40 protein-coding genes and 1 riboswitch (1 of these 41 running past the window's edge) are annotated in these 57671 nt (G+C 63.4%); of the genes, 25 read left to right on the top strand and 15 right to left on the bottom strand.

The window, feature by feature from the left end:
* The 8 genes from K419_RS0112915 to K419_RS0112880 form a co-directional block, all read left to right on the top strand.
* On the top strand, window positions 1–815 hold the 3' end of the coding sequence (locus K419_RS0112915; RefSeq protein ID WP_026841965.1) for a tetratricopeptide repeat protein. 2461 nt of this gene lie to the left of the window's left edge; 815 of the gene's 3276 nt are visible here — the last part of the coding sequence; its start codon lies beyond the left edge, outside the window; its stop codon occupies window positions 813–815.
* Window positions 812–1567, top strand: coding sequence for a tetratricopeptide repeat protein (locus K419_RS0112910; RefSeq protein ID WP_026841964.1), 756 nt, complete (start codon window positions 812–814; stop codon window positions 1565–1567). The genes K419_RS0112915 and K419_RS0112910 overlap by 4 nt, the downstream gene beginning before the upstream one ends.
* A 125-nt stretch (window positions 1568–1692) precedes the next feature.
* On the top strand, window positions 1693–2082 hold the full coding sequence (locus tag K419_RS0112905) for a hypothetical protein (protein WP_026841963.1): 390 nt from the start codon (window positions 1693–1695) through the stop codon (window positions 2080–2082).
* A gap of 59 nt (window positions 2083–2141) precedes the next feature.
* Window positions 2142–2777: a MotA/TolQ/ExbB proton channel family protein gene (locus tag K419_RS0112900; protein WP_026841962.1), complete on the top strand. Its 636-nt coding sequence runs from the start codon at window positions 2142–2144 to the stop codon at window positions 2775–2777.
* 54 nt (window positions 2778–2831) lie between these two features.
* Entirely contained in the window at window positions 2832–3332 is a 501-nt protein-coding gene (locus K419_RS0112895) for an ExbD/TolR family protein (RefSeq protein WP_026841961.1), read from the top strand.
* Window positions 3329–3826 carry an ExbD/TolR family protein gene (locus K419_RS0112890; protein ID WP_026841960.1) on the top strand — a complete coding sequence of 166 codons (498 nt, stop codon included), beginning with the start codon at window positions 3329–3331 and terminating at the stop codon, window positions 3824–3826. The genes K419_RS0112895 and K419_RS0112890 overlap by 4 nt, the downstream gene beginning before the upstream one ends.
* Window positions 3827–3836: 10 nt before the next feature.
* Window positions 3837–5336, top strand: a complete 1500-nt coding sequence (locus K419_RS0112885; RefSeq protein ID WP_226377698.1) for an AgmX/PglI C-terminal domain-containing protein — start codon at window positions 3837–3839, stop codon at window positions 5334–5336.
* A 104-nt stretch (window positions 5337–5440) separates the two neighbouring features.
* Window positions 5441–5971 (top strand): hypothetical protein, encoded by a 531-nt coding sequence (locus K419_RS0112880; RefSeq protein ID WP_026841958.1) that lies wholly within the window; start codon window positions 5441–5443, stop codon window positions 5969–5971.
* Window positions 5972–6025: 54 nt separating this feature from the next.
* On the opposite strand, the gene K419_RS0112875 is transcribed toward K419_RS0112880, so the two are convergent.
* The 14 genes from K419_RS0112875 to K419_RS0112810 all read right to left on the bottom strand — a co-directional run bounded on the left by K419_RS0112875 (window position 6026) and on the right by K419_RS0112810 (window position 27620).
* Window positions 6026–7267, bottom strand: a complete 1242-nt coding sequence (locus tag K419_RS0112875) for a porin (RefSeq protein ID WP_026841957.1) — start codon at window positions 7265–7267, stop codon at window positions 6026–6028.
* Between the two features lie 362 nt (window positions 7268–7629).
* Window positions 7630–8067, bottom strand: a complete 438-nt coding sequence (locus K419_RS0112870; protein ID WP_026841956.1) for a phosphate-starvation-inducible PsiE family protein — start codon at window positions 8065–8067, stop codon at window positions 7630–7632.
* 224 nt (window positions 8068–8291) lie between these two features.
* Complete coding sequence (locus K419_RS0112865) at window positions 8292–9410, bottom strand: glycosyltransferase family 61 protein (RefSeq protein WP_026841955.1); 1119 nt, start codon at window positions 9408–9410, stop codon at window positions 8292–8294.
* A gap of 390 nt (window positions 9411–9800) precedes the next feature.
* The gene (locus K419_RS0112860) at window positions 9801–10460 is read right to left on the bottom strand and encodes a MarC family protein (RefSeq protein WP_026841954.1); all 660 of its coding nucleotides are present in this window, start codon (window positions 10458–10460) and stop codon (window positions 9801–9803) included.
* Window positions 10461–10555: 95 nt separating this feature from the next.
* Window positions 10556–13423, bottom strand: a complete 2868-nt coding sequence (locus K419_RS0112855) for a hybrid sensor histidine kinase/response regulator (protein WP_026841953.1) — start codon at window positions 13421–13423, stop codon at window positions 10556–10558.
* Between the two features lie 114 nt (window positions 13424–13537).
* The gene (locus K419_RS0112850) at window positions 13538–14851 is read right to left on the bottom strand and encodes an ABC transporter ATP-binding protein (protein ID WP_026841952.1); all 1314 of its coding nucleotides are present in this window, start codon (window positions 14849–14851) and stop codon (window positions 13538–13540) included.
* A 12-nt stretch (window positions 14852–14863) separates the two neighbouring features.
* Window positions 14864–16600, bottom strand: a complete 1737-nt coding sequence (locus tag K419_RS0112845; protein WP_026841951.1) for an ABC transporter permease — start codon at window positions 16598–16600, stop codon at window positions 14864–14866.
* A 392-nt stretch (window positions 16601–16992) separates the two neighbouring features.
* A riboswitch (M-box (ykoK) riboswitch) is annotated at window positions 16993–17162 on the bottom strand.
* A gap of 32 nt (window positions 17163–17194) precedes the next feature.
* The gene (locus K419_RS22040; protein WP_035497220.1) at window positions 17195–19777 is read right to left on the bottom strand and encodes a sigma 54-interacting transcriptional regulator; all 2583 of its coding nucleotides are present in this window, start codon (window positions 19775–19777) and stop codon (window positions 17195–17197) included.
* 170 nt (window positions 19778–19947) lie between these two features.
* A complete protein-coding gene (locus K419_RS0112835; protein ID WP_026841950.1) occupies window positions 19948–21189 on the bottom strand; it encodes a hypothetical protein in 1242 nt (413 codons plus the stop codon).
* Entirely contained in the window at window positions 21186–21992 is an 807-nt protein-coding gene (locus K419_RS0112830; RefSeq protein ID WP_026841949.1) for an outer membrane lipoprotein-sorting protein, read from the bottom strand. The genes K419_RS0112835 and K419_RS0112830 overlap by 4 nt, the downstream gene beginning before the upstream one ends.
* A 171-nt stretch (window positions 21993–22163) precedes the next feature.
* Window positions 22164–24713, bottom strand: coding sequence for an ABC transporter permease (locus K419_RS0112825; protein WP_026841948.1), 2550 nt, complete (start codon window positions 24711–24713; stop codon window positions 22164–22166).
* Complete coding sequence (locus tag K419_RS0112820; RefSeq protein ID WP_026841947.1) at window positions 24710–25399, bottom strand: ABC transporter ATP-binding protein; 690 nt, start codon at window positions 25397–25399, stop codon at window positions 24710–24712. Before K419_RS0112820 ends, K419_RS0112825 begins: the two co-directional genes overlap by 4 nt.
* Window positions 25400–25507: 108 nt before the next feature.
* Window positions 25508–27013, bottom strand: a complete 1506-nt coding sequence (locus K419_RS22035) for an ABC1 kinase family protein (RefSeq protein WP_051293021.1) — start codon at window positions 27011–27013, stop codon at window positions 25508–25510.
* Window positions 27003–27620, bottom strand: a complete 618-nt coding sequence (locus K419_RS0112810) for a TetR/AcrR family transcriptional regulator (protein WP_026841946.1) — start codon at window positions 27618–27620, stop codon at window positions 27003–27005. Before K419_RS0112810 ends, K419_RS22035 begins: the two co-directional genes overlap by 11 nt.
* 589 nt (window positions 27621–28209) lie before the next feature.
* Between K419_RS0112810 and K419_RS0112800 the strand changes: the two genes are divergently transcribed.
* From K419_RS0112800 to K419_RS0112745, 12 genes are all read left to right on the top strand, one after another.
* Window positions 28210–31806 carry a hypothetical protein gene (locus K419_RS0112800; RefSeq protein ID WP_026841945.1) on the top strand — a complete coding sequence of 1199 codons (3597 nt, stop codon included), beginning with the start codon at window positions 28210–28212 and terminating at the stop codon, window positions 31804–31806.
* Between the two features lie 136 nt (window positions 31807–31942).
* Window positions 31943–32515 (top strand): DUF1318 domain-containing protein, encoded by a 573-nt coding sequence (locus K419_RS0112795; protein ID WP_226377697.1) that lies wholly within the window; start codon window positions 31943–31945, stop codon window positions 32513–32515.
* Window positions 32512–40737 (top strand): CHAT domain-containing protein, encoded by an 8226-nt coding sequence (locus tag K419_RS0112790; protein ID WP_026841943.1) that lies wholly within the window; start codon window positions 32512–32514, stop codon window positions 40735–40737. The genes K419_RS0112795 and K419_RS0112790 overlap by 4 nt, the downstream gene beginning before the upstream one ends.
* A 155-nt stretch (window positions 40738–40892) precedes the next feature.
* The gene (locus tag K419_RS0112785; RefSeq protein ID WP_026841942.1) at window positions 40893–41396 is read left to right on the top strand and encodes an SH3 domain-containing protein; all 504 of its coding nucleotides are present in this window, start codon (window positions 40893–40895) and stop codon (window positions 41394–41396) included.
* 13 nt (window positions 41397–41409) lie between these two features.
* Window positions 41410–42294 (top strand): M48 family metalloprotease, encoded by an 885-nt coding sequence (locus K419_RS0112780; protein ID WP_026841941.1) that lies wholly within the window; start codon window positions 41410–41412, stop codon window positions 42292–42294.
* A gap of 281 nt (window positions 42295–42575) precedes the next feature.
* A complete protein-coding gene (locus K419_RS0112775) occupies window positions 42576–43559 on the top strand; it encodes an ABC transporter substrate-binding protein (RefSeq protein WP_026841940.1) in 984 nt (327 codons plus the stop codon).
* Window positions 43560–43563: 4 nt separating this feature from the next.
* Complete coding sequence (locus tag K419_RS0112770) at window positions 43564–45906, top strand: PAS domain-containing protein (protein WP_026841939.1); 2343 nt, start codon at window positions 43564–43566, stop codon at window positions 45904–45906.
* A gap of 10 nt (window positions 45907–45916) precedes the next feature.
* Complete coding sequence (locus tag K419_RS0112765; protein ID WP_026841938.1) at window positions 45917–46567, top strand: response regulator transcription factor; 651 nt, start codon at window positions 45917–45919, stop codon at window positions 46565–46567.
* Between the two features lie 304 nt (window positions 46568–46871).
* Window positions 46872–47051, top strand: a complete 180-nt coding sequence (locus K419_RS0112760) for a CsbD family protein (RefSeq protein WP_012528888.1) — start codon at window positions 46872–46874, stop codon at window positions 47049–47051.
* Window positions 47052–47235: 184 nt separating this feature from the next.
* The gene (locus tag K419_RS0112755) at window positions 47236–47427 is read left to right on the top strand and encodes a Thivi_2564 family membrane protein (protein WP_012528889.1); all 192 of its coding nucleotides are present in this window, start codon (window positions 47236–47238) and stop codon (window positions 47425–47427) included.
* A gap of 61 nt (window positions 47428–47488) precedes the next feature.
* Window positions 47489–47638, top strand: coding sequence for a lmo0937 family membrane protein (locus K419_RS23575; RefSeq protein WP_012528890.1), 150 nt, complete (start codon window positions 47489–47491; stop codon window positions 47636–47638).
* 70 nt (window positions 47639–47708) lie between these two features.
* On the top strand, window positions 47709–48614 hold the full coding sequence (locus K419_RS0112745) for a hypothetical protein (RefSeq protein ID WP_026841937.1): 906 nt from the start codon (window positions 47709–47711) through the stop codon (window positions 48612–48614).
* Between the two features lie 108 nt (window positions 48615–48722).
* Here K419_RS0112745 and K419_RS0112740 read toward each other — a convergent pair whose 3' ends face one another.
* Window positions 48723–51284: a bifunctional diguanylate cyclase/phosphodiesterase gene (locus tag K419_RS0112740; protein WP_035497219.1), complete on the bottom strand. Its 2562-nt coding sequence runs from the start codon at window positions 51282–51284 to the stop codon at window positions 48723–48725.
* A 253-nt stretch (window positions 51285–51537) separates the two neighbouring features.
* Here K419_RS0112740 and K419_RS0112735 point away from each other — a divergent pair, with 253 nt between their 5' ends.
* The 5 genes from K419_RS0112735 to K419_RS0112715 all read left to right on the top strand — a co-directional run bounded on the left by K419_RS0112735 (window position 51538) and on the right by K419_RS0112715 (window position 57492).
* Window positions 51538–53061 carry a mercuric reductase gene (locus tag K419_RS0112735; RefSeq protein ID WP_026841935.1) on the top strand — a complete coding sequence of 508 codons (1524 nt, stop codon included), beginning with the start codon at window positions 51538–51540 and terminating at the stop codon, window positions 53059–53061.
* A 153-nt stretch (window positions 53062–53214) separates the two neighbouring features.
* A complete protein-coding gene (locus tag K419_RS0112730; protein WP_026841934.1) occupies window positions 53215–53889 on the top strand; it encodes a TVP38/TMEM64 family protein in 675 nt (224 codons plus the stop codon).
* Window positions 53890–54055: 166 nt separating this feature from the next.
* Window positions 54056–55111: a pyruvate dehydrogenase (acetyl-transferring) E1 component subunit alpha gene (pdhA, locus tag K419_RS0112725; RefSeq protein WP_026841933.1), complete on the top strand. Its 1056-nt coding sequence runs from the start codon at window positions 54056–54058 to the stop codon at window positions 55109–55111.
* A 1-nt stretch (window position 55112) separates the two neighbouring features.
* Window positions 55113–56075, top strand: coding sequence for an alpha-ketoacid dehydrogenase subunit beta (locus K419_RS0112720; protein WP_026841932.1), 963 nt, complete (start codon window positions 55113–55115; stop codon window positions 56073–56075).
* Window positions 56076–56271: 196 nt separating this feature from the next.
* Window positions 56272–57492 (top strand): dihydrolipoamide acetyltransferase family protein, encoded by a 1221-nt coding sequence (locus K419_RS0112715; RefSeq protein ID WP_026841931.1) that lies wholly within the window; start codon window positions 56272–56274, stop codon window positions 57490–57492.
* Window positions 57493–57671 lie beyond the last annotated feature (179 nt).

Below are 57671 nucleotides of genomic sequence, written 5' to 3'. Positions count from 1 at the left end.
ATGCGGCGGCAGGCAAGGCGCGCACCCCGCGGACCCGTTACCTGGCCGGGAAGGGGGCCCTGGTGCTGGCCGAGCAGAGCTATGAGCGCTTCACCGAGGTGCGGCTGGTGAAACCGTTCGAGGCGAACCTGCGTAAGAAGAAAGAGCTGATGAAAGCGGCCACCCAGTCGTTCAACAAGCTGCTGGAGTACGAGGTCGGCGAGGTCACCGCCGCGGCGACCTTCTACCTGGCGGAGAGCTACGGGCACTTCAGCAAGGCGCTCACCGCGTCCGAGCGGCCTGACGACCTGAACGCCCAGGAGATGCAAGAGTACGAAATGGCCATCGAGGAGCAGGCGTATCCCTTCGAGGAAAAGGCCATCACCGTTCACGAGAAGAACATGGAGCTGATATCGGTCGGCATCTACAACAGCTGGATCGACAGGAGTCTCGGTGAACTGGCCAAGCTGCTGCCGGTCCGCTACGACAAGCCGGAGGTCCCCAGCGGGATGATCGCTTCGCTGGAGAGCTTTGCCTACCAGATCGAAAAGCCCGCAGCGCCGGTGGCCGCGGGGGGTAACCCGGTGATGAGCGACGCCGCGGCGCCGGCGGAGCCGGAGCGGGCCGTTCCCGCCGCAGGCACGACTGCAGCATCGGCAGCAGCGGCTGAAGGCGCCGGCGGGAAGATCGTCGACGGCAGTGATGGTGCGGGCACCGCGCCGGTCGCCGCGTCGGCAGAAAGAAAAGCAGCTACGTCGAAAGCCGTCCCGGCCAAGGCGAAAAAAACGAAGCAGGGCGCCGCGACAAAGCGGCGTGCAAAGGGAGGTAAAAAATGAAGCGATTTCCGAGAAGCCGTAAAGTCCTTTCCGGTCTCCCGTCGGGGCGGGGTGACGGAAGTTTCGCCTACCTGCTTCTGACCCTTGGGCTCATGGTGCTCGCCGGATGCGCGACCGGCGGCCAGGCCGCGAAAGAGTCGATGGCGGCCCCGGCTGCCGTGGCCGCGAAACCGGCCCCGACGCCTGCCGGCCCCTCGGTGGAGCGGCTGACAGGCGGCAAGGAAGGCTTCGTCATCAGGGAGCCGTCCAACCTCGACGCGGATGCGCGTGCGGATTTCGAGAAGGCCAAGGCCTTGCTTGCGGGGGGGGAATACCAAAAGAGCGCCGACCTCATGGAAAAGGTGATAGCGCAGGCGCCTGCTCTTACCGCGCCCCGTATCAACGCCGCTAACGCCTACAGCCGGCTCAACAAGCCGGAGTTGGCCGAGCAGCATCTCAAAGCGGCATTGGAGGCGGTACCGGGGCATCCGGCGGCGAGCAACGAATACGGGCTGCTGTTGCGCAAGAACGGGCGCTTTGCCGAGGCGCGGGCCACCTACGAGAAATCGCTGGCGGCGTTTCCCGAGTACCATCCGCTGGAAAGAAACCTCGCCATCCTCTGCGATCTCTACCTTAAAGACCTCGCCTGCGCCCAGGCGCATTACGAGAGCTACAGCAGGGCCACCCCGGAGGACAAGCAGGTGAGGCTGTGGATCGCGGACCTGCAGAGCCGTAACGGGCACCTGGCCCTGAACACTGAAGCGAGGAAGTAGCTATGGAGATCGAGGGATGTGACCGTTCCATGCACAGTGACAGGGAGTGCTCCTTTTCCTGGAGGCATCGCCGTTACAGGCAGACACAACTTTGCAGAAGACATCACCGTTACAAGGAGGAGCGTATGTGGCCAAAACTGATTTTTTGTATTTTCTTGATCCTGTTCCCGGTCGCCGTTGTCATCGGGCAGGAAAACGGGCCGGTCGGTTCCGGTTCCGACGACCCTAACGCCAACGTGGCCGCGTTGCAACAAGACGGCTCCGGCGATTCGAAGCCTAAGATGGTTTCGGGGATGTCGATCCTGGGGAACAAGGAGGCGCCGATGTCGCTGGTCATCGTCCCTTGGAAGAGCTCGGAGCTCGGGGCCGAGGCGAAACTGACCAGGACCCTGAATGAACGCCGGGCACCGGTGGACCGGGATGTTTTCCTGCGGGAGGTGGCCTTCTACCAGGTGAGCGCCGGCAGCAGAGGTTCCGAAACTGCAGCGGCTTTTCAGGCGTCCAATGCACGTTGAACACCGCATTGCGCGGATAAATCGACCAAAGTGAAGGTCAATAAGGCGAGGAGGAAGAGATGCATACGGTAATCAGGTTTTTTCAGATGGGTGGGTTCTTCATGTTCCCGATTCTGCTGGTGCTGGCGGCCGGCGTCGCCATTTCAGTCGAACGCTGGATGCATTTGAGCCGGGTCAAGAAGGAAAACAGGCAGATGTGGGACGAGGTGCACCCGGTGCTGGCCGAGGGGAATTTCGACCGGGCCCGGGAGATCGTGCAACAGGACGAATCGGCCATAGCCCAGATGCTGTCCATGGGGCTGGCGCGGCAGGGGGCGGTCAGGCGGCGGGAGGATATAGAGATCGCCATGGAAGAAAGCCTGATGGAGATCATCCCCCAGCTGGAAAAGCGTACGCCTTACCTGGCGCTGCTCTCCAACATCGCCACCCTGTTCGGCCTGCTCGGCACCATCATGGGGCTCATCACGGCCTTCACCGCGGTTGCCAGTGCGAGCCCTGCCGAAAAGGCCGCCCTGCTCGCGGCCAGTATCTCCGAGGCGATGAACTGCACGGCTTTCGGTCTCATGTCGGCCATCCCGCTGCTCTTGATTCATGCCCGCCTCACCTCGACCACAGGGGAGATAGTGGGGAGCCTGGAGATGGTATCTGTAAAGGCACTGAACAGCATATCCACCTTCGCCAAGCGCGCCTACTGACGGATATCCACCTTCATCACATGTTGCCAAGTACGAATTTGACAGGAGCCGGTTATGGCCAGACGTAGAAGGAGGCAGAAGGAACAGCACGAGACGGACATCATGGAGGTCTTGAACCTGACGCCGATGATGGATGTTTTCACCGTTTTAGTGGTTTTTCTGCTCATAACTGCGGTCTTTACGAGCATCACCATCATGGAATTGAGTGTCCCGACCAATGCCGGCGCAGCCGCTGCCACCCCGCCCAACTTCGCCATCGAGGTGATCGTGCGCAAGGCAGGGCTGGAGATCGCCAACGGGAAGTCCGTGGAGGCCGCCATCCCCAAGATAAACGACAGGTACGACCTTGCGAAGCTGTCCGAGATGCTGCGCAGCATCAAGGCCCAATACCCCGACAAGGAAGACGCAACGGTTTTGATGGAGCCTAAGGTCGAATACGATCACCTGGTCCAGGTCATGGATACCGTGCGTGGCGCCGAGGTGCGGACTCCAGGGCAAAAAGAGGCGGTCAAGATCGTTCTCTTTCCAAAGATATCCATAGGAGACGCGCCATGAGAGAAAGCAGACGTTTGAAGCGGCTGCAACGCAACAACAACCGCAGGCAGGCGTTCTTGAACCTGATACCCATGCTGGACGTGCTTTCTGTCCTGGTGTTCTTCCTGCTTTTCCACTCCTTCAACGGCGACATGCCGGAACAGCGGCTCGCTCTCCCCACCTCCGTGGTGGAGACGAAGCCGAGGGGAACGGTGGTGGTATCGGTCACTCCTGAGACGGTAGTGGTGCAGGGGCAGACGGTGGCCCGGACCGCCGATCTCTACGACGACCGGGTCGCGACGGTCCACGAGGTCACAGAGCGGCTGGAGCTGATCGAAAAGAACATCAGCGAGACCAGGACCAAGCCGGTGGCCGAAAACGAAACCAGGGAAGTCACGCTTTTGGCCGACAAAGCTATTCCTTTCAAAGTGCTTAAAAAAATAATGACGAGCTGCACGGCTTCTGGGTACGGGAAGATTTCGCTTGCCGTGATCCAGAAAGCCTCGCATGCCTAGCGGGTGCACTGTGAATACATCATTGCTGGAACAGGAATTGGCGGTGCTGAACGCGCGGCGGGGGGATGTCCGGGATGAACTTTCCGACCTCGAGATGCGGATGCGCGTGGCAGAGGCAGAGTTGGACATGTTTTCTTCGGACCGCCTGTGTTTCGACGCGCTGCGGGACGCCTGTGACGCCCTGGAACGCCTCGGTGGGCTTGCCCGGGGGCAGCTATTCTGGGAGGCGTTGCCGGAAATACGCGATCCAGAGGTGCGCGTCTCGCGGGTGAGGAGCTGCGTCGCCGAATTCGACGAAGAAATCCGCGGGTCGCTGCAAAAGAGCGCGGACATCAGGGCGCAGATCACCCGCTGCCATGACGAACTGGACTTTTTGGAGGATGAAGTTCACGACGCGCATGCACGCGACGAGCGCCGCGAGGAGGAGTTCGTCGTCGAGCGGGAACTTTCCCCGGTTCAGGACCACCCTCTGATCATGCCCTGGAGTAGCGACGGCGTGGTCGAGCGGCGCTATCGCCGCTCCATGTGCACCTCGATGTTGATGGCCTTGCTCTTAGCCATCGTGGTCCTCACGGTAACGGTGCCGGCGCCGGTCAGGCCGGTCATCGTCGAAGTCCCCGAGCGGCTGGCGATGATGGTCAGGAAGGAACACAAGAAGCCGGAGCCGGTGCAAAAGCCGAAGCAGGATAAAAAGGACGAGCAGAAACAAGACCAGAAACAAGAGACCGCGGCAGGAAAGAAAAACGAGAAGAAGCAGGTCGCGGACCAGGAGAAGCCTCCGCCGGACAGGCCCAAGCAGGCCCCCGTGGAACAAACCGCAGCACCCAAGAGGTCCCAGAACACGGGTATGCTCGCCTTCAAGGATAGTTTCAAGGACCTAATCGACGAAGCTCCGTCCGCCAAGCTCGGGGCCGAGGCGCGCCTGGCCAACCCCGCCAACTATGCGGCTGGCCAGGCCCAGGCAAGCAGGTCCCTGGTCGCCATGCAGGTGGGCGGAGGGCCCAGCGGCGGGGGGTATGGCGCGGTAAGCCGGAATGTCGGAAACGGAGGCAGCGGCGGGATCGGCTCAGCCGGGGTGAGCCGCAGTGTCGGTGGCGGCGGAGGCAAGGACGGCCGCCTTGGCCGCGGGAACGCGGGCTTCGCCCAGGTGAAGAGCGGGATTTCGGGTCCCGGAGGTGCGAAGGAGGGGAGACCGCTCAGTTCCGGCGCGCGTCCTGCCCGAACCGACGAGGAAATCCAGATTCTCTTCGACCGCTACAAGGCAGCGCTCTACCGTATCTACAACACCGAGTTGCGCAAAGACCCGACCCTGCGCGGGAAGATGGTGCTGCGGCTGGCCATCGAACCAAGCGGCGTGGTTTCGGCCTGTGCGGTGGAGTCCACCAATATGAATGCGGCCTCCTTCTGCGACCAGATCGTGGAAAGGGTCAGGAAGTTCAACTTCGGCCCCAAAGATGGCGTGCCGAAAACGACCATCCTGTATCCGATCGACTTCCTCCCCGCGCGTTAGCTGCACGCGGGGGGAAACGGAGCACTCACATCCCGGGGGCCCGCTACTTCTTCAATCGGAGCCGGCCCGACTGCGTCACCTAACCCATTTGGGGAGGCTTTGCCATGAAACGTATCGTTCTGGTTTCTCTGGCCATTTTCCTTCTCCTGCCGGTTGCCGCCTTCGCCGGCGGGCTTGAGGTTTTTCTCTCCAATGTGAACGTCCAGGCCCGGGCAGACATGCCCGGATTTTCAGTGGGTCTCAGTACCCAGTTCGGCGTGCCTGTCACCCAGGTTCAGGCTGTTATCCGGTCCGTCCCCGAGCCCGCGGATGCGTTCATGATATTGCAGCTCGGCCAGATGTCGGGCAAAAAACCCGAGACGGTTCTGGCTGTCTACCGCCCCAACAAGAAGAAAGGGTGGGGCGCCATTTCAAAGGACCTGGGGATAAAACCTGGGTCAGCCGAATTCCATGCCCTGAAAAACGGGGAACTTGATTTTACCGGCAAGCCCTCGAGACGCGGCGGGGGGCACACCGCTAGCCAGGGGAATGACCACGGCAGTGCCAGAGACAGCGACTACGGCAACGGAAGCGAGCACGGCGGCGGGCATGGCAACGGCAAAGGCGGTGGCCACGGGAAGGGACGCAACAATTAAAGCGGCAGCTGCAAAAGAATGGGGAGGCCGGGTGCGGCCTCCCCATTTTTCCATTTAGAAGACGAATCCCAACGTTACCTGGAACTTGTCGTTGTCGAGCTTGGTGCTGCCGCCGGTGCCGTGATCGTCGTAGATCTGGTAGTCGGCTTTGATGGCCAGCTGGGTGACGGGCTTGAAGGAGACGCCGAAGGTGGTGTAGTTCCGGTCGAACCTCCCATTTTGTTTCGCCGGGTTGATGGCTCCGCCGTCCTGGGTGTCAATCTCGGAATACCTTACGAATACAACGGCATCGGCATTGGCGAGCTTACCTTTTTTCCAGCTCTCCGGCATGGCGTGCCATGCTCCTTCCACCCAATAGCCGGACATGTTGTGCCCGATAGAGTCGTTCAAAAGGGCGGGGTTGTTCTGGAAGACGTGGACGTACTCCCCGCCAAGGTCAAGCCTCCCGATGCTGTACCTGCCGTCGAAGGCGGCTATCGTGGTGTAGGCGCTCCCGTCCTTGGCGGAGTTCGCGGTGTAGAAGGAGAGGTTGGTGTAGAGGTTGGTGGCGGGTCTCACCTCTAAGCGACCGGTGACGGCCTTGTTCCGGTTCATGTCCTTGTTCATGTTCTGCCTGCCGTCGCGGACGCCGTTCTTGGCTGAGAAGTTGGTTCCGTCCAGGCCGTTCATGACCATCAACTGGTAATCCACCCTGTCGCCGAGCGCGCCGTGGATACCTACGCCCATTTCGCGCCAGGTGGAAGGAATCAGGTAGCGGTCCAATTCGGGACGTTCGGTGGAGTTGAAGTTGGTCGGCTCATGGTACAGGTTGGTCGCCCCCAGCGGCACCAGCATGATGCCGGCTTTCACGTTGAACTCGCGCTGCAGTTTGAAATCGAGGAATGCCTGCTCGACCACGACTTCACCGGACAACTCGGTCTCGCTGGCCAGATCTTCATTGACCCCGGCGTGCTCCCACTCGAGTTCGGTGTTCAGGGTGATCCAATCGGAGAGGTCCGAGTTTACGTAGAGCACCAGGCGATGCGGGTCGAAGTTGTTGCTGCCTTTGCCGTTGCCGTTTTCACGCTTCACGATGTAGTCGAGCTCGCCGTAACCGCCGAACCGCGTGTTGTCCCAAAGCTTCTTGCGAAAGCCCGATGCTTCCGTCGGCGTCGCGGAATTTGTCTGCAGCAGTTTGACCTGGTCGCTTAGGTCGTCGACCTGTTTGCGGAGTGTATCGATTTCCGATGCTCCGGCTATGGAAGATACGGCGATAAGTGCTGCGGCCAATGTGCTGGTAACCAACTTCTTGTGCATTTTTCCTCTCCTGTTGTTGATGAAATGTTGACTTGATAACTGACCGCAAGACAAAGCTACTCATCTGCTCTGGAGTTGGCTGAATTTTGTGTTTCAGTTTCAAATCAACTTGAATATCAGGTGAAAGTGTAAATTAATCAGTGTGTTTTCAATGATTGTGTTGCGGAAAATGAATGTTGTATTCAAGTAACACATGCTGCTTTTGATAGTCAATGTGCGGGTGATTATTTTTTTTAAATGCAGAGCGGAGACCCCGGTGAGAGCCGAGTGACAGATGAGCTATGGAATGAGAGATAAGGCGAGGGGAGGGGGGCGGTACAGAAAGGAAAACTGATTGTGCTATGAGAGTGAGGGCCGGTCGATCAAAGCTCTTTCCTGATAGCTGCCGGGGAGTATCTGACCGCCATGACCCTTACCAGGGAAAGGGAGATCACCAGGGAGATGGTCATGGCGACTTCCTCCCAGCGGATGCTTTTGTACCAGAAGGCCATGACTTCGGTAAGTACGGTGACAATCACGGTGTCTATGATGTAGGTGACCTTGACTCGCCCTTCGCTGAAGTAGGCCAACGCGGTCCTCAAAACTTCGATGATGGCGAGGACGGTGAGCATGTCGACCATGATGGTTTTGAAGGCTGCGTGAAAGTCGGTTTGGAAGATGAGTCGAAGGTCGTAGACGGTGCATCCCACGCCGGCAACGATGGCCAGCAGTATCGACAGAATCAGGAAGGAGAGGACTACTCTGGTGGACATCTCGTAGAATCGGGTCAGGTTAAGGTCGACAACGTCTGCTTTCCACATGTTTTGGCTCCTTTCGTTTTGTTAAGACGAAGGGTAGCAGCCAAAGGTCACGGGGATGTGTCGGAGGGGTTGCAGCAGGGTGAAAACTTCTTCTCACGCAAAGCCGCAAAGACGCAAAGAAATTCCAAGAGCCTGTTGACGTTCTTCGCGCCTTGGCGTCTTGAGCGAGCGCAGTGAGCGGGCGTGAGATGGCTTCACGGCTTCAGCGGGATCTTGAGGCGGGGTTACAGCTGCCGCAGCACGGCGGCCATGGCTTCGTCGTCTATCTTGTGACCGGTGCTGCAGATGACGTGGCGATAGTCGAAGCCTTGGCTGAAGCTGAGCCAGGCGAAGCAATCGAGGATGTAGTTTCGGGGGAATATCTCGATCACCCTGCACGGGGGCTCGGACCAGACGAGATTGCTCAGGCCGGCGCCGTGGGTCGACACTACTGTCTCGGCCTGGTGGAAGATGCGGATCTGCTCCTGGAAAGAAACACCCTCCAAGTGCAGGATGCTGAAGCCCTTTTCCTGGAGCTGCCTCTCAAGCTCCTCCTCGCCAAGCAGACGTCGCCTCCTGCTTTTGCGCCGCGAGATGTAGAGTTTGGTTCCGGATGCGGGCGCGCCGGAGGTCTCTCCGGCAACGACCTTCGGCTTCACCTGCGACTTAAGCAGGTCGATGACCTGGGGGCTGGTGAATTCGGGTGCGGTAAGGTACTGCGGCATCACCAGGTTACGGACCTTGAGCGGAGTGGAGCAGAAGATGAACCGGGCAGCGGCCTCGGGGCCGAGGATTATGGCCAACCCGTCCATGACGTAGGCAGGGGAGTTCTCGGGAAGGACGATCTTGACCTGCGGGAACTTGGATAGGGCGAAGAGAAGGTTGGGCAGGACCTCCAGGAGCCAATGGTAGTACCCCGCGGCGGGAGGGCAGACTACGACAGGTTCATCCGACTTCAGTTCGCTGACCGGAAGCAGCGGTTCGTGCAGCATGTCTCCCCAGTCCATGATGCGGCGCAAGGATCCCACGCTCTCCTCCAGGATCCTGTTCCCGATCCAGACCATACCGGAATCGGGCGAGACTGCGGCGTCTTTCAGGAGGTAGAGGTTGCGTTTGCCGAATGCCGCCTCTGTTCTGATGAAAGGGGGAAAGGCGGCCTTCAGGTCGTGGCGTACTATGCTGGGATCGGCGACCTGGATGATGTCGAGGATGTGCCGTTGGACCTTCGGGAGGTAGGAGAGCTTTTCCAGCGACTCGATGCTCGACTTCGGCATCTTGCCGACTATGGGGCCCAGCAGCTCCAGAGAAAGCTTCTGCGCCAGCCTTCTTTTCTCTTTGCCCGCCTTTTCGTGCTCATGCTTCATATTTCACCCTTGTGTATGGGGCTTTAGCTGGTTCACCGGAGCTAAATCCCCCCTGTCCCCCCTTCGCAAAGGGGGGGACGCAAGTACTCGTGCAGCGCTTCGTGGACAAAAACACTTCAGGTTCCCGGAATTCGCGGAGAACCCCTTTCAAAGGGGCAAGAGTGCAACTCCCATCCGATGGCGGGAGATTCTTGCTAAATCGGCTTCTTTTATACTGTCGCCGGCATTAAAGTGCAACGGGATTAGGCGCGACTCGGCCTGTTGCCCCCACCCTGTCCCTCCCCCTCCGGGGAAAGGGACCTTTATGCACCTACCTTGCTAGAGATTATGGAACGGACTCAGAAAAAGGGGACAGGCTGCTTTTTGATTTCAAAAAGTAGCCTGTCCCCCTTATGCGGAAGGGACTTTGACTGCGGGCCAGAGGGCGGTGATGCCGTTGATGACGTACTGTACGGCGATGAAGGCGAGGATCAACCCGATTATCCTTACCGCTACCTTCATCCCCAGTTCACCGAAGATGCGGGCCAGTTCGTCGGCCCAGTGCAGCAGCAGGTAGGCCGCTGAAAAAACGATGACCGCCCCGCCGATGAGGATCAGCACGGAAAGGGCGTCGCTCGCCTGGCTGGAAAAAACGAGGCAGGTGACTATTGCACCGGGGCCGGCGAGCAGGGGAATGGCCAGCGGGGTGACGGAGACGTCCTCCTTCTTCTCGGCCAGGCGCTCTTCCTTGCTGCTGGTCTGGGTGCCGGTCGGGTTGCCGTAAAGAAGTTCCAAGGCGATGACGAAAAGGAGCAACCCTCCGCTTATCTGCACAGCTGAAGTGTTGATGGCGAAGTATCTCAGCAGGGACGGGCCTACTACCAGAAAGAAGACGATGGCCAGAAGGCCTATGGAGCAGCCGCGTCGCGCTATGGACCTGCGTTCCTGCTTTGTGTGGGAGACGGTGATGGCGAGAAAGATAGGGACGGCGGCGAGAGGATCGACGATCACGAAGAGCTGGACCACGAATACTATCAACTGTTCGATGTGACTTGCCGCGCTCTGTATCATCGACTTTTCCTCCACCAGGAAAAGCTTTCCACAAAAAGCGCAATGTACAAGGGGAGCGGACGAATGACTGAAATCGCATCGGCGATGAGTCAATCTTATGACGCCAGTGTCTGGACTATCTTCTCGTGCAACTGTTTCGCGTCCAGCGGTTTGGAGATGTAGAACATCCCCTCTTCCACGATTCCCCGCTGGGCCACGATATCCGCCGTGTAGCCGGACATGAACAGCACCTTTATGTCAGGCCTGGCGCTCCTTATCTTGTCCACCATCTCCCGGCCGTTCATCCCGGGCATCACCACGTCGGTCAGCACCAGGTCTATCTGTTTGCCGTTTTCGCAGATCTCTATCGCCTTTGCCGGGGATTCCGCCTGCTGCACGGTATAGCCCATCTCCTCCAGGATCTTCGTCGTGGTCCAAAGCAGCATCTCCTCGTCCTCGACCAGGAGGATGGTTCCTGTTCCTTTAGGGGGGGGCGCAGCCTCGGCCTCATCCTCTGCCGCTCCATCTTCCAGAAGCCGTGGCAGGTAGATGTTGAAGACCGAGCCTTGGTCAAGCTCGCTGTAGACGTTGATGAACCCGTTGTTCTGGGTGACGATGCCGTAGACCGTTGCGAGACCGAGACCGGTCCCTACTCCGACCCCTTTGGTGGTAAAGAAGGGCTCGAAGACGTGCTCCCTTGTTTCGCGGTCCATACCCGTCCCGGTGTCGGAGACGGTGATCTTGACGTAATCGCCGGGAACGGTGTCCGAATGATGGCGGCAGTAGCCGGCATCGAGGCGCACGTTGCCGGTCGCTATGTCCAGGGTGCCGCCGTTGGGCATGGCGTCGCGGGAGTTGGCGGAGAGGTTCATGAGTATCTGGTCGAACTGGGCCGGGTCGATCAGAACGGTCCAAAGACCGGTGGAGGGTTTGAAGGTGAGCTTGACGTCCTCGCCGATCAAACGGCAGAGCATCTTCTCGGAATCGATGATGAGGCTGTTCAGGTTCACCGCCTTGGGAGAAACCACTTCTTTGCGGGAGAAAGCCAGCAACTGGCGCGTAATGTCGCTCGACCGTTTCGCCGCTTTCAGGATGTGCTCGAGATACTTCTGCAGCGGGCTGTCAGCCGAGATCTGGTGCTGGCAGAGGTCGGCGGACCCGATGATGACGCCGAGCATGTTGTTGAAGTCGTGAGCGACGCCGCCCGCTAGCCGTCCCACCGATTCCATCTTCTGCGATTGCCTTAGCTGTTCCTCCAGCTTCTTATGCTCGGTAATGTCGCGCCAGATGCAGTAGTAGACCGGCCGGTCCTGGATGGTAAGGATCTGCGCGGTCACCTGGACGTTGCGCAACTCTCCTTCGCGGGTCCTTTGCATGGTCTCGAAGTCGCCCCGTCCGTCCCGCACGATCCCTTCGATGCGGCGGCGGGTGTCTTCCCGTGTCTCCACGGCCTCCACATCGAAGACCCTTAGTTGTGCGAACTCCTCGCGGGAGTACCCGAGCTGCCGGCAGACGGCGGTGTTGAAGTTGAGGAAACGGGTGGTCTTCGGGTCTATGATGACGATGCCGTCCGGCGAGTGCTCGAAAAGGAGGTGGTTGAAGTTGGACTCCTCCTCGATTGCCTTCTCCATCATCCTACGGTCCGTGATGTCGGTGACGACGCCGATCCGGGCGGTCTTCCCGCTGTAGGTCATGTCGTGGGAGGTGACGAAGATGGGGAAGACGGTGCCGTCCTTGCGGCGGTGGTGCCATTCCCCCACATAGGTGTGGCCGCTGAGCCCGGCGGCAACCTCGATGATCTTCTGTTTCTCCTCCTCGGGATAAAGGTCGGTGAGCCGGAGCGCCAGCGCCTCCTCCTTGCTGTAGCCGTAGCCGATGGCGAAGGCGTCGTTGACCGCCAGCAGCTGCAGGGTTCCCTTTTCGTAGATGAGCATCGGGGCGGGATTTTGTTCGAAGAGGTAGCGGTACCTCTGCTCGCTGGCACGCAACTCAGCCTCGGCTTGCTGGCGGACGTCTTCCTCCCTCACTATCAGCAGGGCACGGAGCACCAGGATGCAGATGATGATCCCTCCGAACAGGATGCCGCTGAAAACCAGAGCCAGCCTGTTGCGGTAGGAGGCAAGGGAGGAGAGAATCTCCTGCTCCGACGACGCGACGACGATCGACCAAAAGGTGTTGCCGAGGTGGATGGGAAGGTAGACGGCATGTTTCTTCACAGGTTTGACGGAGGCGCCGTCCTTCGTGTTGAAGTCGTAGCTCGCCGTCCCCGATTCCCCTTTGAGCATCGCCTTTACCATGGCGAGTACCGACGGCGACTGGTTGGCGGTGTCGAAAACGCTCTTGCCGCTGTGGCCCGGAACGGGGCAGTAGAGTTCGGTGCCGTCCCGGCTTACCACCAAGGCATAGCCGGACTTGCCGATCCTGATTACCTCGAGGTAGCGCTGGGCCAGGCTCTGGAAGTTGACGATGATGGCGATGCTCCCCCGGAACCGGTTTCCTTCGAAGACCGGCACGTGGAGGGCGATGGCGTCATACCCCTGGATGGTACGGAAGACGTCGCTCACCACAGGCTTTTGAGTTGCGATCAATTCCTGTACGTGCTTTTGCCCCGCAATGTTCCTTCCCGACATCTCAAGATTGGGTACGGTGAAGAGGATGATACCCTTCTCGTCCATCCGGGTGAACGACCTTATCTGGTCCTTGTGGGCGTCGTATAAGAACTTCATCTGGCGCTTGCCGGCGGGATTCATGGCAGCGACGGAGTCGAGCTTCGAAAGGGAGGTGAGGATGCCGGTCCAGGTGACGAAATATTCTTCGATCCCCCGGGCCGCCTGTTTGGCATGTATGAACTGCTCGTCGTTCAGCCGGCTTATGGCCGATTGTTTCGCCTTTTGGTAGGAGAAATAGAAGAAGGACGAGCACAGGCAGGTGAAGGCAAGGATGAGGAGGGCGAGGCCTCCCTTTTTGACGAACTTCTGGATCATGCGCGATTTCCCCGGCCGGCCTTAGCTAAATCGGAACTGCGCGGAGAAACCCGCGCTTGTCTTTCTAGAGTTATCGGTATATTGCCGGAGAAATAGAGGGGAAAAATTCCCCCCTTACCCCTGTTCGCCGCTGGCGGGGTTCTCCAGACTGAGGATGCCCGAGCCCTCGTCGTAGGCGAAGAGCTCGGCATAGCGTCCCCACTCGATGGCTACCTGCAGCACCGTCTCCGCGGTCTCTTCGCTGAAGAAGTCTTCCAGTTCGCGCAGGAAACGGTCTTCCTTGGCGCGGTTTCCGGGGCGGTCGTCGAGCACGCGCCGGATGTGGGCGGCGAGTGCTACGTGCCGCACCAGGTGCTCGGCGAAGATCTCCTTGCGGCGCAGGATGTCGGCGTCGACGTAACTCCTGCCGGACGCGGTGAGGTCGGCGTCACCCCCTTCGATACGGGCCAGGTTGAGGATGTCGAGCGCCTCCAGAAGCGGGAAGAGCTGGTCCACGCCGAACCCCATCTGGTCGGCAAGCTCGGGGAGGTCGGCCTTGCCGTTGTACGGTTCGGCGGCCAAGGCCTCCAAAAGGCCGGAGAGCTGGTTCACGTGCGCCTCGGGGAGGAGGTAAGAGATGGGGACCGCCTCCACCTTGCCGGCGGCGCGGGAGCGCTGGGTCATCTGGCCGTACACCGTGTCGACCAATTGCCTGAAAAGAGGGGCGTCGCGGTCGCGGGGATGGGCGAGCGGAATCTTGATTTCGGAGACGACGCGGCCCGGGTTGCTCCCGAGGATGATGATCCGGTCCGCCAGCAGGACCGCCTCCTCGATGTTGTGGGATACCAGCAGGATCCCTTTCGTCGGGATGCGCCGCTCCAACCAGAGCTCGATCAGGTCGGTGCGGAGCGTCTCGGCGGTGAGGACGTCGAGCGCCGAGAAAGGCTCGTCCATCAAAAGAAGCGTCGGCTCGACGACCAGCGCCCGGGCGAAACCTACCCGCTGCCGCATCCCGCCGGAGAGTTCCTTCGGGTAGGCGGATTCGAAGCCGTCCAGGCCGATCAGGTCGATCGCCTCCAGTGCGCGCCTTCTGCGTTCGGCCTGCGGCACTCCCATGGCGTCGAGCCCAAGCTCCACGTTTTCCAGCACGGTGAGCCAAGGGAAAAGGGCGAAGCTCTGGAACACCATGGCGAGCCCTTGGGTGGGGCCGGTGATGGGTTTGCCGCAGTAAAGGGCCTCTCCGCTGCCGGGCTGCGCGAGGCCGGAGATGATCCGCAAGAGCGTCGACTTTCCGGAACCGGAGCGCCCTAAAAGCGCGACGATCTCCCCCTCTTCGATGGCTATGTTGACCCCGTCCAGCACCAGGTGCTCGCCCGAGTCGGACTTCTTGTATGACTTTCGTACGTTGCTCAGCTTGAGCAGCGGAACTTTGTTGACTGTTTCTTCCATGCTTCTTCTCCTCTAGCCGAGCCGGTAGCGGGTCTGGCTGACGGTAAAGAGCCGCTGCCAGAAAAACCGGTTCAAGACCAAGACGTAGATGCTCATGACTGCTATGCCCAAGGCGATGCGGGGGTAATCCCCCTTTTCGGTCCAGATGGCGATGTACGACCCGAGGCCCGTTGCGGTGAGGGTCGTATTCCCCCAGGTGACGATCTCGGCGACGATGCTGGCGTTCCAGGTCCCCCCGGCGGCGGTGACGAGCCCGGTGACAAGCGATGGGAAAATGCCGGGGAGAAGCAGCGTTTTCCAAAGCTTCCACCCGGAGACGCCGAAGTTGCGGGCCGCCTCGCGCAGGTCTGTCGGGATGGCCGAGGCGCCGCCGATCACGTTGAAAAGGATGTACCACTGCGTCCCCAGGATCATCAGCGGGGCGGTCCAGATCTCCGGGGAGAGATGGTAGTGGACCATGAAGAAGACCGCCACCGGGAAGAAGAGGTTCGCGGGGAACGCGGCCAGAAACTGCGCCAGGGGCTGGACTCTCGTCGCCCATTTCGGGTTGAGCCCGATATACACCCCGATGGGTACCCAGATCAGGCTGGCGATGATCAAAAGCACCGTGACCCGAACCAGGGTCAGGAAGCCGAGGTAGAAGACCTTCCCGATCTCGGCGCCGTCTACCTCCCCCCCGACGAACTGGACCAAGAGCCACGCGCCCCCGGCGACGCCAATGGCTAGAAGCGCGTTCCAGACTATTTCCTGCGCCTTGGGGATCGCGGCCTGCGTCGAGCCGTGGAAGCTAGCGCGCTGCTTTCTCCTGGGGAGCAGGTCGGTGAGCCGGATCCACCGGTTGACCAGGAAACGTCCGGCGGCGCGCAGGAGCCTCGCGCGCTGGAACAGGGTCAGCACCCAGGAACCGCTCCCCTCGCCGCTTTCGGTCGTTTCGAACTTGAACTTGTCGGCCCAGGCCACCATGGGGCGAAAGAGCAGCTGGTCGTAGACGAGGATCACCAGCAGCATGGTTAAGAGCGCCCAGCCGATGGCGGAGAGGCTGCGGTAGTGGATCGCCTGCGCCACGTAGGACCCTATCCCGGGGAGGGTGACCGAGGTTTTCCCCACCGTGATCGCCTCCGACGCCACCACGAAAAACCATCCCCCCGAGACCGACATCATCATGTTCCAGATCAAGGGGGGCATGGCGAAGGGGGCATCCAGCTTCCAGAAGCGCTGCCAGGGGGAGAGCCCGAAGAGGACCGAGGCCTCGCTCAGGTCGGAGGGGATGGTCTTCAGCGACTGGTAAAAGCTGAAGGCCATGTTCCAGGCCTGGGAGGTGAAGATGGCGAAGATGGCGGCGCACTCTACCCCGAGAAGCTTTCCCGGGAACATGGCGATGAAGCCGGTCACGGTGACCGAGAGAAAACCGAGGATGGGTACCGACTGGAGTATGTTCAAAAGCGGGACGAGTATCCGCTCGGCGCGGCGGCTCTTCGCCGCGAGCGTTCCGTAGCTGAAGGTGAAAAGGAGCGAAAGCGCCAGCGCCGCCGCCATGCGCAAGACGGTGCGCAGCGCGTACTCGGGGAGGTTAACCGGGTCGAGCGAAAGGGGGATCCTCTCCCCCGGCGTATAGGGGAGCGCCATCTCGCGGCTCCCCCAGGCAAAGAGCGTGACGAGCCCCATGACCAGGAGAAAGGCGGCGAGGTCCCAAAGGTTCGGAGCGGCTCTCCCTGTATTTTTATCCAGCGGTGTCGACCGGTTGGCCATCCTGCTTCCTCCGTGCTGCCGGATACTCTACCCCTTTTGCGTACAAGGCGCAGCTATCCGGACGCGGGTCGCCCCGGCCTCATGCCGGAGCACGCGCGGACAGACCCCTACTGCCGATGCGCTCAAGCATCGCACAGTGAGAATTGATTGATTGACGGGAAGTCGGGAAACAGGTCCCTGGACTCCTTGCTTCGGCTGTTCCCCGCGGCGCGGCAGGAGAACCGGAAGCAGGCCCAGGTTAGGGGGGAGCTTCGGAAAGGCTACTGCCGGAACTGCGGGATGAGTAAGTGATAGTCGCTACTATGACTGTCCAATGTGAAAAACCACCACCTTTTTTGTCGTGATATGAAAAAGCAAAAGGCCATGGGGGACCCATGGCCTTGTTTCTGGCGCGGATTCCCCTCTCGTAGGTTTTCGGCAGTGCGCAACGTAGGTCCCTGGGGACCAGCTACCTTGGGTCAAGCCTTAAGCCGGCAAGACCTGGTCTACCCGTTGGCGTCTTTCGACGTTTCCGGGCAGTAGCCTGTGTTTGAGCAAACGCCTCATCGTAACGAGGAACCCGTCCTGTTTATACCGACCCTCGCGGAATGTCAACTAAAGGATTTTTATCAAAAGCGCCGTGGCGCCGAGGATGAGCAGCCGGTGCCGGAGCAGCGCCTGTGCCGGGAGCCCGTCCTGGCGTTGCAGCTTTGCTACCACCACCCAGGAAAAGAGCGCCGCCAAAAGGATAATCGGGTAGATGAGCAGGCGCAGCGTCCCAAGTTCCGGGGTGAGCGCCGTGGCATCGAGGAAATTTTCCGCCCCCAGGGCCGAAACGGCGAGCGGGACCAGTCTGGCGCCCCCCTCCGCCAGCGGACGGAAGAAGATCATGAAGAGACCCGCCGCGGCAAGCGGAAGGTAGGCGAGCCCGCTGCTGGTGAAGACGGAGCGCCAGCGGGCGCCGCGCACAGCCACCGAGGCGATGAGGGCAAGGAAGGTGAATCCGGCGACGAGGCAAAGCGCCAGCAGGTAGTCGTCCAGGGTCCAGAGGGTGCGGGGGAAGAGTTCCGGTTGCCGCCCGGCCAAAAGCGGGGTCCCCTTGGCGGCGATCACCGCGCCCAGTAAGGTGACGCTGAAGAACGCCTCCCTGAAGCCGCGCCGGGCCTTGTTGGACACGCCGCAGGTCGGGTTCCTCAGGTCAAGCTGCATCGAGTGGTGCGGACAGTTGCGGACGCAGTTGAGGCAGAGGACGCAGTGGTCGGAGCTGTCGACGCCTGAGGGGTGCAGCCCCATGGGGCAGGCCTTTTCCTTGATGCAGTCGTCCACCCGGCACCTGCTCAGGCAGACGTTGTGGTTACTGTGCATCTCCAGCGGCGAGATGCGCGAGACGAGGCTCACGATGCGCCCCAGCGGACAGAGGAACTTGCACCAGCCGCGACGGCCGATCGCCAGGTCGGCGCTCACCGTAGCCGTCAGCATGCCGCTCAGCAACAGCCCCGTGGCCGCCGCGTGGGAGAACATCCCGGTCGCCTGCTCCATCAGGAGGATCAGCACCAGGAGGGCGAAACTGAGCGACGGCCCGAAACTGCGCAGCCACGGTGCCGGGTCGCGCACCACGCGGCTGGTGACCCCAAGCCGTTCGCCGATCGCTTCCATGGGACAGAAGCTGCACCAGCCGCGGGCGAAGAGGAAAGCGGTGAGGATCAGCGCGGGCCATCCCAGGGTCCAGGCCGCAAGGTTCGCCGCGTTGTCCGAAGCGGGGCCGAGCAGGGTGTACAGGGTGACCAGCAGGAAGGCCGGTACGGTCAGCCAGCGCAGCACCTTCGGAAAGCGCGGGTTCCAGGCGAGCCGCTCCAGGGAGGGAAGCGTCAAGAGGTTGAAGCGCCCGTCCTCGAAGGGGTGCCCCTGGAGGGAGATGTGCTCGGGCTGGATTTCCGTGTCGCTGCAGACCACCACGGCGCGGCTTACGACCTGGTACAGCTCGGTGGCGTTCAGGGGCCAGTCGTGGTCGACCAGGCGGTTCAGGGCGTCCTGGGAGAGCCGGCGCACGTTGCGGTTGTGCTTGGCGTTGAGCGAGGCGAGCAGGCTCTTCGCGATGACGGGAATGTCCTTTTTGCGCTCGCGCAGCGGGGCTAACTCGACCGTCTCGCCGCAGAGCTTTCGGTACAGCTCTCCGTTGAACTTGCCGCTGTCGACTAAAGGCTCCAGGGCCTTGCCGCTGGTCGCTATGATCCTCACCCGGGCGCTGCGCAGCTTGGTCTCGCCCCTCCTGGTGAAGTGCCCGGTGTCGAGGAAATCGACCAGCTCCTCCTGCACCGCAAGGGCCAGGCAGTCGACGTTACGCAGGATCATGTCGCCCCCTGCGGCCAACTCGATCATCCCCCTTCTCACCCGCCGCGCGTAGACCGCCCCCTGGGAGGCATGGCCGAAAAGCGCCGCCTCCTGGGCGAGACCTAGCAGCACACCCCTTTGTGAGGCGCCCTCGGCGGGTTCGTTTTCCTCTTCCAGGACCGGCGGGGGTGAGGCGCAGTCCAGGAAAAGGACGGGGCGGTCGGCTTCGCTGTGGAAGTGGATCAGCCGGGCGGCCAGATCCTTCCAGGTGCCGGGCTCGCCCAGGATGAGGACGTGGCTGCGGGTGCCGCCCAGCTGCTGCAGGCGTTGGTTTAAAAGGCGCACCCAGTGGGAGGCGCCGGGGAACTGGCCGAACTCGGGAAGCAACTGCCAGCCGATGATGTTGGTGATCACCTCGCGGTGTTCGCTTTCCTCGCGCTGGTGGCGGTGCGCCCAGCTACCCAGCTGCGCCGCGAAGATCCGGCTCAGGTTGGCGTAAAGCGCGGGGATTCGGTCCAGGAGTTCTTCGAAATCTTCCCGGGAGAGCCGTGCCGCCTGGACCTCGGTGATCGCCCTCACGTCCGCGGAGCGCTTCTCGTCGGTCAGGATGGCGCGCTCCCCGATGACGTTGCCGATGCCGAGTTCGGTGAGGGTCAGCGCCTGCCCCCCTTCGTCCAGGAGTTCCACCCTGATCCTTCCGGCGAGGATGACGTAGAGTTCCAGCGCCGGCTCGTTCCTGGAGAGGATGATCTGACCCGGCGCGAACTCGCGCAGCTGCAGGTGTTGGGCGATGCTGTCCAACTGCTCCCGCGTCAAGGCGCTGAAAAGGCGGATGCCGGAAATGGTTTCAGAGCTTATTGCCGCCACGTGTTCTCCTAAGGTTGAAAGGGAAGCAGATGGTAGCGCAAAAGCCGCTGCAGCTTCAAATATGTATACCGGGTGTATACCGTGCGGGGGGGGGAGGGGGGCAGAGAAGGGGGGACGGATAGTGCTGCTGCAGATAGTGCGAACACCTAACCGGACGACGCTGGGGCAGGTTACCAGCTGCGGCGCAGCGCCAGGTAGAGGCGCCGCGCTTTCTTGAGCGCGCCGAGCGCGCCGTTCTCCGAGCCGTAGGGGAGGTCTCCCCCGGTCGTGATCTTCCAGGTGTCGGTCATGTTGTAGCCGACCTCGCCTTTTGCCACACCGTCCATGTGCTCCAGACCGACTGTCCAGACGAGCTTCCAGTCGCCCCACGGCTCAGTCTGGTTCCAGGCGGCGATGAGGGCGGGGAGGAGCGCCCGGTCGAAGAGGAGCGTCTGGTTCACCGGGGGATCGATGGCGTTCGCGGCGAGCGTCACCAGGAGTTTGCCGTCGCCGAATCCCCTCTCGACGCTTGCCGTTCCGATGACGGCGTCGCCAAGCTCGGCGTCTTTCGAAAGAAGCCCGGCGAGTTCGGCCCTCAGCACGTAGGTGCCGGCCACGCGGGAGAGCTCTACCCCCACCGCCTTCTCGCGGGCATAGCGGCGTCCGACGGAGACCACCGGGGCGGCGCCGGTCTGCAGCGCCGGGTCGAGGGAGAACTGAAGGAGCGGCGCAGGGCGCACCCCCGTCCTTATCCAGAGTCCCAGGTCCCAGTCCCCCCTCGTGGCCAATAGGCGCAGCGCGACGAAACCCGGAACCGGCGGGTCGTCTTCCCGCTCGCGCAGCACCGTTTGCTGAGGCAAGGCGCCGGCGGCGATGGGGGCGTAGCGGCTCCCCAGCGGCGGGAGGCGCCAAGGGGTGGTGACCGGCACCAGCACAGCCTGATAGCGGAAGGACTCCTCTTGACCGCTCATCCTGAGCGCCCAAAGCGGCAGCTTCTCGTCGGTGAAGGGGTCGGTCAGGTCGCGTGGAAGGAAAGCGTCGGCGGGGGAGTAGCCGTCTGTCTGCCCCCACCCCAGCTGAAAGCGGCCGAATTCGACGTCGTGCGAGGGGGCGAGGGGGAGGCGCACCCAGAGATCGCGCAAGGAGAGCGGCGAGCGCCTGAGCCTGCGGTCCGCCGGATCGAAGGAGAGTTCGTCCTGCGGCGAGGTGAGCCATTCGGCCCTAAGCGATGCGGTCAACTGCGCCTCGCCCGGCCGGTGCTCCCACTTGGAGAAGAGGGTCCCGGAGCCCGCTCCATACGGTTCCCCGTCGTAGCACTCGCTGTAGGCAAACCCCTTCAGTTCGGCATAGCCGGAGAAGTCATTTGCCTCCGCCGTGAAGGGGGTGAAGGGGAAGAGCAGCAGGGATATGAGTAAAAGGAGCGGCAGGATCAATCGCCCCCCTCGCGGGTCAGGTTCTGCAGCGTGAAGCGGCTGGCCGGGTGCGGGCGGTTGAAGGTGATCTGCTTCAGGTTGACGGTGGTTTTGCTTCCTTTTTTCAGGTCGGTCATCTCCATCCGCCCCGCCACCCAGTGCCCCTCCACGTTCTTCAAGTCGGAGAGAATCATCCGTTTCGCCGGCTCCTTTTCGCCCTTTCGGATCAGGTCCTCGCGGACCAGGTAGAGGATGTCCTTTCTGAGGTAGAGGATGATCTTCTGGTACACCGACTTGGTCCCCTTGTCGTTGGGGATGGCGGCGATGACGTAGCAGGGGACCCCTTCGGCCGTTTCCTCGCCGATGAGCGAAACCTTGTACTTTTCGTGGTCGAACTCCTCCATGTCCTCGTAGTTGAAGTCGGTCCCGACGAAGGAGGCGTAGCGGTCCTGCGGGGCGATGCGGCGCTCGCGCTTCATGGAGGGGAGGTAGAGCCACTGATCCGGGTTGTCGGAGCCGGGGCGGGAAAGGGAGAGGAAGCCGACCCCCTTCACCTCGGGCGGGTCGGTGAAGCGGATCAGGTTCTTGGCGTCGCCTGCGTACCCTTCCCGGTAGCTGCGCCACCCCTTCTTGCGGACCTTCCCATCCTTGTTCACCACGGTGAGGTCGCCTGCGTACTGCTGGGTCTTGGTGCGGTGCCGATTTTCGGAATCCTTGAGGAGGGTACGGGCGTCGGGTGCGGCGAGCGCCGTCCCGGCGCAGAGCGAGGCAAGGAAAAGGGCGGCGGCCGCGGCCGCTAGTGGTCTGGCGAATCGTGCAATCATCTGCTGCTCCTCCGTGTGGAATGGTTAGTGGAGAAAAATGCGAAGAGGCATCGCACGCGGATGACGCGGATTAAAAACGATTACCGCGGATCAGACAAAAAACTCTGTTCTTTAAGATCGATCCGATTTTATCCGCGTTATCCGTTAAATCCGTGTGCTATGCCCGTTGGTCTATTCATACTCTATCGCCTCGGTCACCTTGACCTTCGCTGCCTGCCGGGCCGGGACCCAGGCTGCGAGCGCCGACACCAGCGGCAGGGCGATGAGAAGCTGCACCAGGACGTCCCACGGGTAGTTGTGAGGCATGCTCCAGCCGGTGAAGGCAACGGCTACCGGCCCCTCCATGAAGGAGGCGAACAGATTGCCGGCGGGAAGAGCCAGGAGGAGCCCCGCCAGGGCCAGCACCAGCGCCTCGATGACGATGCTCTTGGCGATCTGGGACGGGACGGCGCCCAGGGCCTTCAGTATCCCGATGTCGCGGGTCCTTTCCGCGACCGAGATGAGGAGCGAGGTCACGATCCCCAGAAACGCGACGCCGAGGGCGAGGAAGACGGTGATGCGCATGACGGCGTAGAAGGCGTCGATGGCCTTGCCGATCTCGGCCTTGAACTCGGCGCGGGTCGACACGAGCGCGGGGTACCTCCCAGCGAGCTTGGCCCGGATCTCCTCCCGGACCGCCTTGGGATCCACCCCGGGATGCACCGAGACGTCGTAGATGTCGACGCGGTCGTCGTTCCAGTGCTTGAGGAACACGGGGCGGTCGAGCAATATCGATCCCTGGTCGCAACTGTAGTCGCGCAGCACGGCGGAGATGGGAAACTTCACCAATCCACCCGGCGTCATCAGCTCTACCTGGTCCCCCACGCCGAGATGGAAGTTCCGGTAGAAGTTTTCGGATACGGCGCACATCCCTTTCGGGGCACCCTCGCGCATGGCGCGCGCGTCCCCCTGCGCGAACTCGTACTTGGTACGGTCCAGGAGCTGACCTATCTCCACCGAGTTGATCAGGATCCGCTTCCCGGAAAACTGCGGCCGGATGGCGCGTATGCTCTCGACGGCGCGCACGCCGGGGAGTTGCACCAGCTCCTCCCGCAGCGCGCCGGGATAGAGGTAATCGCCGCGGGTGAAGTTGGCGGAGGCCCTGACGAAGAGGTCGCAGGTGAGGACGTCGTCCATCCAGCGCACGATGGTCCCCTTGGTCGATCCCAGGTACCCCCCCAGCCCCAGGACGAAGGTGAGCGAGAGCGTCATGGCCATGATGGTGCCGGCGCTCCTGCGCGGGTTCGCCATGAGTGCGTCCGAGGAGAGCGGGCCGGCGGAGGGGAAGAACCGCGAGAGTAGCGGCGCCGCCGCGACCAAGAGGGCCCGGGAGAGGGGGCCGAGGAGCAGTATCAGCCCGGTACCACCCAGGAGGAGCACTGCGAGCAGCATCTGGTTCCCCGAAAGCCCGGAGAAAAGGGCGAAGTAGACAGCTGCAGCGAGAAGCGCCGCCGCGCCAGCCAAGCGCGGCGCCACCCGGCGCTGCACGCGTGCCTGGAAGGCGCCCTTGGCGAAGGCCTCCGTCGGGGGGATGCGCGAGGCGGCCAGGGCCGGCCCCCATGCCCCGGCGAGCGAAGCGCCGACCCCGAGCAGGATCGACTGCAGCGCGATTGCCGGGGTGAGATGGACGATGCCGGAGCCGCTGATGCCGTAAACCGCCTCGGTGCTCTGGCCCATGCTCACCAGGAGCCCCTGCGAGAAGGCGGTGCCGGCTAAGCAGCCGAGCACCCCGCCCATGATGCCGAGGATGAGCGCCTCGGCGAGAAAGAGGACCTGGACCTGGCGTGGCGTCGCCCCGAGCGCCCTCAGCGTCCCGATGTCCCTGCGGCGGCGGTTCACCGCCACGTTGAAGGCGTTGAAGATGAGGAAGATGCCGATGGCGAGGGCGAAGGCGCTGGAGACGTTGAAGCCGGCGGTGAAGTTCGCCACCAGGCGCTCCATCTGCTCGCCGCGGCGCGCCGGGGTCTCCACCTGGTAGGCGGGGCCGAGCGCCTTTTGCAGTGTCGCGGTCCCCTGCGCCACGGTCACCCCGTCCTGGAGCCGCACGTCGATCCGGTCAAAGCGTCTCCCCCTTCCGAAGAGGTCCTGCGCGGCATAGACGTCGACTACCATCAGGTTGCCGCCGAAGGCCTCGGCGAACCCCTTGGGGCTCATCACCCCCCGCGCCGTGACCTGCTTGTACCCGGTCGGGAGCTTCAGCGAGAGCGCCTTCCCCGTGGAAAGCACCGCCCTCCGGGCGAAGTCGCGGCTGAAGATGGCTGAGTCGGGCTGGGCCAGGAAGAGGAGGGGGTCATCGAGGTCGGCGTCGTCCCCCTCGAAGCCGTAGTCGCGCATCTCGCGGTCGCCCAGAAGGTCGATGCCGACCACCATCAGGCTTCCCAGCCCGGCCTTTTCCGGGACTACGATTTGTTCGATGACAGGCGAGGTGGCCCTGATGCCGGGCAGTGATCTCAGTTTTTCCTGGATCTCCTCGGGGACCCCTCCCTCCATGGTCACCTGCAGGTGCGCCTTCCCGGCGACGCGGTCCACGGTGGAGCCGATCCCTTTTACCAGGGCGTCCTGCGCGGTCTTGATGGAGCTGAAGGTGGTGACGCCGACAACGACACCCAGGAGGGTCAGGATGGTCTTCCCCATGTGCCGGCGGGCGTAGGAGAGGGAGAGGGTGCGGAGCAGGAACCTCATCTCCCACCTCCGATGACGACACCGTCGTCCTCCACCCTCCCGTCGCGCAGCCTGATCAACCGGTCGCAGGCGGAGGCGGCGTCGTGGTCATGGGTGACCATGACGATGGTGGTGTTCCTCTTTTCGTGGATGGAGCGGAGCAAAGCGAGGATCTCCCTGCCGCGCGCGCTGTCGAGGTTCCCGGTGGGCTCGTCCGCGAGGAGCAGGGGGGCGTCGGTCGCCAGGGCGCGCGCGATGGCGACGCGCTGCCTCTCGCCGCCGGAGAGTTCGTCCGGGAGATGGTCTCCGCGTGATTCCAGCCCCACCTCCGCGAGGACCCGCTCCACCTGCAGGGCCGCTTTCTTAGCCGATACGCCTGCCAACTGCAGCGGGAGCGCCACGTTCTGCCGCACCTTAAGCGTCGGCATCAGGTGGTAGGCCTGGAAGATATAGGAGACGCTGTTGCGGCGAAAGAGCGAGCGGGCTTTCTCGCTTTCCCGCGCCAGGTCCTTCCCGGCGACCAGGAGCTGCCCGGAGGTCGGGACGTCGAGCCCTCCCATCAGGTTCAAGAGGGTGGATTTCCCCGAGCCGGAGGGGCCCATGATGGCCACCATCTCGCCGGGGGCGATGGAAAGGGTGATACCGGCAAGTGCGGTCACCGTGGATTTCCCGTCGTACGATTTGACCACATCACGAAGCTGCAGCATGTGCTACCTCCTGTGTAAAGAAATAGTTCCCCCTCCCCTTGTGGGAGGGGGTTAGGGGGTGGGGGGAGGTGCCATCATTCGCGACGCTGCCGGCTTCACCCACATCCCTCACCCCTGCCCCTCTCCCAGAGGGCGAGGGGATGGACTTCCGCTTCCCCCCGTGTTCGCGGACAGGGAGGGGGAGCGCACCTCCGGTGCCGACTCCTGCCGGTAGATCTCCTTGAAATGGCAGCGCCCCTTGAGGCGGTAGACAACGGCACGGGCGCCCAGCACGAAACGCGTGGTCCAGATGTGCAATGGCATGCCGCGCAGGTACCCCTTCTTGGTGGCTTGCCGCATGGCCTCCATCCCCCGAAGGAAGAAGTCCCTGTCGCCGAAGTCGAAGAGCCCCTCGGAAAGCCAGGGCTCCAACTGCCAACTTATCACCCGCCCCACCAGTTCCACCCGCTCCGCCCCCATCTCCTGCGCCGACTCGTAGAGCGACGCTTCCACGATGATGCGTTCCATCTCCTTCTCGTCCTGCCGGAACGCTGCCGCTTCGGCCTCGCACTGCATCCGCCATTCTTCGTCGGTGTACATGCGGGCGCAGCCGAAGTCGATCACCCCCAGCCTGCCGTCCGGCATGAAAATGTAGTTGCCCGGATTGGGATCGGCCATGATGCAGTGTGTCCGGTACAAAAGACGGATGGTGGCCATGGTCATCAGGTGGGTGAAGCGATCTCGCAGTTCCTGCGACGGGTCGGAAGCGAGAAATTCGTCTATGTGTACCCCTTGCAGATATTCGGTGGTCAAGACCCGGAGGCTGGAGCACTCGGTATATACCCTCGGAACCACGATCCCGTCCCCCGGCTCAAAATGGCTGCGCACCGCCTGGGCCAACTCGGCCTCCTTCAGGTAGTCGGTTTCTGCCAGAAGCACGCTCTCGACCTCGGCCAGCTTGTCGAGGAGGTTCGGCCAATCGTCCCCCATGCGCATCGGCTGCAGCAGCAGGCGGAGGTTCTTGAGATCTGCCTGGATGGTACGGGCGATCCCGGGATACTGGATCTTCACCGCCACCTGCTCTCCCGTATGGAGCCGGGCGCGGTGCACCTGCCCCAGGGATGCGGCGGCGAAGGCCTTCTTCTCGAAGCTGGCGAACATCTCTTCGGGTTCCCGGCCGAATTCGTCGAAAAAGACCTCGCGCACCATGGCGTAGTGCATCGGCGGGGCCTCGAAGCTGAGCGAGGAGAGCAGGCGGACATACTGCTCGGGAACCATCTCGGGGAGCGTCAGCATCTGCCCCACCTTCATGACGGCGCCGCGCAGGTACCCCATGGTGCCGAGCAACTCCAGCGCCGCCTTGAGGTGGGTCTCGTTCTTGGTCCGCTCCTTCTCGTCCTCGTCGGCCCAGCGGCTCTTCAGCCACCAGGCCAGATAGGCGCATGCGACCTTCGCCTGCAGGCTTCCCAGGATCCAAAGCCGGGAAAGAGAACTAGTCGGGGGCCTGTTGCTGCAGGCCGTTTCGACCAGTTCGGCAAGCCTCTCGCGAGCGGCGGCGTCTTCGTCTCTCGGCAGGAGCTGCAGCAGGCGCTCCCGGCTTTCGGGGTACGACGTTAGTGCGGCGTTACAGGACATGCTCACCTCCATCTGCCCCGGCGCTGCCGGAGATAATGTGCACAAAGGTACGGACCGAGTAGTCCACCAGCGCCTGGCTGGCTTCCTGGTTCGGCGAGAGGTCGCTGGTCCAGAAGGCGAGCACTCCCAGGTAGAGCGACCAGTAAATGGTCGTGGCGACGTAATCGGGTGCGGAGCTGAACCCGTGCCTGGCAAGGATCTGCTGCATGAAGCCGAGGTGCCGCTGGCGCGCCGCCTCTCCCACGGGGCAAACGTTCTTGCGCGGGAACGGGCTTAACGAGCGCTCCAGCACGGGACCGAGGAAGGGGCGCAGGGGGCGCAGCCTGCGAAGCCCCGAGGCTATGAAGCCGAAGAGATCCTCGGCGAGCTCGCCGCCGGTGCGGCCCTGGAATTCCTCCTCGCCTTCGGCGAGCGCGTCGGAGACCATGGTCATCGCCATCGTCTCCTTGCTGGGGAAATAGTTGAACATGGTTCCTGCGGCGACCCCTGCCGCGAGCGCGATGTCGCGGGTGGTGGTCTGGTCGAAGCCGCGGGCGCAAAAGAGTTCGGATGCCTTCTCCAGGATCCGTGCCCGGCACTGCTGTTTTGCCTGCTCGGTGATACGCATTGAAGCTCCATCCGTAAAATGTGAACGCGCTCACTATAGCAGAGGCTAATTTTTCGTCAACGATAAAATGAGCATGATCATAAAAATGTCGGGGCGGTGCCGAAAACAGGTTCTGCCAAACCCCGCGCCTCAAAAAGGAGCAGGGGCGCATTCTCCTTTACAACTTCACTTCAGTCTCACAACTAACGGAATGAACGGGTACTGAATGAATCGAATATAATGGCTCAGGCGTTGCCTGCCCTTGCCCCCATGCTATTCTTTCAAAGGCTAGTTTTGACAGACGACGAATAAGTCTATGACAGTGAAGATGGGAAAGAACTCAATACGCGACGGTGGCCGAGATCAAACAGGCGGGGTGCGCGCTGCAAGACGACAAAATCGCCTGCCTTTCCTGTCATAACCTGACCCGGCCCATTCCGCGCCTGATAAGGAACGGCGACCAGTTGTGCTACATCCGCCATAAGCACCTGAGGCCGGGGGTGTGACGAAGCGAACCGTTTGACTTTAAATTTCGGAGGTGATAAGAAAATCACCTTGCTCCTGCCGTCCCTTTCCCCTTAGACCAGCGCTGCCTCCGGGATACCGACTGATGCTCAGTAGCCTGCTTGCTTACATGCGTGCCCTCCGGTTTAAAAAGATCATGTTCGTGGGCGCCCTGACCGCTTTGACGGGGGTGATCGCCCTCGTTCTTCTGGTGGTCTTTCTGCCGACCCTCCTTTCCACCTCGCAGGCCCAGTCCCTGCTGAGGCTGCAGCTTTCCAAGTCCCTGAAAAAACCTGTCTCCTGGTCCAACCTCACCCTTTCGTGGTCGCAAGGCCTTGCCCTTTCCGGGCTGACTGTCGGCGACGGCCCTCCGCCTCTTCTGAACGCGAACCTGGCGGAGCTGCGCGTAAAGCCGGGGCTGGAGTGGGATGACTCCGGGCGCTATACGGTCTCCCTCGACGTGAAGCTGAGGAAGCTGGAAGCGAGCCTTGCTCCGGGGCCGAAGCAACCTCCCCCCGAGAAGCCGGCCAAGGACCCCCTGACGCAGGTGGCCGAGGCGGTGCAGAAGTTCCAGGGGATGGAGTGGCCCCTTCCGGTGGATGTCCGCCTTGCCGTCGACGCCGCTCCCATGACCGTCAGCTACCTCGATCCGGCGTCGGGGCGGCAGACGGTGCTGCGCGAGGTCTCCTTCGCCCTTGCCGCACCTTCTTTGGCGCGGCTCCCCATCGACACCTCGCTTGAGGGGAGCGTCGCGCTGCCTGACGCGAAACCCCAGCGGGTGCATTTCAAGGCACGGCTTTCGGACCTGGTGACGGCCAAGGACAAGATCAAGCCGGCTGCGGCGCTCCTGTCGGCGCAGGCGGGTTTCCCGGGGGTGACGCTCGATGCCGGCGGCGGGGTGAACCGCCCGGGAGGCCTCAAAGCGAAGCTGCGGGTGAATCTGCCGGAGCTGGCGCCGCTGGCGACGGCCATGGCGCACCGGGAACTGCCCACGCTGGACGGCAAGCTGGCGCTCGACTTGGGCGCGGAGTTGGATCGAAACGCCGACCTCATGGTCCTCCTGGACTTGGCCTGCGACCGGCTCTCGGTCGGCAAAATACCCGGGAAGAAGGGGACGGCGGGGCCGCTCGATCTCAAGCTGCACCAAAAGCTCGTGAGCGACCACAAGCGGCAGCGGGTCACCTTCAGCGACGGCGCCCTGGAAAGCCCCGGGCTTTTGTCCGCGGTCTGGAGCGCCGTGGTGGACCGCCCAACGGAGCGCTCCCGCTCGGTGGCGGCAGATCTGGGGCCGCTCAGGCTGGACCTGACTGCGGCAAGGCGTCTGGCCGCGCCTTTTCTGCCGGCGAACCTTCCGGTGCAGGCGCTGACCGGGACGGCTTCGGTGGCGAAACTCACTGCGCGGCTCAAGGGACCCAACAATGACGGCGAATTGACTCTGGAAAAGGCGGTGGTCGATCTGCCGCAACTTGGCTTGCGCCTGGCGAATGGGTCGCTGCAGGGGGAGGGGCTTTCGCTCGTCCTGGAACGGGCGGCGGTTCCGCTGAAGAAGCTCGCCCCGCTCTCCTTAGCCGCGGATCTCCGCTTGGGCGCGAAGAGGGTCGAGCTGTCCGGGAAGAAGAAGGTATTGCTCCTGGGGGGGAAAGGCGCGCTGGCACTGGCGCTCACCGAGCTGGACCTGAAGCATAAGCGTGCGAGGGCCTTGATCGGGCAGTCGCTGGAGTTCGCGCTGATGCAGGTCGGCCCCGAGCTTGCCGTGGAAGGGGTGCGCGAGGAGCTGCAGCTGGAGGGCCGGGCGCTCGCGGGGGGGGAGCTGGAAGCCACGCTCCCGGGGCTCAAACTTTCCGCGGCCAAGCTCTCCGCGAATCAGGGTGGGAAGCAGGTGGTCCTGACCCCATTGGCAGCGACTCTCGTTGCGGAAGGGGTGCACCTGCCGAAGAAAGGGGATGGGAGCGCCACGGTGAAGCGGGCGCACCTCACCGCAACCGCGGCCGATGCGTTTGCCATCGAGGCGCAGGCGGGGCTCTCGGGCCTGATCAAGCAGGTGGCGGCGACCACGGGAAAGGCGCGCTTCGACCTGAATAAGCTCATGCCGGTAGCGGCTCCTTTTGTTCCGGCGGGGCTCGATGCCAAAGGTTTGGCCGCGGCGACCTGGGACCTGGAGGCGCCTCTGCCGGTAGCCCAGCTAGCCAAGGAGAAGAACCCGCTCCGGGCGGCGCGCGGCGCCTGCGCCCTCTTGAACCGCGGCACCCTCGCACTGCAACTGGACGGCCTGGACCTCCGTATCCCCGCAGCGAAAACGACCTACAAGGTACAAAACCTGAGCACCACGAAGCCTCTCTCCTTCTCGCTTCCCGCAGCCGGTAAGCCGCTCGCCATCGACGGCGCCTTCAGCTTTGCCGGCATCACTGGGCTTGCCGGCGCGGCCGAGCAGCTCCCGCTGCAGTCGGGCGCGCTCACCCTTGCGGGGGAGCTTTCGCAGTGGAAGGATCTCCGCCTGACCGAGGAGCTGCAGGTCCGCTCGCTGGGGCTGTCGCAGGTTGCGGAGCTGACGGTGGGGGGGATCGACCGGCTCTTGGACGACTCGGCGAAGCTCGATACCCCGACCCTTTTGAAGCGCCTGGACGCCACCATGTTCGCCCATTTGGAAGGGAACTTCCCGCGCGAGGCGAAGCAGGCTCTCGCCGGGCTTAAGCTCTCCGGCAACGTCGCCGCCGGCGCGCGCCTCGACCTCACCGCCGCCCGGGAGCTGAGGATGCGCGGCTACACCAAGTGTCGCGACTTCGGCGTCGCCGACGGCAAAGGGATGTCGGCGCAGGGGATCCGGGCCGACCTGGTCTTCGACCGCAGCTATGCCCTGGCCCAGGGGAAAGGGGGTGAGTGGATCCCGCTCTCGGCGCTCCTGGTGCGTCCCGCCCCGGTGGCGCCCCCCCTCGCCGCGAACTCCGACCTGGCCGCGAGGATCTATCAGGACCTGCGCGGCGAAGCGAGCGGTCCCCGCAAGATCGGCATCAAGAGCGCCTCCTTCAACTCCGGCGCGGTCCCCTTGAGCGCCACCGCCCTGGAGGCGGACCTGCTGCTGGAACCGGATACGCTGGGGCTGTCCTTCTTCCAGGCCGAGGTGGGAGGGGGGACCGTGCGGGCGCGCGGGGTGATCGACCTCTCCCGCGAGGTTCCGGTTCTTTCCACCTACTGCTATTTTTCGCGGCTCGATCCGTCACTTTTATTCCCCGCTTCGGGGGGCGCGCGTCCCGGCGAGGAGCTGACCGGGGAGCTTTCCCTCTCAGCGCCGCTTGCCGCAGAACAGCGGGCGCTCCTGGAGGGGCTGAAGATGAACCTGAACCTGCGGCGCTTCAGCTCGCGGATACTGGACCGGGCGCTTTTCGCCATCGACCCGTACCAGCGCAACGAAAAGGTGGTGGCGCAGAGGAAATCGCTGCAGCTGGCCGACCTGAAGGGGCTCCGTGTCTCCGCCGTGGACGGCGCGCTCGATTGTGAGGGGGAACTGCTGGTCAAGGGGGTGGGGGTGGATATCCCCAAGCTGGAGCGGCTGCGCCTCTCCGAGCTCCCCATCCGCAAGGAGCTGGAGCGCCTCATCGCAGGCATCGCGTCTTCCAAGGCGCTTTTGGAGCTGGCCCGGGCCGACACGCTGGTGGTTGGGGCGGACGGCGCGCTGTCGCTGAAAAGGAGGAGCAATGAAAGATAAAACCCGTTCAACGTTCAACGTTCAACGTTCGGAAACCAAAACCGCTTCTACGAAAACCGGTTCAGCGTTCAACGCTAAAAACGGTTCAACGTTCAACGTTCAACGTTCCGGCGTCCGGGTCGGAAGTGGGGCAAGCTTGCTGTTGCTGGCGTCGCTCCTTTTCGCGGGGTGCACGCTGGCGAAGGTGGATGTGAACGTGGTGAGCGAGAGGACCTCGCTGGAAAACCAGGTGCTCGGAACATATAACGCGCTCTCGGAGGACGTGCTCCTTGTCGCCTCGGTGCGCGGCGTGTCCCCCACCGGCAAGGTGGATGCCCCGCAGAAACACTCGCCGGAACACCAGGAGGCGGCACAGGCGCTGGAGGCGATAGCTTTCCATGCCGACGACGTGGATACCTTCAAGCGGCTGGGGTGGGTCGGGGAGAGTCTGGAGGGGACCCTCGCCCCATTTGAACGCGCGCTCCCGGAAAAGGCGCCGGCGGACCTCAAGGCCTTCGCCGCCCGATTCACGGAGGGTGAATTCAAACAGGTGGTCGACGAGGTGAACCGGTCGCGCGAGATCCTGATGCTCAGGGTGGTGCGGACCAACGAGAACTTCACCGCGAAGGACCTCCCCGCGATCAGGAAGGTTTTCGCCCGCATCAACCGTCAAAACAGCGCCCCCGGCACCAGGGTCCAGGGTGACGACGGCAAATGGGTGAACCAATGAGAGGCGCGCCGGCTCGCATCGCGCTCCTTCTGGCACTGGCTTCCTCCCTTGCCGGGGTCGGCGCCGGCGCGGCGCCTTTGGGAGAGGAGCTCCTGGCACCGGCGGCTCCCCGCCCCGCCCCCAGGTCGCGGCCGGAGTCGGCGCCTGCCCCCGCCGTCTACACCCCCCGCTCGGTGCTCTACGCGGCAAGATCCCGGGACGGTAAGCTCGTGGCCACGGTGGAGAAGGGGGACGCGGGTTACGAGCTCTGGCTGCATGCGCCGGGAAACGCCGAAGCGCTCCCGCGCCTTCTGCGCCAAAGCCCGATGCGGATCTCCGCGCCTGCCTTCAACGCCGCCGCGACGCTTTTGGCCTATGCCGATGAGCGGGACGACCTGAAGGGGGATGTCTGGCTCATCGATCTTGCCCGCCCCGACGCCGAACCGCGCCGCGTGACCGGCAACGACGCCGGCGAGGACGCCCCCGCTTTCTCCCCCGACGGGTCGGCGCTTTTGTACCAGCGCCAGCTCCCGGGCAGCGAGCGGCGCGAGATCATCCGCCTGGAGCTTGCCGCGGGTGGCGCCAAGGCGCTTCCCATCGGCATAGACGCGGCGTTCGCTGCCCCCTCCCCGGACGGGGAGAAGCTCGCCTTCGTCTCGCGCGAGAAGGACGCCGGCGGGGACCTCTGGCTCTACGACCGCGGCTCGCTCACCCAGCTCACCTCCGGGCCCGAGCGCGACCTCTACCCCACCTGGCAGGACTCCGACACCATCCTCTTCACCCGTTTCGCCCCACCCTCCGTGGATTCGGCCACCGGACCGGAAGGTGGCGCCATCTTCCGGCTGAAGCTCTCCCGCAAGGGGAGCGACGGGCTTCCCGCCGCCTTCCCGCTCACCTCGGGCCTTCTCTCCACCGCCGCCCCCTTGGCCGTGCCGGACCGGGTGCTCTTCATCGCCGGGGAGACGGGGGGCGGACAGGTGCTGTCGCTTCCGCTTTCCGGCGAGCTTCCCGACCGGCCGGATCTGGCCGGGCAGTGGCAATTGGCGCGCCTCATCCTGGAGCGGCAGCCGGCCGACCCCGCCATGGCGCGCCTTGCCTGCCTGCGCGTGCTGGCCCGCGAGAAGGAGCCGAGCCGAGAGGGGGCGCTTGCCTCTCTCGCCCTTGCCGGGGTCCTGGAAGAAGGTGGGGACCTTTCCGGCGCCGAGGCCCGTTACGCCGAGGCCGCCAGCCGCTACGCCTCTTTCCCGGCGGAGTCGGCCCTGGCCCAAATCGCCCGCATCAGGCTGGAAGCGGCGCGTCGCTGCGGTGAGGTGGTGGTATCCGGCCGCCGCAAGGAGGTGATCGCCGAGGCGCGGAAGGATATGGTGCAGGCGGGCGAGGGGAAGGGACCTGACGCCGCCGCGCGCGCCTTGGTGGACGGGGCGCGCCTTCTGGCCGAATTCGGCTCGGGGGCCGAGGATCAGCTCGCCGCCATAGCACTTTTGGAAAAGGCGGGGAACGGGGCAGGGGCCGACGAGGCGATACGCGCCGAGGCGGCCTATCGTAGGGCAGCGCTTCTCTCCCGCATCGAGGGGGGGGAGGGGGCCGTGGCGGCGCTCACCGAAGTGGCGCGCCGCTACGACGGGCAGGAGCGCTGGGCCGAGGCGGCGATCGCGGAGATCCTGCGGCAGCTGACGGCGCAGGCGGGGAACCCGCGCGAGCGCCTGGCAGCCCTTGCCGAAAAGTTCCGCACCACGCTGCCGCGTCTCTCCATGGGGGCCTGGAACCGGATCGGCGACCTCGCCTACCGCGGCGACGACTGGGTCAGGGCCAAGGACGCCTACCGGACCGTGCTTGAGAAGTACCCCCCCGTGGCGACCCCGACGGCGGCGGCACGCTTCGCGCTCGCCGAGATCCTCTACCGGGAGGAGCGTTTCGGGGAGGCTACGGCGCTCTACGAAAAGGAGATGGCCCAGCATCCCGAGGACGCCCCCCTCTACCAGCTGGCTCGCGCCGCCTTCATCAGGAAGAGCTTCGCCGCCGGCGAGAGCCTGTACCGGCAGGGAGAGGTCTCCGCCGCGAGGGCGGCGTTCCTGGATCTGATCCGTTACGAGGGGCGTAGCTTGGAGGCGCACCGCGGCTACATCAAGTCGGTGGCGGCGCAGAACCAGGCCCCCGAGCTCCTCGCCCTCTACCAGCGCATGCTGACCAGCTACCCCGACGACCCGGTTCTCCTTTACGCGGCGGGGCTCTGTCAGACCTACCTCCCGGGGAAGGAGCGCCTGCTCGAAGGGGACCGGCTCATCGCACGGGCCGCCGAGAGGCTTCCGGGTTCGGAGTATCCGCCGCAAACCCGCGGCTACATCGCCGAGGTGCTGGAGACGGTGCACGGCGAGCGGGGCGGGCTGGAGCGGGCGCTCAACTTCTACCGGCGCGCGAAGCTTTTGAACCGCCCCCAGGAGAACCCGGACAACGCGGCCAACCTGGACCTGAACATCGGCAACATCGCCTACCTCCTCGGGCGCAACTCCATGGCCTGGAACCACTACACGGCACGCCTTGCCTCCGCGGTCCCCTTCGACAACCCGGACACGGAGCTTTTGTTCCAGCAGCGCTATGCCGCGGTCGCCTTCCAGGTGCACGAGAAGGAAGGGGCTCTCAATGGGTACCAGAGGGCGCTCAAGCTGAACGAGTCGCGCCTGGACACGGCCCGCCCCCTGGAGCAGTTCGGACGGCTCACCCGCCGCGCCGTCGAGCGCTTCTTCTCGGGCGCCAAGCTCTCCGCGGCCCAGGAAGAGGGGTTGCGCGAGCAGCAGGGAATCAACGCCGAGCTGGAACTATTGGGCGCGGACCGGGTGGAGCCTCCTCCCTCCGTCGCCTGGCAGCGCTTCGACGCGGCGCTTAGGCGCCTGATCTCGCGGGAGCGAAAGCTGGTCTCCGCCTCCGGCCGGGAAGCCGCCCAGGCGAAGCATGTGCAGGAGCTGCAGGGGATGCTGGCCGGGGTCGAGCGCGACCTGGACGCGGTGCCGCGGCTCGTGGAGACGGGCGCAGAGCTGCACGACCGGCTGGGGCTCGCCGCCCTCGACGCGGACCGCTTCGCCCTGGCGCGGGAGCATTTCGACCGCGCCTTCAAGCTGAACCGAGACCTTGGCCGCACCGAAAACCTGGTGGCGAACCGCCGCTCAGCGAGCATCGCGGCCTACCGCGAGGCGGTCGAAGCCTCCGGCGCCGACCGGCACAGGTTACTCACCGCGGCTCGGGACGGCTTCCGCGAGGTGCTGACGCTGATCGACCAGTATCCGCCGCGGCAAAAGACCTCCGCCGGCAGGGGAGGGGGGCTTTTCAAGGTTCAGGCCAACGTCGCCCTGGACAAGGGGGGAGCCACCGAGGCCGCCTTCGGCTTCAGCGCGGAGCAGGAGAGGCGCCTGGCCGAGAGCTACCTGGCCCGCATCTACGGGGACCTGGGGGACAACGCCTCCTCCGCGCAGCTCTTTGCGAAGCTTCTGGAGCGCTACCCGAAAAAGGTGGAGGAGCTAGCCGAGGGTGACCTCTTCGGCGTCGGGCTCCTCACCCACCGAAGCGCCCAGCTGGCCTTCGCCCGCGGGGAGCGGGACGCCGCTGCCGCTCAGTTCAGGGATGCCACCGCCATCGCGGTCAGGAGCGGCAACGCAGTCGGCGCCATGCTGAACCTGGTGAACTACGGGATGCTGATGTCCGAAAAGGACGCAGGCGTGGAGGCCGGGCGCTTCCTGGAGCTGGAGGCGCGGACTTCGGCCCTTATCAGCTCCTACCGGCAGGCGCTTCCTCCCGACGCGCTTGCCCGCTACGGCAACGACGTCGGCGCCATCCTCTCCAGGCTTGCCGCCGGGCTTCCCGCGGACGGAAGTCGCGAGGCGCTTTTATACAGGGCTGTCGCCGGGTGGGACCGGGTACTCGCACTCCAAGCATCAGCCGGGAAAGAGGACGCTGCCGACCTGCTCCGCTCGAAGCTGGCGGCAAGGCTCAACCGCGCCGAGACGCTGGCGGCGCTGGGGCTTCCCGACGCGGCCCAGGCCGGCTTCGCCGCGACGCTTGCCGAGGCGCAGAAAAGCGGAAGCGACTCCTTCGCCTGGCGTTCCATGGCGGCGCTCTCGCGCTACGACGAGGCGCTGGCGCTTTTGGAGCGGATCTCCCCGGCCGCCTACGACCTTGTGCGCGGCGAGTTGACTGCGCGTTTCGCCCCCCGTCTGGAGGCCCTGGCCGCAAAGGACCCGGAGCAGGCCTTCGCCCTTTTGGAGCGCCTGGGCGAAGTGGAGCGGGTGCAGATATTGGGGCGGACCCTTCTGGGGCTTTCCGACCCGGTGACGGCGCAGGCATTAAAAAGCGCGGCGCCGCACCTGGCCGAACTGGACCGGGTGAACGCCGAGCTGGCCAAGCCTCCTGCGCAGGGGGAGCTTTCCTACCTGCAACTGCGCCGTCAGCAGGAGCAGATGGTAATCGACTCGCTGCTGGGCAAAGACCTGGAACAGCTTCCCTCTTTCTACCGGCTCGCCGGCCCGGGGACTTTGCGGCTCGCGGCTTTCGCGCTGGCGCTTCCCGGCGGCGGTGAGAAGGAGCGGGAGCGTTTCGACTCCCTCTTCTCCGGCTTCAGGAAGGTCTGTGCGCCAGGGAAAGGGGAGCCCTTCTGCGCTCTTCTGACCCCGCAGCCGGTGGAGGCGATAGACGTATTGGAGCGTTTTCCGGGAAAAACCGTGTTGCGTCTGGCGCGCCTCTCGGGTGACCGCTTCCTCCTCTTCACCCTGGGGGGCAAAGCGGGCGTCGCCGCGGAGACGCTTGATAGAACCGCGCTCCTGGCCCGGTTGCAGGACCCGGCGGCGGTGGCGGTCTACGAGGAGCCGGCAAGTTTCGCCTCCGCCCTGGTCCTCACCTGGGGGGTGACGGCGACGCAACTGCTCCGGTCGATCGACGCGCGCCGGCCGCTGCGCTCACGCGTGCTGGACGAGGCCGCATGGTGGCCCTCCCAGGAGCCGTTCGTGAAGCTCCCCCCGCACTCCTTGCCCGCCGCCCATACGCTGGCGCTTGCCGGCGGCGCGGGGCTTCTTGCAGCAGTGCCCAACCGTCCGGGAGAAGGGGGTAGGGCGACTGCCGCCTATGAGGACCCGGCCGGCGCGCGGCATGACCTGCTGGAACTGGCGCAGGGAGAGTCGGTGTCGCTCGTGGTGGCGCCGAAGGATGGGCTGGACCGGGCCTGGGAGCTGGGGCAGCTCGCCTCGTTGGTGGGGGTGCCAAGCCTCCTCGTCTCCGACAAGAGGGCGGGGGACGCGCAACCCTTCGCCCGCGCCTATGCCACCGAGTCGCTCGCCTCGGCCAGGCGCAAGCTTCCCGCCGGATGGCTTCTGGTTGGGGATTTCGGGGGGGACGCCGCCGAGAGCGCGAAGCTCGCCAAAAAGCAGTTTGCAGAGATGGTGAAAAAAGGGGTCAAGGCGCATAACGACGGGCGCTACCCGCAGGCGCTGGCCCTTTTCGACAACGCGCTCGTCATCGCGGCATCGACTCCGGAGCTTTCCAAGAACACGGCCCCGCTGCACCGGCATGCCCGGGAGAGCGCCTTCGGCGCGGGATTGACCGAACGCGCCGTGGAGCACGCGAACCTCCTGGTCCAGCGGCTTGCCAAGGAGAAGCCTTATTCCGCCGAGCATGCGGACGCACTCCTGCGGCTCGGTCTCCTGCAGGGAAGGCTGGAGCGCTTCGGCGAGGCGGCTTCGGCGCTCAAGGAGGGGGTGGGGATACTGGCGGATTTGGGTCTCACCAAGGACCAGGCCGCAGCCCTTTCCGACTTCGGCGCTGTGATGGAAAATGCGGTCGACTACCCCGCGGCGCGCTCCCTCTTCGAGGAGGCGGCCGGGCTGCGCCTGCAGTTGAAGGACGAACTGTCGCTGGCCGACCAGTACCGGAACCTGGGAAGGATCTACGATCTGCGCCTGAACCAGTTCGCCTTAGCCGAGAGCTATTACAAAAAGGCCCAGGAGCTCTACGCGAAGAACGGCAGCGGCGCCCTGGAGGCAGAGGCGATCCTCGACCGCGGGCGCTGCCAGAGGCTCTTGGGGAATTTCCCGGCCGCCGATCTCCTCTACCGCGAGGCGCTCGGCAAGGTTGGGAACGCGGAGCTGAAGACCCGGATGCGGATCGTCCTGGAGCAGGGGAACAACGCCTGGTTCCAGGGGCGCTACCAGGAGGCGTTCGATCTGCGCGAGCAGGTGGAAAAGGCGGCGCTGAAAGAGAATTGGCCCCTGGAACAGGTGATGGCGAAGAACACCGGCGGCCTGATCTGGTGGACCCTGGGGGACAACAAACGGGCGCTCCTGGAGTTGAGGGAGGCGCTGGCTAAGGCCGGGAAACTGGAGGTGCGGCGGGACGAGAGCGCCACCACGCTGAACAACATCGGCCTCGTGCAGCGCGAGTCGGGCGACTACCAGGAAGCCCTGGAGACGCTGGGCAAAGCGCTGGAGATCGACCGCTCCCTGGGGTCGCGCTGGGCCATCGCCTACGATCTGAGAAACCTCGGACAGACCAGGCTTAAGATGGGGGACCCGGCAGGCGCCTTGAAGCTCCTGACTGAATCGGCGCAGTTGGCCGATGCCATCGGCGACAAGGTGAACCAGGCGAAGATCCACCTGGCCTTGGGGGACGCCCGGGCCAAGAGCCTTCTCAACGCGCAGGCCGAGGCGAGCTACCGCAAGGCCTTGGAGCTTTCCGACGCCATGCTAGTCCGGGAGGTGCGCTGGCGCGCCCTCTTAGGCCTTGCCCGGTTGCAGCAGCAGGGAGGGGACAGCAAAGCGGCGATCGAGTCCTACCGGCAGGCGCTCGACACGGTTGAGGGGCTGCGCGCCGAGATCCGGCTGGATCAGCTCAAAGACGGCTTCCTGGCCGACAAGATGGACGTCTACACCGGCCTCGTCGGGCTTCTGGTGGACCTTGGGCGCGCCGACGAGGCCTTCGCGGTGGCGGAGCGCTCCCGCGCCAGGAATCTGATCGACATCCTGGGAAGGCAGCGGCTTTCCCTATCGGGTGCCGGCGACCAGGAGCTCTACGACCGGCAGAACCGGCTCAAGGAGCAGATCCTGGAACAGGAGCAGCTCTCGGTGCAGGCGGTAAAGCAGGCCGAGCGCGCCATGTACGCAGAGGCGCTGGAACGGCTCAAGGCCGACTACCAGGACCTCTTGCTCGACATCGAGCGGCGGCGGCCGGAGCTCCTTTCGTTGGTGAAGGTGGCGCCGGTGGGGGTGGACGAGGTGCGCTCCCTGCTGGAGCCGGGCGTTACGCTCCTTTCCTATTACCAGCTGCCGGACCGGCTCCTTTGCTGGCGCCTCTCCAAGGAGGGGTCGAAGCTCTTCGTGCTCCCGGTGGCGGCAAAGGATCTGGCGGAGAAGATCTCCACCTGCCGGCGCATGCTGCAGAACCTGGAGCCCCTGGAGAAGAGCTCGCGCGAGCTGTACCAGCTGCTTCTGGCGGAGCCTCTGGCCGGGGTGAAGGAGCTGCAGCCTGTGGGGATCGTGCCGCACGGAAGCCTCCACTACCTCTCCTTCGCGACGCTCTACGACGGCAGGAACTACCTGATCGACCGGCAGACCCTGTTCCATCTCCCCGCGGCGTCGGTGCTGCGCCACACCCTGTCGCGCCGCCAGGCCCAGAAGAACCTCCGTATCCTGGCGGTGGGGAACCCGGACCTCGGGAGTTCCGCGCTCGATCTCCCCTTCGCCGAGAAGGAGGCGGGGACGCTGCGCTGGAACTACAGCGACGTCACCACGCTTACCCGCGAGCGGGCCACGGAGAGCTGGGTGAGGGAGAACATCTCCCGCTTCGGGATCATCCATCTCGCCTCTCACGGGGAGTTCGACACGGTGAACCCGCTCTTCTCCTCGATCCGGCTCGCCAAGGACGCGAAGGCGGACGGAAGGCTCCAGGCGGAGGAGGTGTTCGGGCTGGACGTGAAGGCGGACCTCGTAGTGCTCTCCGCCTGCCAGACCGGGCTCGGCGACGTGAGAAGCGGCGACGACGTGATCGGGATGAACCGCGCCTTCCTCTTCGCGGGGACCCACGCGCTCATGTCGAGCCTGTGGCGGGTGAGCGACGTCTCCAGCGCTGTGCTGATGAAGCAGTTCTACCGCGATTACAGCCGCAGCTCGAAGGCCGAGGCCCTGCGCCTGGCCATGCTGCACGTAAGGAACCGTTATCCGCATCCGGGGTACTGGGGGGCGTTTGTGCTCACCGGGGATTATCAGTAGAATCCCGCAGCTAATCTAAGTCCCCTCCCCCTCATACCCTCACCCCAATCCTCTCCCAGAGGGAGAGGGGGCATGGACCGGGAGTCCGACAAAACCGCATCAAGAACCGTCCTGCCGCACACAACATGCGGGGGATAAAGAAAAAGGAGGAAGCCATGAAAAAGACGATAGTTGCGCTTTTGCTCCTGGCGCTGGCCGCGGCGCCCGCGCTTGGCGCGGAGAAGCGCTGGGTGGTGAGCGAGGGGACGGCGCTCAAGGCCGAACAGTCGGTGACCGCTGCGAGCGTAGCCGAACTGCCGGTGGGGGCGGAATTGACCGTCGTCGAGGGGGCGGGGCGCTGGCTCAAGGTGCGAAGCGCCAACGGGAAAGAGGGATGGGTCTACGCCGGTCGCGTCTCCGACACCGCGCCGGTGGCAGAGGTGGGAGGGGGCGACGGGCTCTTCGGCGACTCCACGCAAAAAAGCCAGATCAACACGGCCAAGGCGGACAGTGCCCGCAGCATCCGCGGCCTCTCGCCCGAGGTGGCACAGTACGCCAAGCAAAGGGGAACCCCTGAGAGCCTTAAGAAGGAACTGGACAAGATTCTCTCCCGCAAGGTGAGCGACAAGGAATTGAGGACCTTCTTAAAGGAAGGCAAAATCGGCGAGTACGCCCAATAAAAAGGAGGATGCGATGAAATCGTTAACGATGACGATGCTTTTGGCGCTCGCCTGCCTCTTTTCCACCGAGGCGCACGCCGGCTGGCAGGACAAGCTGCAAAACCTGATGAACCCGGAATCCAAGGAGGGGAAGATCCTCTCCGGCGCGACCCAAGTCGTCTCCTCCTCGCAGGAGATGACCTACGCCACCGAGCGGACCGTTGGGCAGAGCCTGGCGCTTGAGAGCATGCAACGCTTCGGCAAGCCGGTGCCGAACGAGGCGCTGCAAAAGTACGTGAACCTGGTAGGAAACGCCGTGGCCAGGAACAGCCGGCGCTCCACCATACCTTACCAGTTCGTGGTGCTGGACAGCCCGGTGCGCAACGCCTTCGCCGCCCCCGGGGGAATGATCTTCGTCAGCCGCGGGCTTTTGGACGTGGTCGAGAACGAGGCGGAACTGGCGGCGGTGCTGGCGCACGAGGTAGGCCACGTGGCCGAAAAGCACGCCCTGAAGAGCATTCGGCGCGCGCAGTTCCTCCAGGGGGTGGGGACTATCTCAGCCGCTACCATGAAGGGGAGCGAGGGGAAGAAGTTCGAGTCCATGATCGGCGACCTGCAGTCGACCCTTTTCGACAAGGGGCTGGATCAGGGGATGGAGTACGAGGCGGACCTGGCCGCCTTGGAGACTACCTACCGCACCGGGTACGACCCGGCCGCCATGATCACCGTGCTCCAGAAGCTGAAAAAGCTGGAGGCGAGCGATTCCGGGAAGGGGTCGTGGTTCTCGACGCATCCCCCGCTGGATGAGCGCATCGCGCGCCTTTCTTCCCGCCTGGAGAAGTACCCGGACCATGTCTCACTGGCAAAAGTACCGGCTAGATTCGCGAAGACTGTCAAAACGACCAAGAAGCAAAAGTAATAACTCTGTTTCGTTTGTGTTAAATATGGTTAATGGCATTAAGCTTATAGTTGAGCAAAGAAAGGGCGAACTAGAATTCGCCCTTTTTCTTTATCCATTCAATTTTGAACGTTCTTTTACACCCACATTGTTCATTCCCACAAAAAGTATTGTACTTTTAAAACAACCGGGCATAATGTCAGTTGCATAACTAAATCAGGCTGAAACAGAGGAAGCCCTCTCTTGGCAGCTCGTAACCGGCCAGATAGCTTTGCGGTTGCCAGTCGGAGGGGAAGGTATCAATGCAAAGAGCTGCAATTATCCTGATTTTGTCATTGCTGGTCCTCGGTTGCCAGTCGAAGACCCCCGCTGAGCCTGTGCGGCCGCTTCCACTGCGGCTTGCCTACACTACGCAGCCCGATTGCGCGCTGGTGCATATCGCCGCGGCCAGGGGTTATTTCCAGGAGGAGGGCGTGCTGCTGCAGCCGAGTCTGTTCGGCTACGGAAGGCAGGCTTTGGCCGCCGTCATCGAGGGAAAGGCCGATCTGGCGACCGTGGCCGAGACTCCTTTTGTCTTTGCCGCGCTGAACGGGAAGCGGATCTCCCTGGTCGCCAGCATCTTCACCTCGTGGCAGAACAACGGCATCGTCGCCAGGGGGCTCACGAGCCCAACCGAGCTGCGTGGGAAGCGGATAGCGTACACCCCGGGCACCACCTCTGAGATGTTTCTGGACACTTTCCTGATGGTGCAACGGATCGAGAGGTCGGAGGTGACCTTGGTAGGTTTGTCCCCGCAGCAGATGCCGGCAGCACTCGCCGCAGGCGAGGTGGACGCGGCCTCCACCTGGAATCCCACCATGAAGGAGGCTGCAACCGGACTGGGTGCCGCCGGGAGGGTATTTTACGATCCCTACCTCTACACCAAGACCTACGTCCTGGCGGGAAACCGCAGCTACATCACCGCTAACCAGGATCTGGTGCAGCGCGTGCTGCGCGCCCTGCTCAAGGCGGAGGCTTTTGCTTCCCTGCATCCGGCAGAGGCCCGGACCATGGTGGCCGCGACCTTGAAGCTGAGCCCCGAGCTTCTAGGCGAGTTCTGGAACGTGAGCAGATTCAGGGTTTCGCTCGAACACTCGCTGATTCTATTGCTCGAGGAGGAGAGCCGATGGGCGTTGAGGCGCAAGCCGGTGCCGGAGGCGGCCATGCCGAACTACCTGGAGCACATTGACGTCAGGCCGCTGCGGGAGGTGAAGCCTGAAGCGATAAAGATCAACACCAGAAGGTGAGCGCGTGACCTTTGCCGAGCGGATGAAAATCAGCTCCATCATGTTCTTCAGCCTGCTCGTCTTCGGAGCAGCCGTCTTGTTCTGGTCCTCGCGGGAGTTGAACTCGGCCCGGCAAAACGACGTGCTGTCGGACGACATCCAGACCATCGTTTTCGAGCGTGCCACGCTGCGCGACGAGTTTTTCCTCTACGGTCTGGAACGCGCCAGGGTGCAGTGGTTCGCCCTGAACCGTGACGCGGAGGCGTCGATCCGGCTGGGGAACGAGCATCTGCGCGCCCCGCAAGAGCGCGAGGTCCTGGAGAAGGTGCAGGCGGACCTCAGGGAATCGGAGCTGGTTTCGCAGCGGCTGGTCGAGCTCTTGCGCGGAAAGTCGGGCCCGGAGCTGGACAGGGCGCACCACGACGAGTTGGCCAGCCGGCTCTACAGCCAGATCATGCTGAAGGATTCCGCCCTGCAGCAATCCTCCGCAGCCCTGCAGGAATTGACCCGCCAGCGCTTCAACAGGGCAAACTTTCGCACCATCTTCCTCACCTTCGCTTTCGTGCTGCTGGTGGTCGCTGGGGGAAGGGCCAATGCCTTTTTCATCAATTCCCTTTTGCGCCGCAGGCTACAGCTCTTAAACGAAGGTGTGGCGAGGATCGCAGCGGGGGATTTCAGCCACAGGATGCAGTGCCGTGGAAGCGACGAACTTGCGCTTTTCACCGGGGTATTCAACAGCGTTCTCGACAAGGTCCAGGACTACACCGGGCAGCTGGAAAAAAGCCACGACCTGTTGAGCGGTCTCTCCAGCCAGGTCCCCGGCATACTGTTCCAGGCCTGCCTCACCCCGGATGGTCTCTTCAGTACCCCCTACGTGAGCAGGGGGGGGGACGAGCTCAATCAGGGCGCAGCAGCGGCGCCTCTCCAGGAGCCAGCCCAGCTCTTCGAGAGGTTACCCCCCGAGAAGTACCAGACCATTCTGGGGACCTTTCTCTATTCGGCCGAGACGCTTGAACCCTGGGAGCACGAGTTCCTCATCGACGTCCCGGACGGGGGAATGCGGTGGCTGCGCGGGCAGGCGCGCCCCATGCGGCTTACCGACGGCGGCACCCTCTGGCACGGGTTCATCTCGGACATAACCGAGAGCAAACGGGCTGAGGAGGCGCTGCACCGAAGCGAGAGCCGCTACCGGATGCAGCTGCAGGAATTGACCAACATCTACACCCACACTGCCGTCGGCCTCTTCGCCGTGGACCGCGAGATGCGCTACCTGCGCCTCAACGAGCAGATGGCCTGCTACAACTGCAGGCCCATGGATGAGCATGTCGGCAGAACCATCGACGAGGTGCATCCTGCCAGCTTCGTGGTCGCCCTCAAGGAGATGTGGCGCCCGGTCCTGGAACGTGGGGAGTCCCTGCTGAACCTGGAAGTCCAGGGGCAAGCGGATTGGCCCAGCGGGCTGCGCCATTGGCTGGTGAGCTTCCAGCCCCTGTTCGCTGAGACCGGCGCGGTCATCGGCCTCACCGGGTCGGTGATGGATATAACCGAGCGCAAGGTCGCCGAGCAGGTACTTTTGGGGGCGAGGCAGCAACTGGAGCGGGAGGTGCAGCTTAGGACGGCGAAACTTTCCCTTACCAACAAGCATCTCATCCAGGAGATCGAGGTGCGCAAGAAGGTTGAGGTCGAACTCCTGTCCCAGCAGCAGAAGCTGCAGGAAATGGCGTTCGAGATTTCGATGGCGGAGGAACGGGAGCGCGACCGCATCGCGAGCGAACTGCACGACCAGGTGGGGCAGCGCCTGATCCTCGCGAAGATCAAGCTGGACTCACTGGCGAGCAACCTTCCCCTGGGGGAGTGCGAGGCGGAGGCAATGGGGGTCGAGACCCTGATCGAGCAGACCCTTCAGGACATCCGGTCGCTCACCTTTCAGATCCGTCCCCCCGTTTTGGCCACCGCCGGCCTGGAAGCCGCGCTGCGCTGGCTGGGGGAGGAACTGCACGCCGACTTCGGGCTGGAAGTGGGGTTCAGCGACGACGGCAAGGACAAACCCCTCCGCTACGAGGTGCGCTCCACCGTGTTCCAGGCGGTCCGCGAGTTGCTGCTCAACGTGGCCAAGCACGCCGGGACCAAGAAATGCCGGGTGCGCTTCACCCGGGTCGGGGACCGCATCGTGATCGAGGTGGAGGATGACGGGACAGGCCTCAAGCCAGGCGCCGGCGACGGCACCCGTTCCAGAAGCGGCGGGTTCGGGCTGTTGAATGTTCAGCAGAAGATAGAGCATCTGGGCGGGGTGTTCAGCATCGAGTCCAGGCCGCAGGGAGGCACCAGGGCTGCCATCGAGGTTCCCGTGGAAACCGAGATAAAATAGGAGGCGGGATATGAGTATGAAGGTACTGATCGTGGACGACCACACCATAGTGAGGCAGGGGTTGCGCGTACTGATCGACAAGGAACAGGACATGGAGGTGATCGCCGAGGCTGCCACCGGCGCCGAGGCGATCCGATTGGCCCGCGAAAACCGCCCCGACGTCACGGTCATGGATATCACCATGCCCGACCTGAACGGCATCGATGCCACGCGCGCTATCGTCGCGGAGTGGCCGCAGGCGCGGGTGCTGGCGCTTTCCATGGAGTCGGACCGGCGCTTCGTGGTAGAGGTGCTGAAGGCAGGCGCGAACGGCTACGTGCTCAAGGACTCGGCCTTTGCCGAGCTTGCCACCGCGATCCGGGCCGTAGCCTCGGGGGAGACCTATCTCCCTTCCAGGGTGACCACGCTTTTGATCAAGGAGTACCTGCAGCGCATTCCCGACGAGGTGCCGGCTACCTACGAGAACCTCTCCCAGCGGGAAAGGGAGATCCTGCAGTTGATCGCCGACGGCAGAAACGCGAAGGAGATCGCCTTCAGCTTCGGTGTCAGCGTGAAGACGGTGGAGAACCAGCGGCACAGCATCATGAAAAAGCTGGACCTTTTCAGCATCGCCGAGTTGACCAAGTACGCCGTACGCCAGGGTCTCACCTCGCTCAGTTGACCAGGCCGTGAGGGGAGTGCACCACGCACCCCCTCCTGCCGATTCCCCTGCATCTTTCCTCCCCGCGCATCCCTTCCTTGGCTGCCTAAGGCACGCCGCCCCCCGCTTGACACCAAATCACCCCCATATACACTAAACGAGTTGTAAAATTAACATTAATTAATGGTTTGGATTTCCCGTGGTTCACACGACCCATTTCCCCTGCGCAGCACCCGCTGCAGCATCGATCACCAGCAGAGCGGCCGCAGTCATCAGGCAAGATGCATCATCCGGCACGAAGGTAATCGGTCAGGAGGTAAAAACCATGAAACCGAGCACGAAAGACCAGACAAAAGGCAAGCTGCACGAGTTGAAAGGACAGGTGAAAGAAGAAGCCGGCAACATCAGCCGCAACGTATCCATGGAGCATCAGGGAAGGGCGGAGAAGGTGACCGGCAAGGTGCAAAAAACCGCCGGAAAGGCAGAGAAGAAAACGGAGAAGTAGGCGCCTGACGCGGTGCTGCCTTAAGAGCCTGGCAGCCCGCGGGTCCTGAAGCAGCTTCTCTCCAAGGCGCCGGTGGTGGTTGCGGTCGCTCTGCTGGTGATCGAAACGGTCGGGCAATGACAGGGTCCCGGCGCTGGGGGAGATCAGGTTCCGGACGACGAACGACAAGGGAGGTGTATCCGTCATGCCCCTGATACAGGTCTTACTGGTTCTTATCGTGGTGGGAGTACTGCTTTGGCTGGTGAACACCTATGTCCCCATGGCAGGTTCCATCAAGTCGATCCTCAACGCGGTGGTGGTCATCGTGGTGGTAATCTGGCTTTTGAACGTATTCGGGCTCATGGAGAACATCACTCGGCTCAGGGTGGGAAAGTGAGGTAAAAAACAACCGGAGGCGGCCGGCTGCTGCAACAGGGCGCTTCCAAAAGGAGGACGACATGCTGTGGACCATCGTGGTTATCTTGTTGATTCTGTGGCTTCTAGGGCTGGTAACCAGCTATACCTTGGGTGGATTCATTCACCTGCTGCTGGTGCTTGCCATCATCGTGGTTATAATCAACCTGATTCAGGGAAGACGGCCTCTGTAGGGTGAAAGACCTATCGCAACCGCTGTCCGGGGCTCTGGTTGACAGAAAAAAGAAAAGGGGGAAGTTGCCAGTGAGAGTCACAGCTGCAGTAATAACAGTTCTTGCCCTTGCCGCAGTACCTTGTTTTGCCGCAAACGGTGGTGCAACCGCCGGACGCGCCGGCGGGACCGGTGCCGCTGCGACGATACACCAGGTGCCTCCCGGACAGCAAATGGACCAGGAGATGATGCCGACACCCGCGCATCTGCTGATGCGGGCCTACCACAGAAACGTCGCCAACTTCGCCCAGACCCTTTACCAGGCGGCGGACCAGGGCCCGGTTGTGCAGCCTTGGTTGGCCCGCACTGCCGTCTCCGAGATGCGGCGCAGCGTCGACGAGATGGAAAAACAAAGGGCAACGGCGCTTGGCGCAATGCGGCTGCCGCCGGAGCGGCAGAAGATGATGGACGAGCACCTGGTGCAGGTGAAGACGCACCTGCGGCAGCTGGAAGAGATGGTGCAAAAGGAGCGGATCGATTCCGGGCTGGTGAAGAAAGAGCTGCAATCGATCTTCGTGGAGTGCGACGGGGCGGGGTGCGGTGCCCGGCCAAGCCCAGTGGGACGGGGCCGCCAGGGAAAAGGCCCCTACGGCGGGAGGCCGGGGTGCGACTGCCCCAAGGGGAACCCCGACCATGCCATGATGATGGACGACATGATGGAGAAGGTAAAAAGCCAGGATGCGGAGCTGGCCCAGCTGGTGCAGCGGATGCGGCAGGCTGACGGCCAGGCGAAACTGGACCTGGTGGCGGAGACCGTGGCGACTATGGTGCAGCAGCGGGCCGAGCTGACCGCGGAGATGCAAAAGATGCACGACACGATGCAGGGGGAGTATCCTGGCCCGGAACAGATGATGAACGATGAGGAGGACCAGGACCAGGACCAGGGTGAAGACCAAGAGTACGATTTTGAGGACGAGGAGGACGTCACCGCCGACTGACCGTTGAGGCGTGACCTTGAGGGGGAAAAAAGGCTGGCAGGCCCGGGAAACCGCGATCTGCCAGCCTTTTTCTTTGCCGCTTAGCAGCAGGGATTTGATTTCCGGGGGCTAGAGCGTCTTCGACTGTGTCTTTCCGCGCGGGTTGTGCAGGAAGTTTGCCCTCTGTTTCAAAAGCGCGGTCATCTTCGCCACCGGCAGAGGGCGGCTGAAATAGTATCCTTGCGCTTCCTCACTCCCTTCGGCCTGCAGCCAGGCGAGCTGGGACGCGTTCTCCACCCCCTCGGCGATCACCCTGAGCTGCATGCTGCGCCCGATGCTGATCACGGCACGTACCACGGCGGCGTTGTCGGCGTCGCGGGCGATGTTGTGGATGAAGGATTGGTCTATCTTCAGCTTGTCGACGGGGAGTTTTTTCAGGTAGCTCAAGCTGGAATAGCCGGTGCCGAAGTCGTCTATGGAGAGCTGCAGCCCGAGCGCCTTCATGGCCGCCATGCTCCCTAAGACCCGCTGCGGGTCGCTCATGATGGTCGCCTCGGTGAGCTCCAGCTCCAGGCACTCCGGGGCGATGCCGGTTTGCAGCAGCGAGTCCTCGATGGTTTCCTCGAAGTCGGGGTGCTGGAAGAAGCTGGCAGAGAGGTTGACCGCAGCGGAAACGGAGTTGATTCCCTGCTGCTGCCACTGCTGGATCTGGCGGCAGACGGTCGGGATGATCCACTTGCTGATCTGGGTGAGGAGGCCCGATTCCTCCGCGATGCCGATGAAGCTCTCCGGGAGCATCAGCCCGTGGGCCGGGTGCTGCCACCTGATCAGCGCCTCCATGCCGCTGAACCTCCCGGTCGAGAGGTCGACCTTGGGCTGGTAATAAAGGACGAATTCTTCCCGGTCCAGCGCCCGGCGCAGCTCCGCTTCCAGCATGAACCTCTCGTGCGCTATTTCGTTCAGCCGGTGGGTGAAGAACTGGAAGTTGTTTCCCCCTGATTTCTTGGCGTGGTACATGGCGATGTCGGCGTGCTTCAAGAGCGTCAGGTAATCGCGGCCGTCGTCGGGGAAGATGCTGATCCCGATGCTGGGGGTCACGGTGACGTTGCTGCCCAGAACCGGAAAACCTGCGTTGATGACCTTCTCAGCGACGACCGTGGTCTCGGCCTCGCCGCAGTCCCACAGCATCACCACGAATTCGTCCCCCCCAAGCCTGGAGACGACGTCGCAGGAGCGGGTGCAGTCGCTGAGTCTTTTGGCCACCGATTGCAGCAGCCTGTCCCCTACGTCGTGCCCCATGGAGTCGTTGATCTGCTTGAAACCGTCGATGTCGAGGAAAAGCAGGGCCACGTTGCGCGAACTCTTCTGGGCCGCGCAGATCACCTGCTCCATGCGCTCGTATAGGGTGCTGCGGTTTGGAAGCTTGGTGAGCGGATCGTGGTGGGCCAGGAAGAAGATGTTTTCCTCGGCCCTTTTAATGTCGGTGATGTCCAGGATGAAGCCGTCCAGTCGCGTGATGCTGAGGCGGTCCCCCCTGCGCTGCCTCTGAACCGCGCAGTTGTTGACTATCCAGCGCACCGAGCCGTCCTTATGGATGATGCGGTGCCGTATCGGCTCGTGGTCCAGCCCCGCGAAGATGCCGTTGAGAAACTCGACCACCAGGTTTCTGTCCTCCTCGTGGATCATGGTGAACCAGAGCAGGGGGTCCCGGTAGTACTCGTCCGGGGTGTATCCGGTGATGTCGAAGCACTTCGGGCTGTGGTAGACGGAGGTGATGTCCCCCTCTTCGAAGCGGACGCTGTAGACGTACTCGTTGATGTTGCTGACTATGGTCCGGCACTGTTCTTCGCTGGTGAGCAGTGCCTGTTCCGCGTTCTTGCGGATGCTGATGTCGCGTATGTTGAACTGCACCACGCTGCTTTGCTCAGACTGGTAGCAGTTGCTTACCACCTCCACGGGGATATCCCGCCCCCGTACCGTGGCGAGCAGCAGGTCGTCGCCATGGAAGTATTCCTTTTGCTGCATCGCCTTGAAGTCGGAGGCGCCCGGTACGATGCGGGCGAAGAAGCCGAGCTCCCAGACCGTTTTGCCCAAGAGCGCTTCCCTGTTGCAACCGAGCATGTCGACCAGGAAAGGGTTGACCTCGGCGATGGCGCCGCTGTCCGCTTCGACGATCATGATGCCGTCTTTGGCGGTCTCGAACAGGCGGCGGTAGCGGGCCTCGGAACGCTGGAGCGCCAGCTCCGACTGCTTGCGCTTGGTGATGTCGAGCACCGACAGCCGGTATTCCGTCCCCTCTTTGCAGCTGAGGGCATCTATGCGCACCGGAAGCTCCCGTGAGGAGTCGGAGATGAGGGTTAATTCGCAGGCGGATTTAGACTGGCTGGTGCGGGCGTCGTTCAATAAAACGGAGAAGTCCCCCTTGGACGGCTCAGCCACCGCCTGCTCGAAAGGGACTCCGACCAGTTCCGGCCGAGCCCTGCCGAGGAGGCCGGCCCCGGTGCTGTTGACGCCACGGATGTTACCGGCGGCGTCGAGGGTGAAAAGTCCTACGGGGGAGAACTCGTACAGGTCGGTATAGACCTGCAGTTCCCTGACCAGTTCTTCCGTGGACAGGGAGACGTTGTCGCTGTCAAAGGCGTTGCGGTCTCTGGAACGATTCACAGCATTTTTGCTATCTGCATCGTTCATGACTCCTCCGATGCTTCTGAACTTCTTCGGAAGGGGAGCACTTTACCGGATAAGCTTGATAAACTGCACAGCCGGCAGAAGGGAGGAAAGGTGGAATTTGCTATCTGCCTGCCGCTGAGAAGATGATAAGGTAATTGGCGGAAAAGTTCACCCTGAATTATCCCTGCCTAAGTTGCTGCTTTGCCCATGCAAACGGTTATTGTTTCTTCACTATGTTAATACATTGAGGAAAACCTTGCAAAGGATGACTGCGATGAACGACCAACTTGTGTTTCAGCCGGATACGGCGGAGAACCGGGAACTTGAGGCCAACGTGCGCCCGGGACGTTGGATAAACCCGGCGCCGTCGGGACGCTACAACCTGGTGGTGGTAGGCGCCGGGACCGCGGGCCTTGTCTGTGCCGCTGGGGCGGCTTCGCTGGGGGCGCGCGTGGCCTTGGTCGAGCGGCTGGCTCTCGGGGGAGACTGCCTGAACGTCGGCTGCGTCCCGTCAAAGGCGTTGATCCGCGCCTCGCGCGCCGTCTTCGATGCCCGTCATAGCGGCGGCTTCGGCGTAGTCGGGGGCGACGCGCTGCAGGCCGATTTTGCCGCGGCGCTGCAGCGGATGCGCGGGTTGAGGGCCGGGATCAGCCGCCACGACTCGGCGCTCCGCTTCCGGGATGAGTTGGGTGTCGACGTCTACCTGGGACAAGGGACCTTCACCGCCCCGGACACCCTCCAAGTCGAAGGGGCCGCGCTCCATTTCGCCAAGGCCGCGCTCTGCACCGGCGCCCGGGCGGCCATCCCCCCGGTCCCGGGCCTGGAGGAGGCGGGATGCCTGACCAACGAGACGGTCTTCTCGCTCACCTCGCTTCCCGCCAGGCTCGCTGTGATCGGTTCGGGCCCCGTCGGTTGCGAGCTGGCGCAGGCCTTCGCCCGTTTCGGAAGCAAGGTGACCATGGTCGAGCGGGGATCTGGGATCCTGGGGCGCGAGGACCGCGACGCGGCCGCTATCCTCGAAACGGCTTTCCGGCGTGAGGGGATCGAACTGGAACTCGGGGCGAAGCTCGTCAGGGCCTGGAGCAGCGGCTCGGAAAAACGGCTTCTCCTGGAGCGGGACGGGGTTGGTTTCGAGATTGCCGTCGACGCCATTCTGGTCGGCGCCGGGCGCGCGCCCAACACCGAGGGGCTGGGGCTTGAGGCCGCGGGAGTGGAATACGGCAAAAGCGGGGTCAAGGTGAACGATTACCTGCAGACCTCCAACCGGCGCGTCTACGCCGCCGGAGACATCTGCTCCGGATACAAGTTCACCCATGTAGCCGACGCGCAGGCGAGGATAGTGATAGAAAACGCCCTCTTCCCGGGGAGGAGGAAGAATTCCGGCCTGATCGTGCCGTGGTGCACCTATACCGACCCCGAGGTGGCGCATGTCGGGATGCACGAAGCGGACGCCCTGGCGCGCGGGTTGAAGGTCGAGACCTTTACCATACCCTTTTGCGATGTGGATCGTGCCGTCCTGGACGGGGAGAGCGAAGGGTTTGCGCGGGTGCACCTGAAAAAAGGGAGCGACGTCATCCTGGGCGCCACTATAGTCGCGCGCCACGCGGGGGAGATGATCGGCGAGGTAGCCCTTGCCATAAACGCCGGCTTGGGGCTCTCCGCCATAGGGCGCACCATCCACCCTTACCCCACCCAGGCCGAGAGCCTCAGAAAGCTTGCCGACAGCTACAACCGCAGCAGGTTGACGCCCGGCGTAAAAAAGCTGATCGGGGCATGGCTTCACTGGCAAAGGGAATAAAAGCCAGATAAAGATAAAGTAAGATTAAGATTGAGATTGAGATTGAGAAAAATCACTTCTCAGTGTACGTAGATCATCTACCGATAATTCTTTCTCTTACTCTTAGTCTTAATCTCAATCTTTATCTCTATCTGCTGTTAGGAGCCGCTCCGCATGAACCTGAAAAAGATCCTCATACTTGTCGCCGCCGTCATCGCAGTGGCCCTCTTCTTCTACCTCAACCTCGGCCGTTACCTGACCCTGGAGTCGCTCAAGGCCAACCGGCAGGCGCTCATCCAGTACTACGGGGCCCACCAGGCTGCCACCGTCGCCGGGTTCATGGCCCTTTACATCCTGCAGACGGCGCTCTCGCTTCCCGGTGCAGCCATATTGTCTCTCGCGGCAGGCGCCATCTTCGGCTCCCTCGCAGGGACCTTCTACGCCGTCATGGCCGCAACCGTCGGAGCGACGCTCGCTTTCGTGGTGACACGCTACCTGCTGCGCGACCTCGTGCTCGACAAGTTCGGGCCGAAACTGGAGGGGCTCAACCGGGAGCTGGAAACGCGCGGTTTCAATTACCTGCTCTTTCTCAGGCTGGTGCCGCTGTTCCCCTTTTTCCTCATCAACCTCGCGGCCGGCCTCACCCGGCTGCCGCTACGCGTCTTCGTCCCGGGGACGCTGATCGGGATCATCCCGGGAGGGTTCGTCTTCGTGAACGCCGGGGCGAGCCTCGCCAGCATCAACTCCCTCTCCGACGTCGCCTCCCCCCGGGTGCTCGGTTCTTTCGCGCTCCTCGGGCTCTTCGCCCTGGTCCCAGTGATCTACGGGAAGATTAAAAAGAAAGCCTGACTGCCCCCACCCGCGCCTCTAATAATCTCATTCATTAGCCGCTTGCCCCGTGCGGGGGGCGGGGTCGGGAGTCCATTTCTTTTTGTAGACTCGTTTTGACATCCTCCAAGTGTGCATTTACACTCTCCTAATTCTTTGATCGCCACCTCCGCGGAAGGGGCCGACCATGCCCGAAGAAGTCCTTGCCACTTTCCAAGTGAAACGCGTGAGCGTTCTCAATGAGAACGGCAGCGCCGATCTTGCCCTCATGCCGGAGTTATCGGCCGACCAGATCTGGCGCATGTACCAGCTCATGGTGCTCTCGCGCTGCTTCGATGAGCGTGCCGTTTCGTTGCAGCGGGAGGGGCGCCTGGGAACCTACCCGCCCATACGGGGACAGGAGGCGGCCCAGGTGGGGAGCGCCTCCGCGCTCAAGGCCGAGGACTGGGTGTTCCCCTCTTTCCGCGAGATGGGGGCACACCTGACGCTGGGGTATCCCATCCCGCAGCTCCTCCAGTACTGGGCCGGCGACGAGCGGGCCCAGAAGACGCCGCCGCAGCTGAACATCTTCCCCTTCTGCGTGGCCGTCGGAAGCCAGATTCCCCATGCGGTAGGCGCTGCGCTCGCCGCCCGCTACCGGCGGGATTCGGCCGCCGTGGCGGTCTACTTCGGCGACGGGGCGACCTCGAAGGGGGACTTCCACGAGGCGATGAACATGGCCGGGGTCTACCAGCTTCCCATAGTCTTCATCTGCCAGAACAACCAGTGGGCCATTTCGGTCCCGCTCAAGGGGCAGACGGCTTCGGCGTCGCTGGCCCAGAAGGCGCTCGCCTACGGGTTCGAAGGGGTGCAGGTGGACGGCAACGACGTCCTCGCGGTCTATCGAGCCACGAACCAGGCGCTGGAAAAGGCGAGAAGCGGCGGAGGCCCCACCTTCCTGGAATGCCTCACCTACCGCATGGCCGACCACACCACGGCCGACGACGCCGGACGCTACCGCTCCGACGAGGAGGTGGCGCTTTGGAACGGGCGGGACCCCATCCTCAGGCTGGAGCGCTTCTTGGCCGCAAGCGGCGCCTGGACCCCGGAACAGGGGAGGGGGGTCAAGGAGGAGGCGACCGCGCTGATCGACCGGGGGGTAAGGGAGATGGAGGCTGTGCCGCCCCCCGCCCCGGCGGAACTCTTCGACGGCGCGCTGGAGACACTCACCCCGCGGCAGGCCGGGCAAAGAAAGGGACGCTGACATGGCGCAACTGAACATGGTACAGGCGATAAACCAGGCCCTCGCCGACGAGATGGCGCGCGACGACCGGGTGGTGCTCCTGGGGGAGGACGTGGGGCGGGACGGCGGGGTGTTCCGGGTCACCGAAGGGCTCCAGGACCGGTTCGGAGCGGAACGGGTGCTGGATACTCCGCTTTGCGAATCGGCCATCATGGGGGCCGCCATCGGGATGGCCGCTTATGGGCTCCGCCCGGTGCCGGAGATCCAGTTCATGGGCTTCACCTACTCCGCCTTCGAGCAGCTCTTCGCCCATGCCGCGAGGCTTCGCTCCCGATCCCGCGGGCGTTACAGCTGTCCGCTGGTGGTCCGCACCCCCTACGGCGGCGGGATCAAGGCTCCGGAGCTGCACGAGGAAAGCACGGAAGCGATCTTCTGCCATATCCCCGGGCTCAAGGTGGTGGTGCCGTCCGGTCCCTACAGCGCTAAGGGGCTGCTTCTGGCCGCCCTGCGCGACCCTGACCCGGTCCTGTTCCTGGAGCCGACCCGACTTTACCGCATGCTGAAGGAGGAGGTGCCGGAGGTGGATTACCAGCTGGAGTTGGGGAAGGCGCGGGTAGCGCGCAAAGGCTCCGCCGTCACAGTAGTCGCCTGGGGGAGCATGCTGGAGCGGGTGCTCAAGTCGGTCGACGGCTACGACGCCGAGGTGATCGACCTTCTCACCCTGAACCCGCTGGACCTGGAGACGCTGCTTTCTTCGGTGCGGAAAACCGGGAGGGCCGTCATCGTTCACGAGGCGATCAAGACCTGCGGGCTCGGGGCCGAGATTGCGGCGACGCTGGCGGAAGAGGCGATGCTGCACCTGCGCGCGCCGATTCTGAGGGTGACTGCCCCCGATGTGCCGGTACCGTTGGCGAAGTTGATCGATCAGTACCTGCCGGGCCCCGACCGGATACGGGCCGCGCTGGACGAGGTGCTGAAGTACTGACAAAAGCCGGAGCAAACGGCGAAATGCGGAACACAGAGGGCACGGGGGTTCACGAAGGCCACAGAGGTTTTCTCGGAGAAAAGAAAAGGCTCTCACCACAGAGGAACACAGAGGATCACGGAGGAAGGCAAAATCTGAAGGGTTTCGTTGTTGCTCCTGCTCCCTGGTCACGCTTTTCGGTTTTGAGGGGTTCACTATGTCTATCGATTTCAAACTCCCGGATCTGGGCGAAGGCATCGCCGAGGTGGAACTGCGCCGCTGGCTGGTGGCGGAAGGGGACGCCGTTGCTGAACACCAGCCGCTGGTCGAGGTGGAGACGGACAAGGCGGTGGTCGAGGTCCCATCCCCGCGCGCCGGTGTCGTCGCCCGCCTTCACTGCAAGGAGGGGGAGACGGTTCAGGTCGGCGCGACGCTGGTGACTTTCGCCGAGGCGAAGGAGGCCGCCAAGAAAGAGGAGCCCGAAGGGGAGCGCAGGCCGGCGCAGCGCCCACCCTCGGTCGGCATCGTCGGCTCGCTGCCGGAACCGGAGGAGGAGGCAACTCCGGCCGCACCGGCGGGGTTCGAGGGACTGGCGACCCCGATGGTGAGGAAGATGGCCCGGGAGCGGGGTATCGACCTGAAAAGCGTGCGGGGGACCGGGCCGCGCGGCTGCATCAAGCCCGAGGATCTGGACCAGGTTCCCTTGGCGGTGCAGAAGGCGAGGCCGGCGCCCCAAGACGGGGAACGGGTGCCGCTCAGAGGCCTGCGGCGCACCATCGCCCGGAACGTGCTGGCTTCCCAAAGGACCACCGCCTTCGTCACCAGCATGGAAGAGGTCGACATCACGGACATATGGGAGATGCGGGTGCGGGAGCAGGGGGAGGTGGAGTCGCGGGGTGCGCACCTCACCTTCCTCCCCTTCTTCATCAAGGCGGTCCAGCATGCGCTGCGCGAACACCCGCTTTTGAACGGCTCCATCGACGACGAGGCGCAGGAACTGGTGCTGAAAAAGCACTACCATTTCGGGATCGCGGTGGACACCCCGGAGGGGCTCATGGTCCCGGTGATCCGGGATGTGGACAAGAAGAGCATCATCGAGTTGGCGCAGGCGGTCCAGGAACTCGGCCGCAAGGCGCGCGAGCGGAGCATCTCGCTGGAGGAGCTGCGCGGCAGCAGTTTCACCATCACCAACTACGGCCACTTCGGCGGTACCTTCGCCACCCCCATCATCAACTGGCCCGATGTCGCCATCATGGGGTTTGGGCGCATCGTCGAACGCCCCTGGGTGCACCGGGGCCAGATCGCCATCAGGAAGATCCTGCCGCTGTCGCTCACCTTCGACCACCGCGCCACCGACGGCGCCGACGCCGCGAGGTTCCTGGGGAAGGTGCTCCGCTACCTCGAGGACCCCGCGCTCCTCTTCCTGGACAGCGCCTAGCCCGGGTCGGGGGGCGTTTCGGGCCCGGCGCCCCCAGCCCCCAGCCCCCAGCCCCTAGCCCCTAGCCCCTAGCCCCTAGCCCCTAGCCCCTAAAGCCCCTAAAGCCCCTAAAGCCCCTAAAGCCCCTAAAGCCCCTAAAGCCCCTAAAGCCCCTAAAGCCCCTAAAGCCCCTAAAGCCC

This window comes from Citrifermentans bremense R1, from assembly GCF_000426865.1.
GTDB classification, from domain to species: domain Bacteria; phylum Desulfobacterota; class Desulfuromonadia; order Geobacterales; family Geobacteraceae; genus Geomonas; species Geomonas bremensis.
This window is presented reverse-complemented; position numbering and strand designations above follow the sequence as displayed.

Bases quoted from the DNA above. Each gene is read 5' to 3' on its own strand.
- K419_RS0112910 (WP_026841964.1), top strand. From the start codon at position 812: ATGAAGCGATTTCCGAGAAGCCGTAAAGTCCTTTCCGGTCTCCCGTCG.
- K419_RS0112905 (WP_026841963.1), top strand. From the start codon at position 1,693: ATGTGGCCAAAACTGATTTTTTGTATTTTCTTGATCCTGTTCCCGGTC.
- K419_RS0112900 (WP_026841962.1), top strand. From the start codon at position 2,142: ATGCATACGGTAATCAGGTTTTTTCAGATGGGTGGGTTCTTCATGTTC.
- K419_RS0112895 (WP_026841961.1), top strand. From the start codon at position 2,832: ATGGCCAGACGTAGAAGGAGGCAGAAGGAACAGCACGAGACGGACATC.
- K419_RS0112890 (WP_026841960.1), top strand. From the start codon at position 3,329: ATGAGAGAAAGCAGACGTTTGAAGCGGCTGCAACGCAACAACAACCGC.
- K419_RS0112880 (WP_026841958.1), top strand. From the start codon at position 5,441: ATGAAACGTATCGTTCTGGTTTCTCTGGCCATTTTCCTTCTCCTGCCG.
- K419_RS0112875 (WP_026841957.1), bottom strand. From the start codon at position 7,267: ATGCACAAGAAGTTGGTTACCAGCACATTGGCCGCAGCACTTATCGCC.
- K419_RS0112870 (WP_026841956.1), bottom strand. From the start codon at position 8,067: ATGTGGAAAGCAGACGTTGTCGACCTTAACCTGACCCGATTCTACGAG.
- K419_RS0112865 (WP_026841955.1), bottom strand. From the start codon at position 9,410: ATGAAGCATGAGCACGAAAAGGCGGGCAAAGAGAAAAGAAGGCTGGCG.
- K419_RS0112860 (WP_026841954.1), bottom strand. From the start codon at position 10,460: ATGATACAGAGCGCGGCAAGTCACATCGAACAGTTGATAGTATTCGTG.
- K419_RS0112855 (WP_026841953.1), bottom strand. From the start codon at position 13,423: ATGATCCAGAAGTTCGTCAAAAAGGGAGGCCTCGCCCTCCTCATCCTT.
- K419_RS0112850 (WP_026841952.1), bottom strand. From the start codon at position 14,851: ATGGAAGAAACAGTCAACAAAGTTCCGCTGCTCAAGCTGAGCAACGTA.
- K419_RS0112845 (WP_026841951.1), bottom strand. From the start codon at position 16,600: ATGGCCAACCGGTCGACACCGCTGGATAAAAATACAGGGAGAGCCGCT.
- K419_RS0112830 (WP_026841949.1), bottom strand. From the start codon at position 21,992: ATGATTGCACGATTCGCCAGACCACTAGCGGCCGCGGCCGCCGCCCTT.
- K419_RS0112825 (WP_026841948.1), bottom strand. From the start codon at position 24,713: ATGAGGTTCCTGCTCCGCACCCTCTCCCTCTCCTACGCCCGCCGGCAC.
- K419_RS0112820 (WP_026841947.1), bottom strand. From the start codon at position 25,399: ATGCTGCAGCTTCGTGATGTGGTCAAATCGTACGACGGGAAATCCACG.
- K419_RS22035 (WP_051293021.1), bottom strand. From the start codon at position 27,013: ATGTCCTGTAACGCCGCACTAACGTCGTACCCCGAAAGCCGGGAGCGC.
- K419_RS0112810 (WP_026841946.1), bottom strand. From the start codon at position 27,620: ATGCGTATCACCGAGCAGGCAAAACAGCAGTGCCGGGCACGGATCCTG.
- K419_RS0112800 (WP_026841945.1), top strand. From the start codon at position 28,210: ATGCTCAGTAGCCTGCTTGCTTACATGCGTGCCCTCCGGTTTAAAAAG.
- K419_RS0112790 (WP_026841943.1), top strand. From the start codon at position 32,512: ATGAGAGGCGCGCCGGCTCGCATCGCGCTCCTTCTGGCACTGGCTTCC.
- K419_RS0112785 (WP_026841942.1), top strand. From the start codon at position 40,893: ATGAAAAAGACGATAGTTGCGCTTTTGCTCCTGGCGCTGGCCGCGGCG.
- K419_RS0112780 (WP_026841941.1), top strand. From the start codon at position 41,410: ATGAAATCGTTAACGATGACGATGCTTTTGGCGCTCGCCTGCCTCTTT.
- K419_RS0112775 (WP_026841940.1), top strand. From the start codon at position 42,576: ATGCAAAGAGCTGCAATTATCCTGATTTTGTCATTGCTGGTCCTCGGT.
- K419_RS0112765 (WP_026841938.1), top strand. From the start codon at position 45,917: ATGAGTATGAAGGTACTGATCGTGGACGACCACACCATAGTGAGGCAG.
- K419_RS0112760 (WP_012528888.1), top strand. From the start codon at position 46,872: ATGAAACCGAGCACGAAAGACCAGACAAAAGGCAAGCTGCACGAGTTG.
- K419_RS0112755 (WP_012528889.1), top strand. From the start codon at position 47,236: ATGCCCCTGATACAGGTCTTACTGGTTCTTATCGTGGTGGGAGTACTG.
- K419_RS23575 (WP_012528890.1), top strand. From the start codon at position 47,489: ATGCTGTGGACCATCGTGGTTATCTTGTTGATTCTGTGGCTTCTAGGG.
- K419_RS0112740 (WP_035497219.1), bottom strand. From the start codon at position 51,284: ATGAACGATGCAGATAGCAAAAATGCTGTGAATCGTTCCAGAGACCGC.
- K419_RS0112735 (WP_026841935.1), top strand. From the start codon at position 51,538: ATGAACGACCAACTTGTGTTTCAGCCGGATACGGCGGAGAACCGGGAA.
- K419_RS0112730 (WP_026841934.1), top strand. From the start codon at position 53,215: ATGAACCTGAAAAAGATCCTCATACTTGTCGCCGCCGTCATCGCAGTG.
- pdhA (WP_026841933.1), top strand. From the start codon at position 54,056: ATGCCCGAAGAAGTCCTTGCCACTTTCCAAGTGAAACGCGTGAGCGTT.
- K419_RS0112720 (WP_026841932.1), top strand. From the start codon at position 55,113: ATGGCGCAACTGAACATGGTACAGGCGATAAACCAGGCCCTCGCCGAC.
- K419_RS0112715 (WP_026841931.1), top strand. From the start codon at position 56,272: ATGTCTATCGATTTCAAACTCCCGGATCTGGGCGAAGGCATCGCCGAG.